This is a genomic window from Aliidiomarina iranensis (assembly GCF_003987135.1).
Taxonomy (GTDB): Bacteria; Pseudomonadota; Gammaproteobacteria; order Enterobacterales; family Alteromonadaceae; genus Aliidiomarina; species Aliidiomarina iranensis.
This window is the reverse complement of sequence record NZ_PIPJ01000003.1, coordinates 115,344-173,014: the sequence shown is the minus strand read 5'-3', so window position 1 is coordinate 173,014 and position 57,671 is coordinate 115,344. Positions and strand designations below refer to the sequence as shown.

At 46.2% G+C, this 57,671-nt stretch carries 52 protein-coding genes and 7 tRNA genes (2 of these 59 cut by a window edge); 36 read left to right on the top strand and 23 right to left on the bottom strand.

The features are described from left to right. From kdsA to hemA, 5 genes are all read right to left on the bottom strand, one after another. Positions 1 to 194 carry the 5' end (the start) of a 3-deoxy-8-phosphooctulonate synthase gene (gene kdsA / locus CWE08_RS06495; protein ID WP_126766894.1) on the bottom strand. Its footprint begins 673 nt before the window's first position, so only the first 194 of its 867 coding nucleotides appear in the window; it begins with the start codon at positions 192 to 194; its stop codon lies off the left edge, out of view. 83 nt (positions 195 to 277) lie between these two features. Then, positions 278 to 1,777, bottom strand: coding sequence for a response regulator (locus tag CWE08_RS06490; RefSeq protein WP_126766892.1), 1,500 nt, complete (start codon positions 1,775 to 1,777; stop codon positions 278 to 280). A 129-nt stretch (positions 1,778 to 1,906) separates the two neighbouring features. After that, positions 1,907 to 2,746, bottom strand: a complete 840-nt coding sequence (gene prmC, locus CWE08_RS06485; protein ID WP_126766890.1) for a peptide chain release factor N(5)-glutamine methyltransferase — start codon at positions 2,744 to 2,746, stop codon at positions 1,907 to 1,909. A 112-nt stretch (positions 2,747 to 2,858) separates the two neighbouring features. Then, positions 2,859 to 3,953 carry a peptide chain release factor 1 gene (prfA, locus tag CWE08_RS06480; RefSeq protein WP_126766888.1) on the bottom strand — a complete coding sequence of 365 codons (1,095 nt, stop codon included), beginning with the start codon at positions 3,951 to 3,953 and terminating at the stop codon, positions 2,859 to 2,861. Between the two features lie 3 nt (positions 3,954 to 3,956). Next, entirely contained in the window at positions 3,957 to 5,216 is a 1,260-nt protein-coding gene (gene hemA, locus CWE08_RS06475; RefSeq protein WP_126766886.1) for a glutamyl-tRNA reductase, read from the bottom strand. 438 nt (positions 5,217 to 5,654) lie between these two features. On the opposite strand from hemA, the gene CWE08_RS06470 reads away from it, so the two are divergent. From CWE08_RS06470 to ychF, 7 genes are all read left to right on the top strand, one after another. Next, positions 5,655 to 6,584, top strand: coding sequence for an outer membrane lipoprotein LolB (locus CWE08_RS06470; protein WP_126766884.1), 930 nt, complete (start codon positions 5,655 to 5,657; stop codon positions 6,582 to 6,584). A 46-nt stretch (positions 6,585 to 6,630) separates the two neighbouring features. Beyond that, complete coding sequence (gene ispE / locus CWE08_RS06465; RefSeq protein ID WP_126766995.1) at positions 6,631 to 7,479, top strand: 4-(cytidine 5'-diphospho)-2-C-methyl-D-erythritol kinase; 849 nt, start codon at positions 6,631 to 6,633, stop codon at positions 7,477 to 7,479. A 68-nt stretch (positions 7,480 to 7,547) separates the two neighbouring features. Beyond that, positions 7,548 to 8,495 carry a ribose-phosphate pyrophosphokinase gene (locus CWE08_RS06460; RefSeq protein WP_126766882.1) on the top strand — a complete coding sequence of 316 codons (948 nt, stop codon included), beginning with the start codon at positions 7,548 to 7,550 and terminating at the stop codon, positions 8,493 to 8,495. 335 nt (positions 8,496 to 8,830) lie between these two features. Beyond that, positions 8,831 to 9,871: an alkene reductase gene (locus CWE08_RS06455; RefSeq protein ID WP_126766880.1), complete on the top strand. Its 1,041-nt coding sequence runs from the start codon at positions 8,831 to 8,833 to the stop codon at positions 9,869 to 9,871. 225 nt (positions 9,872 to 10,096) lie between these two features. Further along, a complete protein-coding gene (locus tag CWE08_RS06450; protein WP_126766878.1) occupies positions 10,097 to 10,744 on the top strand; it encodes a 50S ribosomal protein L25/general stress protein Ctc in 648 nt (215 codons plus the stop codon). Positions 10,745 to 10,762: 18 nt separating this feature from the next. Continuing rightward, positions 10,763 to 11,353: an aminoacyl-tRNA hydrolase gene (pth, locus tag CWE08_RS06445; protein ID WP_198677102.1), complete on the top strand. Its 591-nt coding sequence runs from the start codon at positions 10,763 to 10,765 to the stop codon at positions 11,351 to 11,353. Between the two features lie 15 nt (positions 11,354 to 11,368). Then, positions 11,369 to 12,460 (top strand): redox-regulated ATPase YchF, encoded by a 1,092-nt coding sequence (gene ychF, locus CWE08_RS06440; RefSeq protein WP_126766874.1) that lies wholly within the window; start codon positions 11,369 to 11,371, stop codon positions 12,458 to 12,460. A 185-nt stretch (positions 12,461 to 12,645) separates the two neighbouring features. Here ychF and CWE08_RS06435 read toward each other — a convergent pair whose 3' ends face one another. From CWE08_RS06435 to CWE08_RS06420, 4 genes are read right to left on the bottom strand one after another with little or no spacing between them, the layout of a single operon-like run. Beyond that, positions 12,646 to 13,074 (bottom strand): group I truncated hemoglobin, encoded by a 429-nt coding sequence (locus tag CWE08_RS06435; protein WP_126766872.1) that lies wholly within the window; start codon positions 13,072 to 13,074, stop codon positions 12,646 to 12,648. 29 nt (positions 13,075 to 13,103) lie between these two features. Further along, positions 13,104 to 13,943, bottom strand: coding sequence for a DUF3034 family protein (locus CWE08_RS06430; RefSeq protein WP_126766870.1), 840 nt, complete (start codon positions 13,941 to 13,943; stop codon positions 13,104 to 13,106). Positions 13,944 to 13,960: 17 nt separating this feature from the next. Then, positions 13,961 to 16,273, bottom strand: coding sequence for a putative bifunctional diguanylate cyclase/phosphodiesterase (locus tag CWE08_RS06425; protein ID WP_126766868.1), 2,313 nt, complete (start codon positions 16,271 to 16,273; stop codon positions 13,961 to 13,963). Next, positions 16,263 to 17,000 carry a methylamine utilization protein gene (locus CWE08_RS06420; RefSeq protein ID WP_126766866.1) on the bottom strand — a complete coding sequence of 246 codons (738 nt, stop codon included), beginning with the start codon at positions 16,998 to 17,000 and terminating at the stop codon, positions 16,263 to 16,265. Before CWE08_RS06420 ends, CWE08_RS06425 begins: the two co-directional genes overlap by 11 nt. A gap of 359 nt (positions 17,001 to 17,359) precedes the next feature. Here CWE08_RS06420 and CWE08_RS06415 point away from each other — a divergent pair, with 359 nt between their 5' ends. The 7 genes from CWE08_RS06415 to CWE08_RS06385 all read left to right on the top strand — a co-directional run bounded on the left by CWE08_RS06415 (position 17,360) and on the right by CWE08_RS06385 (position 20,216). Further along, positions 17,360 to 18,742: a class II fumarate hydratase gene (locus CWE08_RS06415; RefSeq protein WP_126766864.1), complete on the top strand. Its 1,383-nt coding sequence runs from the start codon at positions 17,360 to 17,362 to the stop codon at positions 18,740 to 18,742. After that, the gene (locus CWE08_RS06410; RefSeq protein ID WP_126766862.1) at positions 18,742 to 19,410 is read left to right on the top strand and encodes an SDR family oxidoreductase; all 669 of its coding nucleotides are present in this window, start codon (positions 18,742 to 18,744) and stop codon (positions 19,408 to 19,410) included. The genes CWE08_RS06415 and CWE08_RS06410 overlap by 1 nt, the downstream gene beginning before the upstream one ends. Positions 19,411 to 19,711: 301 nt before the next feature. Beyond that, positions 19,712 to 19,788, top strand: a tRNA-Met gene (locus CWE08_RS06405). 12 nt (positions 19,789 to 19,800) lie between these two features. Next, positions 19,801 to 19,885: transfer RNA gene (locus CWE08_RS06400), tRNA-Leu, on the top strand. A gap of 26 nt (positions 19,886 to 19,911) precedes the next feature. Then, positions 19,912 to 19,986: transfer RNA gene (locus CWE08_RS06395), tRNA-Gln, on the top strand. A gap of 47 nt (positions 19,987 to 20,033) precedes the next feature. After that, a tRNA-Gln gene (locus tag CWE08_RS06390) sits at positions 20,034 to 20,108 on the top strand. A gap of 21 nt (positions 20,109 to 20,129) precedes the next feature. After that, positions 20,130 to 20,216: transfer RNA gene (locus CWE08_RS06385), tRNA-Leu, on the top strand. A gap of 61 nt (positions 20,217 to 20,277) precedes the next feature. On the opposite strand, the gene CWE08_RS06380 is transcribed toward CWE08_RS06385, so the two are convergent. Continuing rightward, entirely contained in the window at positions 20,278 to 21,507 is a 1,230-nt protein-coding gene (locus CWE08_RS06380; RefSeq protein ID WP_126766860.1) for an FAD-dependent monooxygenase, read from the bottom strand. Positions 21,508 to 21,694: 187 nt separating this feature from the next. Here CWE08_RS06380 and CWE08_RS06375 point away from each other — a divergent pair, with 187 nt between their 5' ends. The 22 genes from CWE08_RS06375 (at position 21,695) to CWE08_RS06270 (ending at position 45,198) form a co-directional block, all read left to right on the top strand. Further along, positions 21,695 to 22,576, top strand: coding sequence for a DMT family transporter (locus tag CWE08_RS06375; protein WP_275540781.1), 882 nt, complete (start codon positions 21,695 to 21,697; stop codon positions 22,574 to 22,576). Positions 22,577 to 22,672: 96 nt separating this feature from the next. Further along, entirely contained in the window at positions 22,673 to 24,115 is a 1,443-nt protein-coding gene (gene miaB, locus CWE08_RS06370; RefSeq protein ID WP_126766856.1) for a tRNA (N6-isopentenyl adenosine(37)-C2)-methylthiotransferase MiaB, read from the top strand. 25 nt (positions 24,116 to 24,140) lie between these two features. Beyond that, positions 24,141 to 25,226: a PhoH family protein gene (locus tag CWE08_RS06365; RefSeq protein ID WP_126766854.1), complete on the top strand. Its 1,086-nt coding sequence runs from the start codon at positions 24,141 to 24,143 to the stop codon at positions 25,224 to 25,226. 2 nt (positions 25,227 to 25,228) lie between these two features. Next, positions 25,229 to 25,738 (top strand): rRNA maturation RNase YbeY, encoded by a 510-nt coding sequence (ybeY, locus tag CWE08_RS06360; RefSeq protein WP_126766852.1) that lies wholly within the window; start codon positions 25,229 to 25,231, stop codon positions 25,736 to 25,738. Positions 25,739 to 25,744: 6 nt separating this feature from the next. Continuing rightward, positions 25,745 to 26,602, top strand: a complete 858-nt coding sequence (gene corC, locus CWE08_RS06355) for a CNNM family magnesium/cobalt transport protein CorC (RefSeq protein ID WP_126766850.1) — start codon at positions 25,745 to 25,747, stop codon at positions 26,600 to 26,602. A 29-nt stretch (positions 26,603 to 26,631) separates the two neighbouring features. Further along, entirely contained in the window at positions 26,632 to 28,206 is a 1,575-nt protein-coding gene (gene lnt, locus CWE08_RS06350) for an apolipoprotein N-acyltransferase (protein WP_126766848.1), read from the top strand. 84 nt (positions 28,207 to 28,290) lie between these two features. Continuing rightward, complete coding sequence (locus CWE08_RS06345; protein ID WP_126766846.1) at positions 28,291 to 28,500, top strand: hypothetical protein; 210 nt, start codon at positions 28,291 to 28,293, stop codon at positions 28,498 to 28,500. A 43-nt stretch (positions 28,501 to 28,543) separates the two neighbouring features. Further along, the gene (leuS, locus tag CWE08_RS06340) at positions 28,544 to 31,123 is read left to right on the top strand and encodes a leucine--tRNA ligase (protein ID WP_126766993.1); all 2,580 of its coding nucleotides are present in this window, start codon (positions 28,544 to 28,546) and stop codon (positions 31,121 to 31,123) included. A 2-nt stretch (positions 31,124 to 31,125) separates the two neighbouring features. Continuing rightward, on the top strand, positions 31,126 to 31,635 hold the full coding sequence (locus CWE08_RS06335) for an LPS-assembly lipoprotein LptE (RefSeq protein ID WP_126766845.1): 510 nt from the start codon (positions 31,126 to 31,128) through the stop codon (positions 31,633 to 31,635). A gap of 14 nt (positions 31,636 to 31,649) precedes the next feature. Further along, complete coding sequence (gene holA, locus CWE08_RS06330; protein WP_126766843.1) at positions 31,650 to 32,711, top strand: DNA polymerase III subunit delta; 1,062 nt, start codon at positions 31,650 to 31,652, stop codon at positions 32,709 to 32,711. A 2-nt stretch (positions 32,712 to 32,713) separates the two neighbouring features. Beyond that, positions 32,714 to 33,355, top strand: a complete 642-nt coding sequence (nadD, locus tag CWE08_RS06325; protein WP_126766841.1) for a nicotinate-nucleotide adenylyltransferase — start codon at positions 32,714 to 32,716, stop codon at positions 33,353 to 33,355. A 71-nt stretch (positions 33,356 to 33,426) separates the two neighbouring features. After that, entirely contained in the window at positions 33,427 to 33,744 is a 318-nt protein-coding gene (rsfS, locus tag CWE08_RS06320; RefSeq protein ID WP_126766839.1) for a ribosome silencing factor, read from the top strand. A 9-nt stretch (positions 33,745 to 33,753) separates the two neighbouring features. After that, on the top strand, positions 33,754 to 34,224 hold the full coding sequence (rlmH, locus tag CWE08_RS06315) for a 23S rRNA (pseudouridine(1915)-N(3))-methyltransferase RlmH (protein WP_126766837.1): 471 nt from the start codon (positions 33,754 to 33,756) through the stop codon (positions 34,222 to 34,224). A gap of 7 nt (positions 34,225 to 34,231) precedes the next feature. After that, a complete protein-coding gene (mrdA, locus tag CWE08_RS06310) occupies positions 34,232 to 36,145 on the top strand; it encodes a penicillin-binding protein 2 (protein WP_126766835.1) in 1,914 nt (637 codons plus the stop codon). After that, positions 36,132 to 37,253 (top strand): rod shape-determining protein RodA, encoded by a 1,122-nt coding sequence (rodA, locus tag CWE08_RS06305; protein WP_241973851.1) that lies wholly within the window; start codon positions 36,132 to 36,134, stop codon positions 37,251 to 37,253. Before mrdA ends, rodA begins: the two co-directional genes overlap by 14 nt. 18 nt (positions 37,254 to 37,271) lie before the next feature. Continuing rightward, a complete protein-coding gene (gene mltB / locus CWE08_RS06300) occupies positions 37,272 to 38,294 on the top strand; it encodes a lytic murein transglycosylase B (protein WP_241973850.1) in 1,023 nt (340 codons plus the stop codon). A gap of 15 nt (positions 38,295 to 38,309) precedes the next feature. Then, complete coding sequence (locus CWE08_RS12420) at positions 38,310 to 39,128, top strand: septal ring lytic transglycosylase RlpA family protein (protein ID WP_126766832.1); 819 nt, start codon at positions 38,310 to 38,312, stop codon at positions 39,126 to 39,128. A gap of 57 nt (positions 39,129 to 39,185) precedes the next feature. Further along, on the top strand, positions 39,186 to 40,349 hold the full coding sequence (locus tag CWE08_RS06290; RefSeq protein WP_126766830.1) for a serine hydrolase: 1,164 nt from the start codon (positions 39,186 to 39,188) through the stop codon (positions 40,347 to 40,349). Positions 40,350 to 40,630: 281 nt separating this feature from the next. Next, positions 40,631 to 40,894, top strand: coding sequence for a DUF493 family protein YbeD (gene ybeD, locus CWE08_RS06285; protein ID WP_126766828.1), 264 nt, complete (start codon positions 40,631 to 40,633; stop codon positions 40,892 to 40,894). 136 nt (positions 40,895 to 41,030) lie between these two features. Next, positions 41,031 to 41,684, top strand: a complete 654-nt coding sequence (lipB, locus tag CWE08_RS06280; protein ID WP_126766826.1) for a lipoyl(octanoyl) transferase LipB — start codon at positions 41,031 to 41,033, stop codon at positions 41,682 to 41,684. Continuing rightward, a complete protein-coding gene (gene lipA, locus CWE08_RS06275; protein ID WP_126766824.1) occupies positions 41,677 to 42,660 on the top strand; it encodes a lipoyl synthase in 984 nt (327 codons plus the stop codon). The genes lipB and lipA overlap by 8 nt, the downstream gene beginning before the upstream one ends. 108 nt (positions 42,661 to 42,768) lie before the next feature. Beyond that, positions 42,769 to 45,198: a S9 family peptidase gene (locus CWE08_RS06270; protein WP_126766822.1), complete on the top strand. Its 2,430-nt coding sequence runs from the start codon at positions 42,769 to 42,771 to the stop codon at positions 45,196 to 45,198. Positions 45,199 to 45,242: 44 nt separating this feature from the next. Here CWE08_RS06270 and CWE08_RS06265 read toward each other — a convergent pair whose 3' ends face one another. From CWE08_RS06265 to tpiA, 13 genes are all read right to left on the bottom strand, one after another. Next, positions 45,243 to 46,283: a zinc metalloprotease gene (locus tag CWE08_RS06265; protein WP_126766820.1), complete on the bottom strand. Its 1,041-nt coding sequence runs from the start codon at positions 46,281 to 46,283 to the stop codon at positions 45,243 to 45,245. Positions 46,284 to 46,289: 6 nt separating this feature from the next. After that, positions 46,290 to 47,237: a lipoprotein NlpI gene (nlpI, locus tag CWE08_RS06260; protein ID WP_126766818.1), complete on the bottom strand. Its 948-nt coding sequence runs from the start codon at positions 47,235 to 47,237 to the stop codon at positions 46,290 to 46,292. 117 nt (positions 47,238 to 47,354) lie between these two features. Then, positions 47,355 to 49,469, bottom strand: a complete 2,115-nt coding sequence (gene pnp, locus CWE08_RS06255; protein ID WP_126766816.1) for a polyribonucleotide nucleotidyltransferase — start codon at positions 49,467 to 49,469, stop codon at positions 47,355 to 47,357. A gap of 204 nt (positions 49,470 to 49,673) precedes the next feature. After that, positions 49,674 to 49,943: a 30S ribosomal protein S15 gene (gene rpsO, locus CWE08_RS06250; RefSeq protein ID WP_126766814.1), complete on the bottom strand. Its 270-nt coding sequence runs from the start codon at positions 49,941 to 49,943 to the stop codon at positions 49,674 to 49,676. Positions 49,944 to 50,058: 115 nt separating this feature from the next. Then, positions 50,059 to 51,030: a tRNA pseudouridine(55) synthase TruB gene (truB, locus tag CWE08_RS06245; protein WP_126766812.1), complete on the bottom strand. Its 972-nt coding sequence runs from the start codon at positions 51,028 to 51,030 to the stop codon at positions 50,059 to 50,061. A gap of 18 nt (positions 51,031 to 51,048) precedes the next feature. Then, positions 51,049 to 51,429 carry a 30S ribosome-binding factor RbfA gene (gene rbfA / locus CWE08_RS06240; protein ID WP_126766810.1) on the bottom strand — a complete coding sequence of 127 codons (381 nt, stop codon included), beginning with the start codon at positions 51,427 to 51,429 and terminating at the stop codon, positions 51,049 to 51,051. A gap of 50 nt (positions 51,430 to 51,479) precedes the next feature. Continuing rightward, on the bottom strand, positions 51,480 to 54,176 hold the full coding sequence (infB, locus tag CWE08_RS06235; RefSeq protein ID WP_126766808.1) for a translation initiation factor IF-2: 2,697 nt from the start codon (positions 54,174 to 54,176) through the stop codon (positions 51,480 to 51,482). A 25-nt stretch (positions 54,177 to 54,201) separates the two neighbouring features. After that, positions 54,202 to 55,701, bottom strand: a complete 1,500-nt coding sequence (gene nusA / locus CWE08_RS06230; RefSeq protein WP_126766807.1) for a transcription termination factor NusA — start codon at positions 55,699 to 55,701, stop codon at positions 54,202 to 54,204. Positions 55,702 to 55,726: 25 nt separating this feature from the next. After that, the gene (rimP, locus tag CWE08_RS06225) at positions 55,727 to 56,182 is read right to left on the bottom strand and encodes a ribosome maturation factor RimP (protein WP_126766805.1); all 456 of its coding nucleotides are present in this window, start codon (positions 56,180 to 56,182) and stop codon (positions 55,727 to 55,729) included. A gap of 222 nt (positions 56,183 to 56,404) precedes the next feature. Continuing rightward, positions 56,405 to 56,481, bottom strand: a tRNA-Met gene (locus CWE08_RS06220). A 112-nt stretch (positions 56,482 to 56,593) separates the two neighbouring features. Further along, positions 56,594 to 56,680 (bottom strand) — tRNA-Leu (locus CWE08_RS06215). A 31-nt stretch (positions 56,681 to 56,711) separates the two neighbouring features. Further along, the gene (secG, locus tag CWE08_RS06210; protein ID WP_126766803.1) at positions 56,712 to 57,029 is read right to left on the bottom strand and encodes a preprotein translocase subunit SecG; all 318 of its coding nucleotides are present in this window, start codon (positions 57,027 to 57,029) and stop codon (positions 56,712 to 56,714) included. A gap of 4 nt (positions 57,030 to 57,033) precedes the next feature. Beyond that, positions 57,034 to 57,671: the 3' portion of a triose-phosphate isomerase gene (gene tpiA / locus CWE08_RS06205; protein ID WP_126766801.1), read on the bottom strand. It continues 109 nt past the right edge of the window; 638 of the gene's 747 nt are visible here — the last part of the coding sequence; the start codon falls outside the window, past its right edge — the gene reads right to left on this strand; the stop codon is at positions 57,034 to 57,036.

The following is a 57,671-nucleotide window of genomic DNA, read 5'->3' as shown; positions in this document are numbered from 1 at the left end:
GCTTTATCAAAAGAAGCTTTAAAAACATACGGAATTTGTAGGCGCGTTGTTACTTCAACGTAATGCTCGGCGATACGCATCGCCAAATCGCGGCTCTCTAAAACGTTCATACCACCAAACAAAACAAATGGAAGATGATTGCCAACATTAATTCCAGCAACCTTCACCGAGTTTACATTTAAGGGTTCAGACATCAACTCACTCTCTTATTTGGTTCTTACTTAGTAGTTATTACTTAATAGTGATTGCGCAATAGTGATTGCTTAGCTTACTTACTTCATGCCTGTACATTAAAGCAATCAGCAATCGTGGAAAAATTGCTTCTTAGCGCGCTCACCAAACCCGGGGCAAAGCGCCCCTCTGTTTCAGCTAATAATGCTTTGAGCGTTGCTTCTACACCACGCCCAGCGCTAATTTCACCATATATAATGCTAATTAGGCTTATTACTTGGCTATTTAATGAGAATTCTTCTGCCTGCACCAATCCGGGAAAGCCTTCGCCGTCGAAACGCTCGAAACGCTCATCAATGCCAATCAGCAAAACCTTCACAACAGGGTTAGAATCAACTTCTATCCCTTTAGCAATTCGATGCATGCGTTCGTAGCAAACTCGCACTTCTAGTGCTTCTTGCGCAAGCGTTACTTCACAAATTCCAGAGATGAGTGCCATTAAGGTGCTTGCTAAGGCTGTGTGCTCTTGCTCTGCGTTGGTTAAACCAAGCGCATCACTAAGAACCAAGCTTGTTTTTGCAGCCGGATGTTGATTCACATCATCGCGATATAGTGCATTTTGCTCAAGAACCAGCAAGCGTTCGCTTAATTGCGCTACAAAATGATTCGCATCGCGCTCCCGCAAAACATTGTTTAACGCTAATTGAATCTGATCGGCAAATAGTGTGAGTAAATCACGTTCTTGCCGGTTTAATTGCCGTGCTAAACCGGATAAACAAAGCAAGCCACCCAAGGGCCGGGCCCCGCTCAAGGAATAAACGATAGCGATATCATCGCTAAAGAATGGACGGCGAGTTCTTACAACCTGCTCAAGCTCACTCAGGGCTTCTACCGGTAAACCAGCTTTGATCGGCCGGCCAACCATAATATCGGCCTCTTCACCAAAGGCGGCCCGCACCGTAAATTGTCCGGGATTATGATCCGGGTCCACTTCTGCATACAAAACTTGTCGGGCACCACCAATAAGCCAGCTTAACTGCTGCACCAATCCATCAACAAAGTTATCAATTGATTGTTCCGAAAACAGGTCGGCAGACGACTGCAAAATCTTTTCAAGCCCACGGCGGCTATGTTCAATGGACATGATATCGCGGTAGGAACGTAAGCTCGACATCACCGCGGTAAATAACTTTTGCGCCGTTAGTTCAGTTTTTGATTTGTAATCATTGATATCGTAATTAATGATCACTGTTCGCTCTGGGGCTTGCCCCGGCTGGCCAGTACGTAAAATAATGCGAATAAAGTGATTATCCAGTTCCTCACGAATGTATCGTGCAACCTTTAAACCGGCATCATCGGTTTCCATAACAACATCAAGCAAAATAATGGCAGCATCTGGGTGTTCGCGCATCAACGCACAACCGGCTTCTCCGGATTCTGCGCTGTAAAACTCTAGGCCACGGCCTAAAAATTGAAAATCGCTTAGCGCTAATCGCGTTACCGCGTGCACTTCAGGCTCATCATCAACGATTAATATTTTCCAACGTTCGTTTAGTGCTTCTGGCGTTTCCGTAGGTTCGTCAGCAAACAAATAACGATCAGTCATATATATGTCCTGTCTTTTGTACCCAAATAGTTGCTTTTCACTCAGCTATATTTTGCCGTTAACTCATGCACTAACGTACAAGTTGAACACTAAGCCTGATACACGACCGCCAAAACATTGAAAACCTGTTCAGCCGCGGCGCCCACATGTTACCCGATCTAAGTTAGCATAATCTTGCCGGGTATGTATTTGATTATAGCCATGTTCCACAAATATGCGCTGTAACTCTTCAGCTTGCTCCGCACCATGCTCGAGTACTAACCAACCGTCCTTCGCAAGGTAATCTTTTGCTGCCACAACGATATACCGCAAATCCGCAAACCCATTTTCCGCGGCAACAAGCGCACTATGCGGTTCGAACCGCACATCGCCCTGCTGTAGATGATGATCGGCGCCATCGATATAGGGCGGATTACTAACAATTAAATCAAAATGCTGAGAAGGAATTGCCGCAAACCAATGGCTTTGCATAACCAAAACATTCGAAAGTTCATGCTTAGCAGCATTGCGTTTTGCTAATTCAACCGCTTCGGTAACCACATCTACTGCGGTAACCTGCCATTCAGGATGTTCTTTCGCAAGTGCCAACGCAATTGCACCAGTTCCGGTACCTAAATCAAGCACACGGGCGAAATTTTGAGACACTAAATCAAGGGCAGCTTCTACCAATATTTCGGTATCTGGCCGTGGGATAAGTGTGGTTGCGTTTACCTGTAAATCTAACGACCAGAATTCGCGGCTACCAAGAATGTGAGCCACGGGTCTGCCACTCTCCCGTTGCTGCATGAGAGCTTCAAAATCGCTGCTCTGCGCCAAACTCAATTGCTTCTCTGGCCAGGTATAAAAATAACTTCGCTCGCACTGCAGCACTGATTTGAGCAAAACTTGTGCATCTAAATTTGGTGTTTCACTACCGCTATTGCGCAATCGGTGCGTTGCTTCTTGCAATGTTTCTGCAATGGTTTTCATGTTGGTTTTGGCCTTAACTTTTGCACTTTCACCGATTTAAGGCTTGCAGGCTACCGATAAAGTGGCGTTTAAGTGCCGCTTACAGCCGAGCGGCTATTCTTAACGCGAAAAGTTACTCTCCCTGTTCGGAAAGTGCTGCGAGTAGATCCGCATTATGCTCTTGAATAATCGCATCAAGCAAGAGATCAAGGCTGCCTTCGATCACCTCGTTTAAGCGATGCAAGGTTAAGTTGATACGATGATCTGTTACTCGCCCCTGAGGGTAATTGTAAGTTCGAATACGCTCTGAACGATCGCCGCTACCTACAAGGCTGCGGCGTGTGCTCTGCTCTGCTGCCGCTCGGCGCGCATCTTCAGCTGCTTGTAATCGTGATTGCAGTACCGACATCGCTTTTGCTTTGTTTTTGTGCTGAGAGCGCTCTTCCTGACACTCCACCACAACACCTGTTGGTAAATGCGTTAACCGCACCGCTGAATCAGTTCGGTTAACATGCTGGCCACCAGCACCGGATGCTCGGTAGGTATCAATGCGCAAATCAGCGGGGTTAATATCAATCGCTTCTGCTTCCGGAATTTCCGGTAGTACAGCTACCGTACAAGCTGAGGTATGAATTCGGCCTTGGGATTCTGTTTCGGGAACCCGCTGCACGCGGTGTCCTCCTGATTCAAACTTCATGCGGCCATAGGCACCATCGCCCATCATGTGCACAATGATCTCTTTAAAACCACCATGCTCGCCTTCATTAGCGCTAATAATATTCATGCGCCAACCGTTACGCTCTGCATAACGGCTATACATTCGGAACAAATCACCCGCAAAAATTGCAGCTTCATCACCACCAGCCCCAGCTCTAATTTCTAAATAGCACGGGCGATCGTCGTTCGGGTCTTTGGGTAGTAAAAGAATTTGTAACTCACTGGCTAGATTCGCTAGCGATTCCTCTGCTAGCTCCACTTCTTCGTATGCCATTTCGCGCATCTCAGCATCGGATTCATCTACCATTTCTTTTGCGGTAGCTAAATCTGCCAGCGATTGCTGATACTGACGAAAACACTTCACGGCGTCTTCTAGTTGAGAGTATTCACGGGAAAGAGCACGAAATTTATCTTGATTGGTAATGATATCGGCATCACCTAACAAAACTTCGAGTTCTTCATGGCGCTCTATCAAGCTCTCGAGCTTGTTCACCAAGGATGCTTTAAGCATGTATTAATCCTGAGATGTATCGTTAAATAGTTTCTGATAAGCCGCAAGCGCCGAAATATCTTTGCGTTTGCCTGCGTCTTGAATAGCTTTTGTTGGCGCGTGAGCCAGAGTGTTGGTTAAGCGCTGAGTTAACTCTTGAATCACTTGTTCCGCCGGCTTACCACTCACCAGCGCCGCCAGAGCCCTCTCTTTTTGCTGTTCCGCAATAAGTTCGGCCTTGGCACGATAGCGCCGCAACAAATCAACGCTATTAAGGCTTTCCATCCAACCGGAAAATTCCTCGGCGTATTTATAGATAATATCACGCGCTTCATTAGCAGCTTGATGGCGTTGCTCAAGGTTCTTATTCACGATCGATTGCAAATCATCAACCGTGTATAAGAAGGCATCGTCAAGCTCACTTACTTGCCTTTCGATATCTCGTGGTACGGCAAGATCAATGAACAGCATCGGCCGATGTTTGCGTTTTCGCAGCGCACTTTCCACTAACCCTTTCCCTATTACGGGCACTGGGCTGGCTGTGGAACTGATAATAATATCGGATTTTGGCAGCAGTTCCTCTAATGCGTTCAACGCATAGGGCTCGCCGCCTACTACTTTCGTGAGCTCTTCGGCTCGTGCCACTGTGCGATTGGCAACGCGTAAATTCCGCACACCTTGCTCTTGCAAGTGGCGGGCCGCTAGTTCAGCCGTTTCACCAGCGCCGACCAAGAGCACATCCGCATTCTTCAAATCGGCAAAAATATGGCGCGCTAAATTCACCGCCGCGAAGGCAACGGAAACAGCATTCTGGCCCACTTCAGTTTCCGTGCGAATAACTTTCGCCGCGGCAAAGGTTGATTGAAATAAGCGTTCAAAAACCGAACCAACAGTGCCGGCATCACGAGCTTGCTGAAACGCTTGTTTAACTTGCCCTAATATCTGCGGTTCACCAAGCACTAGTGAATCGAGCCCAGATGCAACCGCCATCAGGTGTGATACTGCGGCAGTATCTTCATGCTGATAAAGGTACTGGCTCAACTCTTCCGGAGAAATTTGATGGAAGGTTGCAAGCCAATTAATAATCTCTTGCTGTTCACTGCTATCTGCATGGCAATACAATTCTGTGCGATTACAGGTTGAAACAATCACAGTTTCGCTCACCTTGCCCTGTTGAACCAGCGATTGTAATGCTAGCTCAATTTGCTCAGGTTGAAACGCCACTCGCTCGCGGATATCCACGGAGGCGGTTTTGTGATTGATACCAAGTGCCAGTATTGTCATGTATGTTGTGCAAGAAGCCCTGTAAAACGTGAATTTAGATACGTGCGTTTAGGTGAAACATCGCCTGCGAATTCCGGCCCGTATTGTATGCGAGAAGCGTTGCTATTGAAAGCAGTGCCGGCTAGCTTCCTAGTATTCATTGCCCATTAAACGCGCTTTCTGCGCGGATTCCTAACCCACCATTCGCTATTTTTTGCGCCCTACTTTGAAACGCAACTAAGTTGCTACAGGAGGCGTAAATAGAATCAGGCTCTGATATGGTGCATTCAAGATTACCAAAGTGCTACACTTTCTTTAATCGCGCTCAAACGCCATTAATCTAGCGTGCGTGCTGCATCATTCTGATAGCTACTATGGTGTTCCGTTTGCAGCTTGCTGTATCCTTTGTAGCTTATTGTATTTGAGCTGTAGCTTGAAATATCTTTGTTAGGAATTTAAATGCCAAACGCAATGATACCCTTAAACGTTAATTTCCAACGGCTCGTGCCTATGTATTTTCAGAATAGTGCAATCGATAAAATAGAAACAGCTAGCAACAGCCTTGAGCTAAGCAACAACAGCCTTGAGCTAAGCAACAACAGCCTTGAGCTAAGCAACAACAGCCTTGAGCGAAGCAACAGCCCTGAGCGAGAAACGCACTTCTCGCAAGTAGATACAGAACAAGCGCATCGGCATTCATTCAAAGCGAAACTCATGGCGGCCTTCACCCTCGTTTTTGCTTGCCTGTTTCTTAGCGCTTGCGTATCGCCTCCCGCCATTGATGGTGAAACATTCACTGCTCGGCAACTTGATAGCGAGTTGATAGAAATACAGCAGCAATCATTGGCCCAGCTTTCAGAGTTTGGGCTGCTAGGCAGCGTTGCCTTTTTTGATGATGCCGAGGGTATTCGTGACGCAGCCCGTTTTAATTGGAATAGAACCGAGCAAGAAACACATTTTCGCCTATACCATCAGATTGGCGGCACCTTAGCCCGTTTACAACAAACCGATGAACTAAGCGTTCTCATAGACCGCAGTGGCAATCGCTATGAAGGTTCCGATTTAAACCTTTTATTACTTCAACACACCGGCATGGCCATTCCGTTCTCGCTGCTTAATCAAGCCATTACCGGTGCCGAACCAAACGCCCGCTTGCGGCAAAAACGTTGGTACGCGAATGGTGCACTAGCAACCTATGAGGCTGAATTTAGATTGGGAACTTGGGCTACCGAGCGCTGGTTACTGGCGTTAGGCGATTATCGCAGCGTAACTTTTGCTGGGCAGCAATTTTTGTTACCCCATCGAATTGAAGCAAGCCGTGATAATTTTCGCGTGCACCTGCGCATCAGCCGATGGCGGCCGGAAGCCAGTTTGCCCAGAACTCAGTAAAACAATCTTGAATTCAAACCTTAGAGGCGAAACCATCTTGAAAAACATGGCAGCATTTAGCTTACCAGCGCCCGCCAAACTCAATCTCTACCTACATATTATTGGACAACGGGCTGATGGTTATCATGAACTTGAAACACTATTTCAATTTTTAAATTACAGCGATGAAATTCAATTTGAGTTAACCGCAAACGGCGAGATTGAATTAGATCAAGGCGGTTTGAACTTTCCCATAACTGAAAACCTTATTTATCGCGCGGCGAACCTGCTTCTACCGTTTCGCAACGACCCACAGCAAGGTGCTCGTTTAAAATTAATCAAGCAGTTGCCCGCCGGCGGCGGCCTTGGCGGTGGCTCCTCCGATGCTGCCACCACCTTGCTTGGCTTGAATCATCTATGGCAGCTTGGCTTAACACAACAGCAATTAGCCAACATTGGTTTGCGTTTAGGCGCGGATGTTCCGGTATTTATTCACGGCCACGCCACCTTTGCACAGGGTGTTGGTGAAATATTTTCACCGGCAAATCCAGCGGAAAATTGGTATTTGATTGTGCAGCCAGAAGTACATGTGAGTACCGCTGAAGTCTTTTCCCACCCTGCTCTAACGCGAAATACACCTGCGCTCGAGAAGGCCTTAAATGAATGGGAGCAGGGGCACAATGATTGTGAGAAATTAGTCTGTTCACTTTATCCGCAGGTTGCCAGCGCACTGCAGTGGTTGCTAAAATACGCTCTGTCCAGAATGACGGGGACCGGGGCTTGTGTTTTTGGTTGCTTCTCTTCGGCAGTTGAAGCAGAACAAGCCTTGCAAGTACTTCCGACAGAATTTCGGGGGTTTGTTGCAAAAGGAGTTAATCAATCGCCACTGCACCAGGCATTGAAGCAGCTCCCCTGAGGTAACAGTTGGAATACCAGATACCTGTCGAATTCCGCTCACAATACATAAATTGGTCGAGGTAAACTGTGCCTGACATGAAGCTCTTTGCTGGCAATGCAATACCCGAGCTAGCCCGTAAGATTGCTGATCGCCTATACATTAAGCTTGGAGATGCCGAGGTTGGCCGCTTCAGTGACGGTGAGATTAGCGTCATCATTAATGAAAACGTTCGTGGTTCAGATGTTTTCATCATTCAATCAACTTGCGCACCTACTAACGACAGCCTGATGGAACTTGTGGTTATGGTTGATGCATTGCGCCGTGCTTCTGCTGGCCGCATCACTGCTGTAATCCCATATTTTGGCTATGCACGCCAAGATCGCCGAGTTCGCTCAGCAAGGGTTCCCATTACCGCTAAAGTAGTGGCTGATTTTCTCTCCAGTGTTGGGGTTGACCGTGTACTTACGGTTGATTTACACGCGGAGCAGATTCAAGGCTTCTTCGATGTTCCTGTTGATAACGTGTTTGGTAGCCCCGTTTTGCTGGAGCACATGAAGCTCCAGCAGTGGGATTCACCAGTTATGGTATCACCCGACATCGGTGGCGTAGTACGTGCACGGGCCATGGCTAAGCTAATGAACGACGCTGATTTAGCGATTATCGATAAGCGCCGGCCAAAAGCCAATGAATCGCAAGTTATGCATATCATTGGTGATGTTAATGGCCGCGATTGTATTATGGTTGACGACATGATCGATACCGGCGGTACTTTATGCAAAGCGGCTGAAGCATTGAAGAAAAATGGTGCTAAGCGGGTGTTTGCTTATGCTACTCATCCGGTATTCTCAGGCAATGCTGTTGAGAACCTGAAAAATTCAGCCATCGATGAAGTAATTGTTACCGATTCAATTCCTTTATCGGAGGAGATGAAATCGCTGAATTTAGTGACTCAGCTTACGCTGAGCGGTATGCTCTCTGAAGCCTTACGCCGCGTAAGTAACGAAGAATCGATTTCAGCTATGTTTGAGTACTAACGTCTTGCACTGAACGTACTACTACCGTAAACACTTGTGTTGGTGCTAATTGCATTTGCTGCTCAAGCGTTTGAAAAAACGGTATTAGGCTGGCTACCCAGATGGTTAGCATGTTTTGTGAAGCAACTAAATTGCTAAACGAAACAAATTGCTTAACACAAAATATAAAGCGGGAAGTTAAAACCCCGCTTTATACTTTTTCTATCTTATATTTTTTCTATCTAAGATAGTTAAATTTAATCACTGCACTATCCCTCTACATCCTTGAAAGCTGCCATCTACCCCCCATATAGCTATACAAGTATTAATCACCTGTTTAGGTTTATGGAGTATTCATGTCTTCTAAGTTGTTCGAATCGTATTCTCTTAATTCCACATTAACTTTAGCTAACCGCTTCGCTATGGCTCCGTTAACACGCTGTATGGCTGGCCCGGATCTCGTACCTACTGAAGCCATGGCAGATTATTATGCACGCCGCGCTGATGCCGGCTTGATAATTAGCGAGGCCACCATTATTCGTGCTGATGCCCAAGGCTATCCAAATACTCCCGGGATTTTTACCGATGCACAAATTGAAGGGTGGAAAACGGTAACCGAAAAAGTGCACGCGCGAGGTGGCAAAATCTTTATGCAGCTTTGGCATGTAGGCCGCGTTGCTCATTCCTATTTCTCCGGCTTGCAGCCGGTGGCTCCAAGTGCGGTAAAGCATGAAGGTACCTTGCCGAGAATGCGTGATTTGAGCTACGAAATGCCAAAAGCGCTGAGCACAGAAGAAATCCGTGAAGTTGTCGCCGATTATGTAACCGCAGCAAAGAATGCTATGGCGGCAGGCTTCGATGGCGTTGAGATACATGGTGCAAACGGCTATTTAATTGACCAGTTCTTACATTTTGATACTAACAAACGAAACGATGAATATGGCAAAACTTCAGAGAATATGAGCCGTTTCTGCCTTGAGGTAGTTGATGCCGTGATTGCAGCTGTGGGAGCCGATCGCACAGCGTTGCGTATAACCCCAGGTGCCTACGCACACATTGAACCCGATGCTCGTGATAGAGATGTATTCGATTATCTTATTGAAGAACTCAATCAACGGGATTTAGCCTATTTACACCTAGGAATCTTCGACGATAGCCTCACTTTTGAGCATCTCGGTGGCCGTTCAAGTACGTACATTCGGGAGCGCTACAAAGGCACATTTATGAGTGTTGGCGGCCTTACACCAGAAACCGCAGAACAAGGGATTTCCGAAGATGCGTTTGATTTGGCCGCTATCGGTCGGCCATTCATAGCTAATCCAGATTTTATTACTCGAGTTCGTAATCAAGAGCCTCTCGTTGAGTATGATGCAGCCATGCTGGCTGAATTAGTTTAGCCACACAAATTAACCAAACGAAAAACAGTGAACCGGATAATTAGGGCCAGCGCTGAAAATAACCGTCCATGCAATTATTCGTAGTGTTCGTGGGCGGGTGAAAAAGCACTTTCGGCGTTGCAACAAGGTTAGATTCGGTGTTAGAATGCGCGGCCCCTGAAATCAGGGGTATTCGCTGTTTTCAGGTCGCGGAAAACAGCTCATTTATCTTCGGAGATATACGAAATGAGTACACCAAATTACGAATTCAAAGCTGAAATCCGTACGGACAAAGGTAAAGGTGCGAGCCGCCGCCTTCGTCACGAAGGAAATGTTCCAGCTATTCTTTATGGCGGAAACGCTGATGCTGTGTCGTTAACATTAGACCACGACAAAATCATCAACGCTGCTGACCATGAAGGCTTTTACAGCCACATTTTAACATTGCATATTGATGGCAAAAAGCATCAAGCAATTTTGAAAGACGTTCAGCGCCACCCGTTCAAGCCTAAGATCACACACTTAGATTTCCAACGTGTAAGCGCAAAAGAAGAACTACACACTAACTTACCTATTCACTTCATCGGCGAAGACGCTGTGAAGAAAGCAGGTGGTGTTGTTGTTCACCAGATGAACGAAATCGAAATCAGCTGCTTACCAAAAGATTTACCAGAGTATGTTGAAGTAAACGTTGAAGGTTTGGAAATCGGTGACAACATTCACCTAAGCCAAATCACTGCACCGAAAGGCGTTACTTTCATCGAACTTACTCGTGGTGAAGACCACGACCCAGTATTGGTAACTGTAAGCAAGCCGAAAGCTGAAACAGTATCTGATGATGCCCCAGAAGCACCTGCAGAGCCTGAAGAAGCTGGCGAAGACGACAAAGAGTAATTTTGCGGATACGCAATGATGTCAGCAGACATTAAACTTATCGTGGGCCTAGGGAATCCTGGCCCCGAATATACAGCAACCCGGCATAATGCCGGGTTCTGGTTTGTTGAAGCCCTAGCGCGGCAATTCAACGTAAACCTCACACCAGAATCCAAGTTCTTTGGGCACATCGCTCGGCTTGGGCCTCCTTATATGGATACTCGCCTACTCAACCCTACTACCTTTATGAATCGAAGTGGGCAAGCAGTTGGCGCAATGGCAACTTTTTTCAAAATCCTACCGGAAGAAATTCTTGTAGTGCATGATGAACTCGATTTGCCACCTGGTATTGCCAAATTTAAACAAGGTGGTGGCCATGGCGGCCATAATGGTTTGAAAGATATTGCCCGAGCATTGGCGAATCAAACTAACTTTCATCGCTTGCGCATTGGTATAGGGCATCCTGGCCATAGCTCAAAAGTAACCGGATATGTGTTGGGCAAAGCACCAAGCAATGAACAAAATTTAATGGATGATGCAATAGATGCTTCATTACGTGCAGTAGAAATAGCTATGAACGATGGCTGGGTTGCTGCAAAACAATATTTACATTCGATTAAACCTGAATAAACTCGGATATCACTCATGGGCTTTAAATGCGGAATCGTTGGTTTACCCAACGTTGGAAAATCAACACTTTTTAATGCGTTAACCAAAGCAGGCATCGATGCAGCGAACTTCCCGTTCTGCACCATTGAGCCAAACACAGGTGTGGTTTCAGTACCCGACACGCGGTTAAGCCAGCTATCGGCGATTGTTAAACCACAAAAGGTTATTCCGACAACGATGGAATTCGTTGATATTGCAGGTTTAGTTAAGGGGGCTTCGAAAGGTGAAGGCCTTGGCAATCAATTTTTAGCCAACATTCGTGAAACTGATGCGATTGGCCATGTTGTGCGTTGTTTTGAAGATGAAAACATTGTGCATGTTGCCGGCAAAGTAGATCCCCTAGAAGATATCGATACCATTAATACCGAGTTGGCGCTTGCTGATTTAGATTCCGTAGAAAAAGCCGTGTACCGTTTGAGCAAGAAAGCCAAAGGGGGCGATAAGCAGGCAAAAGATGAGGTAGCCGTACTCGAGAAGCTACTTCCAGCGCTAGCTGAAGGCCACATGGCACGTTCAGTAGATCTTAGCGACGACGATAAGAAAGTAATTCGTTCGTTCAACTTGCTCACTCTAAAGCCAACTATGTATATCTGCAACGTGGCTGAAGATGGTTTTGAAAACAACCCGCATTTAGAAACTGTTCGCAAATTAGCTGAAAACGAAAACGCAATTGTAGTGCCTGTGTGTGCGGCGATTGAATCAGAAATAGCTGAGCTTGAAGATGATGAAAAAGCTGAGTTCTTAGATTCTATGGGCCTTGAAGAGCCGGGCCTAAACCGCGTTATTCGTGCCGGCTATGAACTACTAGACCTACACACTTACTTTACCGCGGGCGTTAAAGAAGTGCGGGCATGGACAATAAAGAAACGCTCTACTGCACCGCAAGCCGCGGGCCGCATCCATACTGATTTCGAAAAAGGTTTTATTCGTGCAGAAATCGTTGGTTTTGATGATTTTATCAATAACAACGGTGAACAAGGTGCGAAAGATGCCGGTAAATGGCGTTTAGAAGGGAAAGAATATATCGTTAAAGATGGCGATGTTATTCACTTCCGCTTTAACGTGTAATCTATTCGGTTTAACTGAAAATACTGTGCCTATTGAAAAAGCCCTGCGCAGTAGTTAAACAGAAAAATCAATCAATCTTTAAGCCTCATACAAAAGGGCCTTAACATCGCGTTAAGGCCCTTTTCTGTTAAGGTTCAGAGCTTATAACTCTACTGAAAAAGTTGCTTACAAGCTCGCTAATTAGCCTAAAGCCCCACAATCTCATGATGCATTGGCGCCAACAAAGCCAGAAGCCGGTTTTGAGCTGTTACCGAAACGTTATTATCGTCCATAGCCAATTGCATAGCCTCTACAAGCGCATTGAAATCCGCACGGGTAACACCCATTCCGGTATGCGATTTCACCATGTCATCACCAGTATAAACACAAGGCCCACCCGCAAGCTCACAAATTTGTTCACTGAGCTTTTCATGCAAACGAACCATATCAACTTCAGTAAAATGATGGCGAATTCGGCGATCATCAATAGAGTTAAATAGCGTGTCCTCAACAATTTGTTCAATGCCAGCCGTACCGCCAAGTTGCTGATACAAACTATCATCGCGGGCATCAGCTTGCCCAGGAAGCAATGAAATGGTGGCGAACAATACGCTACTGATTAAAAATTTATACATAAAAAATTACCTCTTCAGCAATAATGCTTTTAAAACGATGCTTGCAGGCTCAAATAATAACCGGTTTGATTATTAGCACCGGCAATACTGCCCAAATCAACATAAGCCCCTACCAATGAAACATTTTTCGAGGGGAACCAAGCAACGAATGCCGACATTGCATCCTCTTCTTCCGCAAAACCCAAATTGTCAGGCTTTTGCCGATACTCTAAGCCCACTGCCAGCCCCCGATTTAGGAACATACCGGCTGCAGCTTCTACCTGTAGCTCTCGGCTATCATTTAAATCACCACCATAACCCAGTAAACCAAATTGATTTGCACGCGTGGCACGCACCGTAACATTGGCAAGCCAAGTTCGATTAAATGGGCCAGCAAGCCATACACGGCTCGCGGCCAGATAAGCATCCCAATCACTATCCCGTTGGGAGCCTACTGCTTCAGGTAAATCATAACGAGTATTTCGTTTATACTGCACACCGGCACTAATTTGTGGCAAATCGCCATAAATTAAATCACCGGCCACACGGTACTTTAAACCAAAGGTTTGTTGGCGTAATTCCGTACCTAGGTTTTCTAAGTTCAGAATTTGTGATGCCACTGAAACCTCTAATCGGTTACGAAACGAAAAACTAGCGGCCGTTACATCTAATCGATAATCATCCACTTGCGCTCGCGTAACCGCTACTGTTCCGCCAATCTCATCATCTTCCGTGTAACCACTAATTACCGCCCATGGCACCAAGCCACCACCGGCTGAACCTTCAACGCTTGTTGCCCCACCAGTGGCAAGCAAGCGCCCTTCTGCAGCCATGGCACTGGATGACACCGCTAGAGCTAATACTAGGCCCTGAATCATTTTCTTCTTCATCTCTTCGTTCCTAATTATTATTCTTTGTTAATCCATTGCTCGAAATCATCTACCGTTAGTGGTTTACTGAACCAATAACCTTGCAACACATCACACTGATAACTTGCCAGCAGTTTAGCCGTATCTTCATCTTCCACGCCCTCAGCAACCACCTTTAAGCCCAATTTGTGCGCCATATTGATCGTTGATTGCACTATGGTTTTATCCGTTTCTTGGCTTGCCAAATGCATGATAAAACTACGGTCAATTTTCAATTCAGTAGCTGGCATACCACGTAATTGCGCCAACGACGAGTAGCCTGTGCCGTAATCATCGATCGCTACCTGAATCCCTGCAGCACGTAATTTCGTCAGCTGCTCAATTGCTTGTTCCGGATCATTGACTACTGCACTCTCAGTTACCTCTACGGTTAGTGAAGTAGCCAACACCTGCGCATCAGCCAAAGCACTAAATATAACATCCAACAGCCCAGGCTCCGCCAAATCGGCACCTGATAGATTCACTGAAAGCCCTAACTCAGGTAATACTTTTTGCCATTTCCCGATTTGCTGCAAGCTTTCTCGCAGTACCCACTGAGTAATTGCAAATATGTGCCCCGATTGCTCTGCTAATGGGATAAATTCTGCGGGGCTTACAAAGCCTAGTTCAGGATCTTGCCAGCGAATAAGGGCTTCACAACTGAGTATCTGATGGTCGGTTTTTCGCACTTGCGGCTGATACACCAAGGTAAACTTTTCATTTTTTATGGCATCAGGTATTGCTGCCGACACTTGCAAGGTGCGCAAATAGGGCTCATCTTCACCCGTTTGATAAATATTCAGTGTCTTCTTTTGTTGTTTTGATTTATTCCGAGCAAATTGCGCTAAACGAACTAACTCGTCTCTTCCGCTGGCATGCACTGGCGCCTCTGCTAATCCAGCTGTGAGTGCCACTGAATACCGAACACCCTCCATTTCAATAGGTTGCGAGGCGGCTTTTAAAACCTTTTCTAACTCTACCGCAGCTAAATCAGTAGCCCCCTGATAAATCAGGACGAACTCGTTACCGTGGCGTCGGGCCACACTAAACTTAGGCTCGGTAAGTTCAACTAATCTGTGCGCGAAGGCTTTTAAGATGTCATCACACACACTTTGCCCAAACATATCGTTCAGATTCCGAAAGTTATCCAAATTCAATATAACCAGTGTCCAGGGTTTATTATCTTGTAAAAGAAGATCTGCATCGCGATTAAACGCACGTTGATTAGGCAAGCCAGTAAGAATATCGTGATTTGATTGAAACGAAATTTCTGCTTCGCGATCCGCGATAGCGCTTTGCATGCGATCTAACGCTTTGGCTAAAGTGCTAATTTCGTCTTTACCGCGCACAACTATTTTCTGCTTGTAGTTACCTTTAGCGATATCCCCAGCCGCTGCGGCAAGTTTGCGCAAAGGTTCTACAAAGCGCCGGCTGGCCAACAAAGTAACGAGCGCGGTGATCAAGAGCGTGAGTATCACAATCACGATCAACTGCTGCTGCAACGGCGCAAATGGTTCTTCCGCTATTTCTCTGCTCGACGTAAGAAAAACATAAACACCAGCGCGATCCGCAGTTTGCTGGCTTTCCGTATCATCCATCCCCAAAGGTAACCAAACGCCCTGCTCGTTATATGAAGCCAGCCACTCCGAAATTGCGTTGCTTTGTAGAGCTACGCCAAGCTCAGCTTGCTTTGCTTCAGTAGCGGATGAAATCACACTCGGAGCATCGGTGTAGCGCCCAGCAACAAAGTGCACAGAGGAATTGGTAAGTTCTTGAAGCTGTTGCGCTAAATCACGGTCTACCGAGAAGCCTAAAACCAGCCAAGCAAGCAAATGTGGCGCCCGAATTGGAACTAGCACAACCTGAAACAATTCTTGTTCTGCAACCAACATAGCGGCACCGGAGTTGGTATCCGCTTCCATGAAATTGCGTATTGCGTTCATTTCAGAAACAGAAATCTCGTGGCTCGCTACAATTACTTCGGTGTTCGGCTCCAATAACATAACCAAATCAGAATCTATTCGTTGGGCTTGGTTCGTAAGAGCAGAGATGATGGTGTCCTCATCTGCCGTTGCTAACGCTTGTCGGAAACCAAAATCATCAGCTAACACCAGGGCGGCTTGCCGAAGCTGGCTATCGCGATAATTAATTAACTGTGAAACCACCCTTTGGCTCACTTCCAACTCTCGTTCGGTGTGCACGTTCACGCTTTGCTGGGTAGAGATAATAATAGCAACTACAACCACCAACAAAGCAGCGCTAATACCGCCACCAACCATCATCAATAATCGAGTACGGAAGTTAATTCCCACGATTTAATCTTCTCCGAAAGCGAGATTCCAGATCCGATTCTTCTCGCACGGCTGGAGCCCGAACCGAAAATTGCGTGGGTATATTTCTCGCTATATCCTCCAAGGGAACCGGCGCAAAACCGGCCGCTGACATCCAAGGATGCCAAGCTACCCACTCTTCTGCGTTTTCAATATCAGTGGTTAGCACTATGCGCCCTTCGGCATCGCTTTGTAATGTAACTGCTCCCTCACTAACAATAATGTAACCAATCATTTCATCATGAATGTTACATCCCACCACAACTAAGCCTGAACGAGGAAAATCGAGTGTAGGTATTTCGGAATTGCCATAAAGCTCGATATCGAACGACCGAGCACTCGAAAATGAATAAACATGATGCCGAATAGAATCGCTATTTGGGAAACTCACCGAATCGCCTTTGGAAACAATCAAAACCTTCGGTAAGAACTGGCGGCTCACCTGATCCATAATGTGTTCCGTAGGCTCTTTTATTGGCCCAGATGGGTTACTTGCTGGGTTACTTGCTGGGTTAACTGTTGCATCCCCATTAGCATTTGCAATCTGAAATAGAATCACGCCCGCGAGCGGTTTTTCGTCGGCGTCGATGAAGAAAAGAGTTTCAGAAGCCAAGTTCGCATCCGCCTCATCGGCCAGAGCCTTTAAAGGTAATACGAGTGAACTAGACACTAGAACAACAAGTGCAAAGAAATAAATACGTTTATTCAAATTAATGGAATCCAAGTTTAAACACATAGTTTTTATATTTTTAATCATATTGATAGATTTAGCATGGAATAACAAGCGCTGCTCATGCAAGCAATATTGATCTAAGCGATATTAACTAATTTCATTTAAATCTCCGCTTCGATCTGCTGAATTCCCCCTAAACTCTCATCTCGCGTAAACCTTGCTTTAAGTAAGCGTTTACCTCAATACCCTACAACGCTACTGAAAACTTATCGGCACTAAAACCCATTTACTTTATATCTTTCCACCAAAGTATAGCGGAGCCAAATGGGGGCAATATTCAAGATGTGTTAAACTTCAGCTATTCACTAGCATAAAGGAACTGGGAGATTATTTTTATGGCACAAAAATTCCGAACCGAGCGGGATAGTATGGGTGAAATAGACGTTCCCGACGATGCACTTTACGGCGCACAAACCCAAAGGGCACTGAACAACTTTAAAATGAGCGGGCTTACTCTGCCTTTCGCATTTATCCGTGCGGTAGCTTTAATCAAATATTGTGCCGCTGAAGCGAATGCTCAGCTTGGCCAACTAGCCAACAACAAAGCCGACGCCATAATGCAAGCAGCTCTCGAGGTATTTGAAGGCCGCTGGCAGAATCAATTCCCAATCGATGTGTTTCAAACAGGATCCGGTACGAGCACCAATATGAATGTTAATGAGGTGCTCGCTACCCTAGCCTCACGTTCGAGTGGCTTAGAAATTCACCCCAACGATGACGTGAATCTTGGGCAAAGTAGCAATGATGTGATTCCTACAGCTATCCAACTGAGCGCAGCTCGCCGAATTCAACGCAAGCTCGTTCCTGCTATGCAAAATTTGCGGAATGTAATCGATAAAAAAGCTGATGAACTTGCTCATGTTGTAAAAACAGGGCGTACACATTTGATGGATGCTATGCCCCTTACACTAGGGCAAGAGTTGAAAACATGGAGTGCACAACTAGAGCTAGCAGAGCAGCGTTTAGAAGCGCTATTGCCACAACTTCGTGCCTTGCCGCAAGGCGGCACCGCAATTGGCACTGGTATCAACGCCCATCCAGATTTTGCTCAGGCTTTTTGCGATAGTATGAGCAACTTTACCGAACAACCTTACACGCCTGCAGAAAATAAATTTGCGGGCATTGCTGGCCAAGATATTGCCGTTGCAACTTCGGGGAGTATGGTTTCGGTGGCCACAGTAATGATGAAGATCGCCAATGATCTGCGTTGGATGAATAGTGGCCCACTCGCCGGTTTAGGCGAAATTACGCTTACCGCGCTACAACCGGGTTCCAGCATTATGCCGGGTAAGGTTAACCCGGTGATTCCAGAAGCCGTTGCTATGGCCTCAGCTCAGGTAATGGGCAATCAAACAAGTATCAGCGTTGCTGGCCAAAGTGGTAATTTTCAATTAAACGTGATGTTACCTCTTATTGCTTACAACCTACTGCAAAGTATTGAACTCATGTGGGCAAGTTCTGATGCTTTAGCCAATCAGGCAATTGCTGATTTTCAAGTAAACACCGAAAAACTAAACGAGGCGCTGAACCGTAACCCTATTCTGGTAACTGCATTGAACCCGGTGATCGGCTACAACAAAGCCGCTGAAATTGCGAAAGCCGCGTATCAACAAAATCGCCCGGTTATCGAGGTTGCGAAAGAAATGACCGACCTTAGCGAAAATGAATTAAGCGATTTATTATCGCCTCTCGAACTCACTAAAGGAGGATTGCAGTAATGGCAAATTTAAACGTTCTTATAACAGGTGCAAACCGTGGTATTGGCTTACAACTGGCGAAGCAATATTGTGCTGAAGGCGCTAAAGTATTTGCTGCGTGCCGCAAACCGAGTGATGAACTAATCACCAGTGATGCAGTTGTGATTTCCGGTATCGACGTAACCGATAGCAAAGCCGCCGATACACTGAAAAATGAGCTTGGTGGCACAAAGATTGATATCTTGATTAACAACGCGGGCATACTTACTCGCGAGAATCTAGAAAGCGCACCAGCGGCTGATATTCAACAGCAGTTCATTGTTAATGCCTTAGCACCACTGCAACTCACACTAGGTTTGCGTTCACAATTAAACACAAACGCTAAGGTAATCATGATTACCAGCCGTATGGGTTCCATGAGCGATAACGGCAGCGGCGGTTACTATGGTTACCGCATGTCGAAAGCAGCACTGAATGCGGCAGGCGTTTCTTTGGCTTGCGATTTAAAAGCGGATGGCATTGCGGTAGGCTTACTCCACCCGGGCTATGTACAAACCGATATGGTGAACAATACCGGTGATATCACGGCAGCAGAAGCAGCCGAAAGATTGCGCCAGCGTATTGCCAACTTGAATTTAGAAAATACCGGAACTTTCTGGCACAGTAATGGTGAAGTGCTTCCTTGGTAATCTAGCCGCAACTGTAGAGTTCTGGATGATCAGAACTGCTAGATTATAGCTATTGGCAAATTATGAGAACGGCCAAAGAATAAAAGCCGATAGTGCGATGCAAAATTTACTTTTGTAAGTTTTATGAAGGGCGAAATGCGCCCTTTTGTAAATATTTTGCTGCACTTTTCACCAGTTCAGTGCTTTTTTGAGCAATCAGCACAGAAATATCAGTTTTTTTCCGAAAAGGTGTTGACTGAACACGGGTGGATTCGCATAATACGCGCCGCACTGACACGTACAGTGCAAAACAGAAAGGCAAGGCTACGTAGCTCAGTTGGTTAGAGCACATCACTCATAATGATGGGGTCGCAGGTTCGAATCCCGCCGTAGCCACCAAAAAACTGATCCGCGGGAGTGGTGGAATTGGTAGACACGCTGGATTTAGGTTCCAGTGCCGCAAGGCGTGAGAGTTCGAGTCTCTCCTTCCGCACCAATCAGTTTTATGCTGTTAGATTCAGTTGGGGTATAGCCAAGTGGTAAGGCAGCGGGTTTTGATCCCGCCATTCCCAGGTTCGAATCCTGGTACCCCAGCCATCTTTCCTACGGCACTTCTCTAGTAAAATCATATTAAGCATCCCTGGTGGGGTATAGCCAAGTGGTAAGGCAGCGGGTTTTGATCCCGCCATTCCCAGGTTCGAATCCTGGTACCCCAGCCAATTTCTGATAAGTACTGAATTGCGGTGGTGGCGGAATTGGTAGACGCGCTAGCTTCAGGTGCTAGTGTCCGAAAGGATGTGAGGGTTCGAGTCCCTCTCTCCGCACCAATTCAGCGCTTATGGAAAATACCTTAGAACTTGCTACAAAGCCCTCATGCTATCTCGTTGATTATTTCGCGAATGCCGCACCCGCAAACCGCCCTACGAATTTTCGTAAAGGTTTGCTCTGCGCCATCACTGAAAACAATGATCGGCGAGCAAATTTTAGAACTGGATGCTGAGCACGGAATACCCGAGCAATAGTATCCAACCCCTGCCCCATTGCTAAATTTTCGAACTGCCGATGCTTTAAAGCGCGCTCAAGCTTAACTCTGAAATTAATATTCTCGTCAGCTAGCTGAGTGAGTAGATCGCGAACCGCTGCAACATCTCGCAAACCCAAATTTACACCTTGCCCGGCTAAAGGGTGCACACCATGAGCGGCATCACCGATAATCAAAGTACGCAGCGCGCTATTGAAATAAGCCAAAGCATGTTGATGCTTTAAGGGGAAACTCGCCGCATTTTGTAACTGAAAATCACCAATCTCCTTACTAAAACGCTCGCTTAGTTCGGCCTCAATAGCATCCTTAGGCCAACCCTTAATTACGGCTGTATCTGCGTAGAGAATTAAACAGGCCTGCTGGTTTGCTAACGGCAACAATGCATGAACTTCGTTACCTGCAAATATTTGCCATGTTTCTGGTGGTATTTCTTCGGCAAGCTTAACTGTGGCGAGTAAACAACGTTCTTGGTAACTTGATCCTGCTGTGCCAATGCCGGCTGCACTTCGCACATTCGAGTTAACGCCATCGGCGCCAATTAAATATTGATACGCAATTTCAGCGCCAGAAGATGTTACAACATACCCTGCTGATTTTTCAGGCTGTTCACTTTCACCAACACCGTTTTTAATTTGTACTTGCGGTTTTGCCGCCACAATAGATGTGAAGCCCTCTGTTCGATAATCAACCAAAGCGTGGGTTCGCAAACGTTCAGTAAGTACCGATTGCAATGCTTTATTTTCAACCATATAGCCCAAAGGCTGTGAAGTTTCGCTAGCAAAGCTAAGCCATTCACTCCCTTGCTCACGTACGGCTAGTTGCATAAAAGGCTGCGCTCGTAATGCTTGTACTTGTGGCCAAACACCTAAACTCTCCAGCAAGGCAATGTTATCGGCGGTGATAGCTGAAATCCTAAGATCGTAAGCACTATTGATAGCAAACTCGGTTTCTGGGTAAGGCTCTAGCACAACTACTCTCCGGCCTGATTCGGCGATGGCTAATGCCATTGCACCACCCACCATGCCACCACCCACAACAACCCAAGGTAAACTTACATTTTCAGATTTAGTTGCCATTTCATTCACAGCTATCACTCTCTTTTTTACGTTCGCTCATAGCATTCTAATGCCAAACACACCCACTAAGGCTACCATAAATTAGGCCACAACGACCGCGGCGCCAACAAATTAGACACTAATTTTAACGGGAAACATTTAGTCTCATGTTATGATACGTTCCAAAGCTCAATGATCTATCACCGAGGTGTTTCTGAATCCGGTAATTCTCGCTTCCGCGCTCTTATTATTCGCCGAATTATGTTTCGCAGGCACAAGCGCTATGGTTAAACACCTCACCCCCGATGTACCCTTCTTTCATTTGGTATTTTTCCGTAATTTTTTTGCTTTCTTAATCTTAATCCCTTGGCTCATTCGAAAACGCCACAGCGCCTTTAAAACCTCGCAGTTACGATTACATGTGTTTCGTGGCATCGCTGGCGTGAGTGCAATGTATTTATTCTTTCTCGTGATTTCACAAGTACCTTTAGCAAAAGCCACTTTAGTGCTACTGATGGCTCCGTTCTTTATTCCTATTATTAGTTTCATTTGGCTTCGTGAACGCATTTCCAATCGCCTTTGGTTCGCGATTGGCCTTGGGTTCTTTGGTGTTTTAATCTTTTTAAATCCATTTACCAGCCCTTTCCCTGCCATTATGTTTCTGGCTGTGTTGGCAGCTGCGCTTGCAGCGGCAACAAAAACCATCATTCGGCAAATGGCTAGCACCGAATCGCCGAGTAAAATCGTATTTTATTTTTCCTTTTTCGCCACGGTAATGACGGCCATTCCTGTTCTCCTCAATTGGCAAACACTAAGCCTAGAACTCTGGCTTGGGGTTGCCCTTATGGGCTTCTTCGCGGTACTTGGACAACTTACTATGACCCGAGCATTTAGTATTGCACCCCCCTCCCAGGTAGGCGTTTTTACCTACAGTTCGGTACTATTCGCCGGCTTAATCGGATATTTAGTGTGGGGCGAGGCATTTACCTTGAACATGTTTTTAGGCTCATTGGTGATCATTGCAGCGGGTTATGCCGCAATCCGGCATGGTGGCAGATCGAGCGCAGTTGCCAGTAGAGAATCCCGCTAAAATTCAATGGCTATCTAGCAACCGAGGTAGCGTACGAATTGCGAACAAGGTAGAATACGCTCCCTTTTGTACAAGCGGTGGAATGAAAACAAGGTTATGAGTAAAAAGGTCTATATCAAAACCTGGGGTTGCCAAATGAACGAGTATGATTCCGGCAAAATGGCGGATCTACTGCATGCACACCTCGGTTACGAGCCAACAGCTGAAGCTGAAGATGCTGATTTAATTCTTCTAAACACCTGCTCAATTCGCGAAAAAGCGCAAGAAAAGGTATTTCATCAGCTCGGCCGCTGGAAATTACTCAAACAAGATAAACCCGATTTAGTGATCGGCGTTGGTGGTTGCGTTGCTTCCCAAGAGGGTGCCGCGATTCGTGCCCGTGCGCCCTTCGTTGATTTGGTTTTTGGCCCACAAACGCTTCACCGCTTGCCGGCCATGTTGAAAGAACTGAGCGAAGGTAGCGGCTCGGTAATTGATATTTCATTTCCCGAAATCGAGAAATTCGATCGCCTACCTGATCCTATTGCCGAAGGCCCAACCGCTTTCGTATCGATCATGGAAGGCTGTAGTAAGTATTGTACGTTCTGCGTAGTACCCTACACACGCGGCGAAGAAGTGAGCCGCCCGGTAGATGACGTGTTATACGAAATTGCGCAACTCGCTGAACAAGGTGTTCGAGAAGTTAATTTACTCGGGCAAAACGTGAATGCATTTCGCGGCCCCCATCACGATGGTGATATTTGTACGTTCGCTGAATTATTGCATTTAATTGCTGCTATTGATGGCATTGACAGAATTCGCTACACCACATCTCATCCGGTAGAATTTACCGACGATATCATTGCTGCCTATGAAACTATCCCAGAGCTGGTTAATCATTTGCATTTGCCTGTACAAAGCGGTTCTGATCGAGTGCTGGCGTTAATGAAACGTGGCCACACGGCGATTGAATATAAATCACAGATTCGTAAATTGAAGAAAGTACGCCCTAATATGGCGATGTCTTCTGATTTTATTATTGGCTTTCCCGGTGAAACCGATGCGGATTTCGAAGCAACTATGGATTTAATTCAAGCGATCGATTTCGATTTAAGTTTCAGTTTTATTTATAGCGCTCGGCCCGGAACGCCGGCGGCGGATTTGCCAGACGACGTAACTGAACAAACTAAGAAAGATCGTTTGCAATTATTACAGCAACGCATTAATCAACAAGCACAACGGCATGCGCGGCAAATGCTCAACACTGAGCAACGCATTCTGGTAATCGGCCCATCGAAGAAGAATCCAATGGAACTGAGTGGCCGTACTGAGAATAACAGGGTTGTAAATTTTGAGGGCCGCCCTGATATGATTGGTAAGTTTGTGGATGTTTTAATTACTGAAGCATTACCAAACTCACTACGCGGCGATTTAATTCGAGAAGAGCACGAAATGGGCTTGCGCATTGATACTGCGCCACAAGCAATTTTGGCGCGGAACCCGGAAGCTGCCGATGAATTAGGTGTTGCTCATTTTAATCCAGTTTCACCTACAAGCTAATTATTAAAGACATTGAGAGGATTGGTTGAGTAATTCTGTTGAGAGTGTAGATTTATATCTTGAACCTGCTGATAGCCAGCGTTTAGCTGGTTTATGTGGTCCGTTTAACGATAACATTCAGCACATTGAGCGGCGATTGGGCGTTGAAGTTGTGCAAAACAATAACCACTTTCGGATTATTGGTGAGCCTGCGGCTTTGCGCGCCACGCAAGAGATTCTCAAAAACCTATATATTGAAACGGCACCAGTGCGTGGCCAACAAAAAGCGGTTGACCCTAATCAAGTGCACCTGGCGATTCAAGAGAGTAACGCGTTAGAGCAAGACGAGGGGCCGGAAGACGACCCCATGACGCTGATTAAAACTAAACGCGGGCTGGTTAAACCACGCAATAAAAATCAGCAGGGCTACGTGCGCGCGATCGTTACTAACGACATCAATTTTGGTGTTGGCCCTGCCGGCACCGGGAAAACGTATTTAGCGGTGGCTGCCGCAGTTGATGCGCTAGAACGCCAAGAAGTGCGCCGCATTCTGCTTACTCGACCAGCGGTTGAGGCCGGTGAAAAACTTGGCTTTTTACCGGGTGATTTAGCGCAAAAAGTAGATCCTTACCTACGTCCTCTCTACGATGCTCTGTTTGAAATGTTGGGATTTGAAAAGGTTGAGAAACTCTTGGAGCGCAACATTATTGAGATCGCCCCGCTTGCCTACATGCGTGGCCGTACCCTGAATGACGCCTTCATTATTCTTGATGAAAGCCAAAACACCACACCCGAGCAAATGAAGATGTTTTTAACGCGCATCGGTTTTAACTCGCGGGCGGTAATTACCGGCGATATTACTCAGATTGATTTACCTCGTGGTCAAAAATCAGGCCTGAGGCAGGCCATTGAAGTACTCAATGATATTGATGGCATTAGTTTTACCTTCTTTAACGCCAAAGACGTTGTGCGCCATCCGGTAGTGCAGCGCGTTGTAGTAGCTTATGAAAAGTTTGAGCTCGCCAGTAAAGCTGAAGAAGAACGAAAAGCGAATGAATATCGTAAAGCGGCTGCCGAAAAGCGGGATAGCGCAAAAGTTGTGGCCAGCAGCACCGGCGCAGGCGAGCAATAGACATGAGTTTTCATATTGATATCCAACGAGCAGTAGAGACACCAAACCAGCCCCCAGATGCCGAAATCATTCAGTGGGCGAGTGCTGTGTTGCATCATCACGAGTTAGAAACTGCTGAGATGACAATTCGAATTAGTGACGCGGATGAAGTACAAACATTGAACCGTGAATACCGGGGCAAAGATAAACCCACCAATGTTTTATCTTTTCCATTTGGTGAAGCCTTACCCGATGGCATACAGCTAGACGTGCCGTTATTAGGTGATATTATTATCTGCGAACCGGTGTTACAGGCGGAAGCAACGGCACAAAACATTGCATTTCAACACCACTTTGCGCATCTTGTTGTTCATGGCACCTTGCATCTGCTAGGTTATGACCATATAGAAGCAGCAGAAGCGGATGAGATGGAAAGTTTAGAAGCGCGCATCTTAGCGCAATTTTCCATTCCTGATCCGTATCTTAATGAACAATCGGCGCCAGCGCCTGTTAATCACTCGAGGAGCGAGTAAACATCGATGAACGATGACAAACCCCACCCAGGGAACGGTTCACCGCGTAAAACCTGGGCTCAAAAACTACTTCAGGCTTTTAACGGTGAGCCTACCAGCAGAGAAGAGCTGGTGGATATGATTCAGGACGCGGAGAATCGCGATCTGATCGATTTAGATACAAAAGAAATGATAGAGGGTGTGCTTGATGTAGCTGAACTTAAAGTTCGCGATATCATGATTCCTCGCTCACAAATGGTAACCATTGATAAAAACCAAAGTGTGGAAGAGTTTCTACCTACGGTTATTCAAACTCAGCACTCTCGTTACCCGGTAGTGAGTGAAAATAAAGACCATATTGAAGGTGTGTTACTGGCTAAAGATTTGCTCAGTTACGGCTTCAACATGGTTGATGAACCTTTCTCGTTGGCGCAAGTAATGCGCCCTGCCGTAATTGTTCCAGAGAGCAAACGCGTTGATGCCCTACTCAAAGAGTTCCGCTCAAAACGCTACCATATGGCCATTGTTGTAGATGAATATGGTGGTGTATCGGGCCTAGTAACCATTGAAGATATCCTAGAAGAAATTGTTGGCGAAATCGAAGATGAAACCGACGATGAGGATTCAAGTAGCGATATTCGTCGGATCAATAACTCTCGCTTCGCCGTTAAAGCCTTAACCACTATCGAAGATTTTAACGAATTCTTTCATACAGAGTTTGCCGATGATGAATACGATACCATTGGTGGTTTAGTGGCGCACAATTTTGGCCATTTACCGGAAATTGGCGAAGCAACAGTGATTGGCGAATTAACCTTTAAAGTAACGGCTGCCGATCGCCGCCGCATCCAACAACTACAGGTTTCTTTACCGGCAGAAGCTTAAGGTAATTGCGCGATGGAGATTGGCCTAAGATGTTACAGGGTGTAAGTGCTTGGTTTCTTCAAGTATTGCAAAATAAGCCGTTTCTTACTCACAGTAAGTGGCGCAACAGCCTTATGCTTTTGGCAGGCGGCGCCATGGTATTCGCCTACGCGCCCTTTCAACAAGGTTGGCTTGTTCCACTCTTACTCGCATTTTGGTTGTTGGGTTTGGTGCGCAGCCAAACCGCGAAAGAAGCTACATTAACTAGCTATTGCTTTGGTGTCGGTTGGTTTGTTACCGGAGTGAGCTGGGTTTTCGTAAGCATTGATCAGTTTGGCGGTTTACCGCTTATCTTTTCGATTTTATTGATGCTTTTGCTGTGTTTGTATCTCGCCCTATTCCCTGCCCTAGCGGGTTGGCTTTGGTTTCGCAGCCGCAAGTTCGCATCCGGTTACAGCCTGCTTTTACTGCCTATCATCTGGCTTATTACCGAATTTCTGCGCGGCTGGTTCCTCACTGGCTTTCCTTGGTTAAGTTTAGGTTACTCGCAAACCACCTTAACGCTGGGCAATTTAGCACCTTATATCGGTGAGATTGGGATTAGCTTACTGCTCATGGTTATCGCCATTAGCTTAGCATTAACAATTTTACGAAAACGCTTAGAGTGGCTTTTTGTACCTGTAATTATTTTTTCACTTGCTTGGTTTGCGCCTAGGTTTAGTACCATTCAGCCTAGCGGTGAAACCATCACTGTGGCACTCGTTCAGGGCAATGTAGAGCAAGAGCTTAAATGGAACCCTGAGCAGCAATGGCCAAACCTACAAACTTATTTAGCGTTAACCGAAGGCTATTACGATCACGATTTAATCGTTTGGCCAGAATCTGCCATTACGTACATTGAGCCCCACGCACAACAGCAATTAGCTGCACTTGACCAACGGTTACTCGCGGAAGAAACCACTCTTATTAGCGGAATTATTGATCTAGATCGGCGCACCAATGACTTCTATAACTCTATGATTGTAATGGGTGAACAATCCGGTGGTTCTTGGTTCTATCGCCACGATAATCGATACCGGAAGCATCACCTTTTACCCATTGGTGAGTTTGTGCCCTTTGAATCGATATTGCGCCCAATTGCGCCGCTGTTTAATTTGCCCATGTCGTCGTTTAGCCGTGGCGAATCTATTCAGCCAAACCTTGATGCAAACGGCTTTACTATTGCGGCAAACATCTGTTTTGAAGTGGCCTTTAGTCGGCAAATAAGAGCAAACTTTCAAACCGATACTCAGTTGTTGTTAACCATAAGTAATGATTCATGGTTCGGTGATTCTCACGGCCCGCATCAACACTTAGAAATTGCCCGTATGCGCGCACGTGAATTGGGCCGGCCAATGTTACGGGCAACCAACAACGGGATTACGGGCGTGTTTGATGAACAAGGTAATACAGTAGTGCGCTTGCCGCAATTTACAGCCGATGTAGCCAGCACTCGGGTTGTTTTGGTAGAGGGCACTACCCTGTTTGCACGTTTTGGTGAACTTCCGGCTTGGCTTTTAGCGATATTAGTTGCCTTGCCTGGTCTACGGTGGCAAAAAGGTGTAAAAGCTCGTCAGAAAACGTGATATCGAACATAGTCAACCTAATCGAAAAACTATACACTTAAGGGCTATATTAGCCCTTTGGTCTATCATCAAAAGGAAAACGTTATGGGCAATTTAATTGATGCCATTTTATTTACTGTTTTAGTTGCTTCTGCCGGCCTTGGTGTCGCAAGCCTGATTGTGGGTTGTTTACCAGCAGCCGCTGAACTCGATAATGAAGCGAAAGCGCGTGGCCGGATCGAAGCCTTCTTTTTTGGCGTTAGCGGTATCGTGATTGCGTTAGTGATGTGGTTAGCGATGATTTTTAATTCCTAAAGTTTAAATTCAGGTAATAGGTAGTAACTTAATGACGCGGAAAATTGAGGAACAATATCAACCAACGCAACTGGAACCAGAAGTACAGCAGCGTTGGGAACAAGACCAAGTATTTACGGTAACGGAAGATGAGAGCAAAGAGAAATTCTATTGTTTATCAATGTTTCCGTATCCAAGTGGTAAGTTACACATGGGCCATGTGCGTAACTACACGCTTAGTGATGTTGTTGCTCGCTATCAACGTTTACTTGGAAAAAATGTTCTTCACCCTATTGGTTGGGATGCCTTTGGTTTGCCCGCAGAAAATGCAGCGATTCAGAATAAATCAGCTCCGGCTAAATGGACCTACCAAAATATTGGCGATATGCGCAACCAATTGAAAGCCCTTGGTTTTGGTTACGATTGGGATCGTGAGTTTGCTACCTGTGATCCAGAATACTATCGCTGGGAGCAATGGTTCTTCACTAAGCTTTATGAAAAAGGCCTAGTGTATAAAAAGAACTCTACCGTGAACTGGGATCCGGTAGACCAAACCGTGTTAGCCAACGAGCAAGTTATTGATGGCCGCGGTTGGCGCTCAGGCGCGTTAGTTGAACAAAAAGAAATTCCACAGTGGTTCGTAAAAATCACCGCCTACGCCGATGAGCTTTTGCAAGATTTAGAGCAACTTGATGAATGGCCTGAGCAAGTAAAGGCGATGCAGCGAAACTGGATTGGCCGCTCCGAGGGTGCCCAGATCACCTTTCAAGTAGAGCAGATAGATATGGCGTTAAGTGTTTACACTACGCGCCCAGATACCCTTTTTGGCGTAACCTATATGGCTGTGGCTGCGCAGCATCCATTAGCGCAAAAAGCGGCTGCTGAAACCCCTGAAGTATCCGAGTTTGTTGAGAGTTGTAAACAACAAAAAGTAGCCGAAGCAGAGCTGGCAACTATGGAAAAGCGCGGCATTGCCACCGGCTACACAGCTAAACATCCGCTTACTGGCGAATCAGTGCCAGTTTGGGTAGCTAACTTTGTTCTTATGGATTACGGCACTGGTGCAGTAATGGCGGTACCAGCGCATGATCAACGGGACTTCGAGTTTGCTACCACTTACAAACTCAACATTAAACCGGTAATCGATGCGGGCACCGACCACGATTACACCGTTGCCGCTCTGGTTGAAAAGGGTACGTTAATTAATTCCGGCGAGTATAACGGCTTAACTTCAGCTGATGGCTTTTCTGCTATTGCTAATAAATTGCAAGACATGGGTGTTGGCGAACGCCAAGTAAACTTCCGCCTTCGTGATTGGGGCGTATCGCGCCAACGTTATTGGGGAACCCCAATTCCAATGCTGAATCTAGAAAATGGCGATTCAGTTGCGGTGCCAGAAAATGAGTTACCTGTTCGCTTGCCCGAAGATGTGGTGATGGATGGCGTAACCTCGCCCATTAAAGATAACCCAGAGTGGCGGAAAACTACTTACAACGGCATGCCTGCTGAGCATGAAACCGATACCTTTGATACCTTCATGGAATCAAGCTGGTATTACGCTCGCTATTGCTCGCCGCAACACAAAGAAGGCATGTTAGACCCAGAAAAAGCAAACTATTGGTTGCCTGTTGATCAGTACATCGGTGGTATTGAACATGCCATTTTGCATCTATTGTATGCACGTTTTTTCCACAAATTAATGCGCGATACCGGCTTAGTTGCCTCAGATGAACCGTTTAAACGCTTACTTTGCCAAGGTATGGTGCTCGCCGATAGTTACTTCCGCGAAGATGCGAATGGTGGTAAATCTTGGTTCTCGCCTGTTGATGTGGATATTACTCGCAACGAGAAAGGCGAAGTAACTCAAGCCATTTATCGTAAAGATGGTGAGCCAGTTACTCATGCCGGCATCAGCAAAATGTCGAAATCCAAGAATAACGGCATTGACCCTCAAATCATGGTAGATAAATACGGCGCCGATACTGTGCGCTTATTTATGATGTTTGCGGCACCACCAGAACTTACCTTGGAGTGGTCGGATTCAGGTGTTGAAGGAGCTCACCGCTTCCTCAAGCGAGTTTGGAAAATGGTTTATGATTTCCAAGATTACGCTGGTAACTTTGAGCTCGATATCAATGCGTTGAATAGCTTACAAAAAGCGCTGCGCCGCGAAGTGCATAAAACCATCAGCAAAGTAAGCGATGATATGGGCCGGAGGCAGAATTTTAATACTGCGATTGCGGCTATTATGGAACTGAGCAATCATTTACAAAAAGCGCCTCTTGAATCAGCGAATGATAAAGCATTAATGCAAGAAGCACTGGATGCGATCACTATCATGCTCGCACCAATTACCCCGCATATCTGTGAGCGGATGTGGCAAGCGCTCGGGCATGCTGATGATATCAACTTCAGTGGGTGGCCAGAGGTAGATTCACAAGCGCTGGTAGAGGATGAAAAACTTGTTGTTTTGCAAGTGAACGGCAAGGTGAGAGCTAAACTCACAGTGCCTGCGGATATCAGTAAAGAAGTAATGGAAAAGCTGGCACTTGAACAACCGCAAATACAAAAATACACCGAAGGCTTAACCGTTCGGAAGGTGATTTATGTGCCCGGTAAGCTTGTTAACATCGTGGTAAGTTAATCATGAATGTTTATAATCGCCTCTGTGCACAGAGCAAACATGTTCTCACAATAGCATGCGCGGTGCTGTTATTGAGCGCCTGTAGTTTTCAGTTGCGGGGCGATTATCAAGTAACCTCACAATTACAAAATTTATCTCTGGAAGCACCCGCTCGTAGTGAAATTCGAACGCAAGTGTTGGAAACGTTCAGCCAACGCGGCATCAATGTTGTTGCACAGGCATCTGGCACTACTCACGTAGTTGTGCATCAAGATCGCCTCGATCGCCGAATTCTATCGATGTTGGCATCGGGGCAAGTGGCAGAGTACGAAATGATTTATGTGCTACCGGTAACTATCACCACACAAAATGGTGTAACTACCAGCCACAACATCCAAATCTTACGCGATTACCAAGACGACCCAAACTACGCGTTGGCAAAAACACGAGAGCTCGAACTTTTGGTTAGTGAAATGCGAACGGAAGCCGCCAACCGGCTTTTATTGCTGTTAAACCAATTAACCATTGATTAGGTAGAGGCGATTATTTGCAAGTTTATGCAGAGCGTTTAGCAAACCAGCTCAAGCAACCCTTAGCACCGATTTATTTGGTGTTCGGGGACGAACCTTTTTTAGTTTCAGAGTGTTGTGATCGCATTCGCAAGAGTGCCCGCAAGCAGGGTTACGATGAGCGCCAGCGCTTCACTCAAGATAAAGAGTTCAATTGGGATAGCTTATTCCATGCAAGCCACACACTCTCCTTGTTCACCAGCAAGCAAATTATCGAATTAGAATTACCCGAGGCAAAACCGGGCCGTGAAGGTAGCGCAGCGTTAGCTGAATATGCCACCACACAAGCACCGGATCAGCTGCTTATTTTATTCGGTGGTAGGCTGCGCAAAGACCAACAAAAAAGTAAATGGTTTAAAGCGCTTGAAAACAACGGTGTATTCGTTCCCGTATACGCACCAGATCGCAACAAACTTCCGGCCTTCGTGCAACAACGTGCAGAAAAGCTTGGCTTAGCAATCGATATGCCTGCCATCCAGCAGCTATGCAATTGGTATGAGGGTAATTTGCTGGCTCTCAGCCAGGCTCTAGAGAAACTTAAACTGCTCTACCCGGAAACAACAATCGATTTAGACGCGGTTACAGCTGCTAACGAAGATAGTAGCCGTTTTGATGTATTTGCTTTGCGCGATGCGTTAATTCAACAAAAGCCAAAAGCCTTTTTACATTGCTTACAACGTTTGCTCGAAACAGGCACAGAGCCGGTTCTCATTCATTGGGTGTTGCAAAGCTTACATTTCACACTTATTAAAATACGTAAGGCAATGCGCCAGAAACAAAACTTACAACCTATCTGGGCTGCTGAGAACATTTGGCAGGCACAACAGGAATATTATTTGCAGTTAGCTCGCAAAGATACGCCCTATCGTAGCCAAGCCCGCATTCACTTGCTTGAACGTCTTGAACTTGCGTTAAAACGCGATTCTGGCGAATCAAGCAAAGTATTAGCTAGCCACATTGGCCTACTTTTTATGCCACAACTCAACCAGCTTGATTCGTTGGCAGCCTTTACCCACTCAGCTAACTATGAGGATTGGTAATTATGGCGAATAGAAAACGGCAAATTGCTATCGTTGGCGGCACATTCGATCCCGTACATTGGGGCCATCTAAAACCTATTCTTGCCGTAGCCAAAGATTTTGATTTCGAATGCATTCATTTACTACCTACGTGCGCGCCACCCCACCGGCAGCAGCCTGAGGTTTTGAATACCCACCGGCTTGGTATGCTTGACGCCGCTTGCACCTTAGATCATCGATTCGTTGTGAACGATTGGGAGTTACGCCAAGGTTTGCCTTCGCGAACGTTGCCGACGCTCAAACATTTTCACACCGTTTCTGCAGATGCTACGTTGTATTTTATCATTGGCATGGACAGCTTGCTCAATTTACCAGATTGGCAACATTGGCAACGGTTATTCGATTTTGCTCATTTTATTGTTATTCCTCGGCCTGGCTATAATCTTGCCGATGCAAGTGCCGATGTGAAGGCCTTGCTTGCCGAGCGCCAGAGTAACAGCAAGGAAATGCAAACAGGCGCGGGTAAAATTTTTATTGCCAATACTGAGCCTCTAGATATATCCGCAACCGAGCTTCGCCAGCAACTGAAGAATTCGGCGCAGCGCCCTGAGCTGTTACCAGAGCCTGTTTGGCAATATATTCGTGAACACGATCTTTACCGTTAGCGATAGCTGCATCAAGGGCTGTACTCGTGGTACACTCTGCGGTTAACAACATTTATAGGAGTAACCGAGCGTTGCAAACCGAACAATTACGAGATTTTATTCTCAGCAAAATTGAAGACCTTAAAGGCCGTGATATTCAAGTTCTTGATATCCGAGACAAAACAGATGTAACCGATTTCTTAGTGATTTGTTCTGGCAACTCTAAAACCCACGTTCGCAGTATTGCCAAACATGTGGCGCTTGAAGCTAAACATGCTGGCGAAGTTGCCTTGGGTATGGAAGGCGAAGACGACGGCGAGTGGGTTTTAGTTGATTTTGGTCCTGTTGTTGCGCACGTAATGCAAGATAGTACTCGAGATTTCTATCAGCTCGAAAAGCTCTGGGGTTAAACAACCAGTATGCGTTTACAGTTAATCGCCGTGGGCAATAAAATGCCGAGTTGGGTGGCCACTGGCTATCAAGAATATGCCAAACGAATGCCACCTGAATTGCCCCTCGATTTAGTTGAAATACCCGCAGGTAAACGCAGTAAAAAAGCCGATGTTGGAAAACTTACCCAACAAGAAGGTGAAAAAATGCTAGCGGCATTGAGAGGCCCAACCCATGTGGTAACCCTCGAAGTAAATGGCAAGCCATGGGATACGCACAAATTAGCCCAACGTATGCAGCAATGGCAGCTCGATGGCCGCGATGTAGCCTTTTTAGTAGGTGGGCCTGAGGGCCTGTCGGCTGAATGCCAGGCCCGAGCTGATGAACGGTGGTCTTTGTCGCCTTTAACCTTGCCACACCCGCTTGTTCGTGTTGTTATTGCTGAAGCACTATTTCGTGCTTGGAGCCTACTGAGTAATCACCCTTATCATCGCGAATAATTAAAACATGAAAAAACGCGTTCCGATTCGAAATCATCAAGCTGAATCAGCCTTATTTGGGCGCAGAGCTATTGTTAGTTTGAGTATTGTTGCCATTGTATTTCTCGGTTTACTCGCGAACCTCTATCAACTTCAAGTTACCAGTTTCCAAGAATTTCAAACCCGTTCAAACAGTAACCGCATCGTTGTTCTTCCAGTCGCGCCCAATCGCGGCCTGATTTATGATCGAAACGGCAGTTTACTTGCGGATAACACACCTGTTTATAGCCTCGAGGTATCTCCTGCAGAGGTTAACAATATTGCCGATACTATCGAGCGATTAGTGGCGTTGCTCAGCCTACCAGAAGATACCGCGGATACCTTTTATGTTCGTTTGAATCAGCCGCGGCGATTTCCGCAAGTAACCTTATTTGATAATTTGAACGAACAACAAGTTGCTCTTTTTGTCAGTGCACAGCATCAATTTCCGGGCATAAACATCGAAGGTCGTTTGCAACGGTTTTATCCCCATAGAGATCTACTTACGCATACCTTGGGTTATGTGGGCCGCATCAATCAGCAAGATGTTACAAGGCTTCGTGAACAAGAATTATATGCTCAATACGCTGCTACTCGAACCATCGGCAAGCTTGGTATCGAGCGCTATTATGAAAATATTTTACATGGTGAAGTGGGCTATCAAACCGTAGAAGTGAATAATCGTGGCCGAGTTGTTCGTACTTTGGATTTCAATCCACCAACACCCGGCAAAGATATTCATTTAGAGATTGATATTGGTTATCAGAAAGTAGCGAGGCATCAACTGCGAGGACGCCGCGGCGCAATTATTGTTTTAGATGCAAATACCGGCGGCGTTTTAGCGATGTATTCTAACCCTGGGTACGATCCCAACTTATTTGTTGGTGGTATTTCCAGCAATGAATACCGTGAACTGTTAAATAACTCCGCAAATCCCTTAATTAACCGCGCTACCCAAGGCCGCTATCCCCCTGCCTCTACGATAAAGCCGCACTTAGGCCTTCTCGGTTTGCACTTAGGGGTTATTACCGCCGATTCAACGGTATGGGATCCTGGCTGGTACCAGCTCGAGGGTGTTGAACGCCGCTTTCGAGATTGGCGGCAGCAAGGGCACGGCTGGGTTGATATTACCAAAGCCATCGCTGAATCCTGTAACACCTACTACTATGATTTATCGTTTAAGCTTGGTATCGATAATATTTCCAGCTTCATGAGCGAAATGGGCTTTGGCGAGCGAACGGGTATTGATATCACAGAAGAAAGCACTGCGTTGATGCCAGATCGTGGTTGGAAACGTGCTCGTTATAATGAGCCTTGGTATCAAGGTGAAACCTTATCCGTTGGTATCGGCCAGAGCTTTTGGACGGTGACACCCCTGCAACTGGCTACTTCCACAAGCATTATCGCTACCGAGGGCCGCCGCCTACAACCACGTTTATTGCATGGTATTGGCGAGCAAAATGCCATTGAATATAGCGAAATTATTGAAAAGCCGCCCTTGGTAATAAGCGATTCTGCCCATTGGCAAACCATCAAGAATGCAATGCGCGCCACGATCACAGATGTCCGTGGCACAGCACGCATGGCGTTTATTAACGCGCCATACACCGCCGCAGGTAAAACAGGTACCGCACAAGTAGTGGCTTTAAGTGATGAAACCGACGAGCGGCCGGAAACTGAAGATGTTATCGAGCGGTTTCGAGATAACGCAACTTATGTAGGATATGCGCCGGCGGAATACCCTGAAATTGTAGTTGCAATCGCTATCGAAAACGTGGGTGGTGGTGGCCGCAATGCAGCCCCAGTATCACGTGCATTAATGGATTATTATTTTGCTGACGATGCCGGTAGAACTGCAATTCTGCAAGCTATTGCCGATGAGGAAGTCGATGCAAACAACTGAAGAACGCCAACGCCATCCTTGGCTTGCTAAATTACACATCGATGGCCCTCTGCTGCTGGGGTTAATCGCACTTAGCTGCGTTAGTTTATTCGTAATTTATAGCGCAGGTGGCCAGGATTTAGGCTTGGTGCAACGGCAAGTGATCCGCATGGGGATATCTTTTGGTGTACTCTTCATTGTGGCACAAATCGCCCCGGATACCTTCCGCACTTATGCTTTTCCAGTTTATATCGCCGGGCTATTGATGCTCGTAGCGGTGATGTTTTTTGGTGTTACCGGGAAAGGCGCCCAACGCTGGCTCGATATTGGTGTAACACGCATTCAGCCCTCTGAAATTATGAAGCTCGCGGTGCCTATCATGCTCGCTTGGTATTGCGCTCGCAACCCGCTGCCAATTCGTTTCCTACAAGTATTGGGCGGTCTTCTTTTGGTGATTGCACCTACCCTGCTGATTGCTCAACAGCCCGATTTGGGTACCTCGGTGCTGGTTGCAAGTAGTGGTATTTTTGCGCTATTTCTAGCAGGCATGAGTTGGCGCTTAGTATTCGCTGGTATCGTTGCTCTTGGCGCATCTCTGCCAGTTTTTTGGTTTTTTCTACTTCGAGAATATCAACGCCAACGCGTACTCACATTTTTAAATCCGGAGAGCGATCCACTTGGCTCCGGATATCACATTATTCAATCTAAAATAGCCATTGGCTCTGGTGGATTTGAGGGCAAAGGTTGGTTACAAGGCACACAATCACAACTCGAGTTCTTGCCGGAGCGGCACACCGATTTTATTTTTTCTGTATTTAGTGAAGAGTTTGGGTTTATCGGCGTGGTTGCCCTACTAGCCTTGTATGGTTTTGTTATTTTTCGCGGTATGCTGCTATCAATTCGTGCCCAAAGTAACTTCCAACGTATCCTTGGTGGTAGCATTACGCTAACCTTCTTTATTTATGTACTGGTTAATATCGGTATGGTTTCCGGAGTGTTACCCGTTGTCGGCGTGCCCCTTCCGTTGATAAGCTATGGTGGCACCTCAATGGTAACTATGATGGCGGGTTTCGGGATAATAATGGGTATTGCCACCCACAGGCGGCTTGCTATTAGCCAATCAACATAGCGGTAAAAGGAATCTCTAATGTTACGTTTATTCCCTTCTATGATTTCCAGTTTGATGTGCAAACCTCGAACGTTTGCCGCTCTAACCATGGCGGTTTTTGCATTTAATCCAGTTGCGAGTGCTGATGATTGGAGCGCAGAAGAGCAAGCCTTCATTCAAGAACTCGAACAAGATTATCAAATACCAAGAGCACGAACCGAGGCATTATTGCGAGATGCCAGTAAGAGCCAAGAAATTATTGATGCCATTACTCGCCCTTGGGAGGCTCGCCCATGGCATGAATACTACACCATTTTTCTTACCGAGCGCCGCTTAGAGGCGGGCATTGAGTTTTGGAACACACACGAAGAAACTCTAAACCGAGCAGCTGCAACCTATGGCGTAGCGCCTGAAATCATTGTCGCTATCATGGGCGTAGAAACCTTTTATGGTACCATCATGGGCCGTCATCGAGTGTTGGACGCTTTATACACCCTCGGCTTTCATTATCCGCCACGGCAAACATTTTTCCGTGGTGAATTACGCCAGTTTATTCAGTTGAGTGAAGAAGAAAATATTCCAGCGAACGAAATTTTAGGCTCCTATGCTGGCGCAATGGGCTTTGGCCAATTCATTTCCTCCAGTTACCGCCACTATGCGGTTGATTTTGATGGCGATGGCGTGCGCGATTTGATGGGGAACGTGGATGATGCTATCGGTAGCGTTGCCAATTACTTCGCCGAGCATCGCTGGCAAGCAGGCCAACCCGCGGCAGTGCCTGCCTGGATAAGTGAAAATACACCTGTGGCTGAGCTCACCTCCGGCCGTGGCCAAACACTTACTCATACAGTAGGCGAACTGCATGAACAAGGCGTTCACTTTATCACTGCCCTTCCGGATAGCACGAAAGCGCGTTTATTTGCTTTTGAGGAAGCAAATGGGAACTTCTCATACTGGGTTGGGCTACCTAACTTTTATGCCATTACGCGGTATAATCACAGCCCACTATATGCGATGGCTGTTTTACAATTATCAAAGCAACTTCGCGAACATAGAAAGTAAACGTTGGCCGCAAGAATGAAAATAGATAGAAAACCAGTGCTGGCAATAAAATTAACCTTCATTGCCTTTAGTTTGCTCACTCTAAATGCTTGCTCAAGTAGCGCCGAGCAACGCTACAGAATGTATCAAGATCAGGCTCCAGCGCGCACTCCAACCGCTGCTGAATTGAATCAGATTGAGCCACGATATGAACCCATAAGCCGCGTAGGTAACTTGCCATACGAAGTAAATGGTATTCAATATTTCGTGCTTGAGAGCAATCAAGATTACAGTGAAGAAGGCATTGCCTCTTGGTATGGGCAAAAATTCCATGGCCACCGAACCTCAATGGGTGAGTTCTTTGATATGTATGGCTTAACTGCTGCACACAAAACTCTGCCTCTACCCAGCTGGGTGCGGGTTACTAATTTAGATAACGATAAACAAATTGTGGTGCGCGTAAATGATCGTGGGCCGTTCCATCCTGACCGCATCATCGATTTATCTTACGCCGCAGCTTACGCTCTGGGAATCGATAAAACCGGAACCGGCCGAGTACATTTAGAAACCATCACGCCAAATAGAAACAGCAATGTGCTCTTAGATCAAAGTGCAAATTACGAATATACCCACTTCATTCAAATTGCAGCCGCCCGTGATATTGCGAATTTGCAGAGTATCCAATTACGTTTACAAGAAATTTATGCCCTTGATGCAACTACCGAGCAAAGAAATGGTCTGAATCGGTTATTATTAGGCCCGTTTACTGAACAGCAAACCATGCAATGGATTAATCGGCTGCAAGCGGATGGCTTTAACGGAATATTCCGCGTACCTATCAATCAAACCCAGTAAACATATCGGTAAAAGCATATTTATTCGCCCGTTTAACTAAAGAGAAAATTAGTCATTATGAAAAGCATTCGAACTTTATTTGTTGTAGCGAGCGTTGCTCTAATTCTTTGGCAAGGTGTTGCTAATGCGCAATCGATTGTGCCACCGGTGCCAAACGTGAATGCGAAAGCATACGTGATGATGGATTACACAACCGGGCAAATTATCGCCAGTGAGAATGCCGATGAGCTGCACGGCCCGGCAAGCCTAACCAAAATCATGACCAGCTACATCATTGGTAATGAATTACGCACTGGCAATATTGCCGAAACCGATATGGTAACGGTGAGCCGCAATGCTTGGGCGCGTAATTTTCCGGGTTCATCATTAATGTTCATCGAAGTAGGTAAAGAGGTATCTGTTGCCGATCTCAATTACGGTATTATGATCGCTTCGGGTAACGATGCTTGTGTTGCTATGGCAGAGCACATAGCTGGAACCGAAGATGCGTTTGTGAACCTGATGAACACCTACACCACACAACTCGGGATGACCAACACCACTTTCGCAAACTCCCACGGTTTGCCCGCTGATAACCAAAGGACTACAGCTCGAGATATGGCTATTCTTGCACGCGCCATGATTCGTGATGTGCCCAATCAGTATGAAATTTATCAAAATCGTGAATTCACCTACAATGGTATTCGTCAGTACAATCGGAATTCACTATTATGGGATCGAAGCCTTAATGTTGATGGCATGAAAACAGGCTTTACCAGTGAATCGGGCTATAGTTTAGTGACCTCTGCTACCGATGGTGATACCCGCCTGATAACAGTAGTAATGGGCGCGAATAGCGAAGCCGCGCGTGCTGCTGAATCAAAAAAATTATTGAACTATGGCTTCCGCTACTTTGAAACAGTTACCGCTTATAGCACTGGCGATGAAATGGCGAGCCAACGTATTTGGGGCGGTGATATCGACGAGATTCAACTTGGTGCCGGCGAAGATGTGGTTATCACCCTTCCTCGGGGTCAACGCCAAAACCTTACTGCGAGTTTTGTTCTCGATAACGTGTTAGAAGCACCACTAGCTGAGGGACAAACGGTTGGAACGGTTAATTTAACGCTAGATGGTGAAGATATTGCTAGTTTCCCATTAGTGACGTTACAAGCTGTTGAGCAAGGTGGCTTCTTTAAGCGTATAATGGACAATATTAAGCAAAGATTTAATGATGAGTAGTTTAAAACCCTAACGGCTGCCCCCATATAAAATTCATAGTGTTGAATAACCATGAACCTCAAGCGACCATGATGAGATGGTTTAACAATGAGATGGTCCGTTAGAAAAGGATTAAAACAAAAATCTCCGCTTCAAAACGGAGATTTTTGCTTATTTATCATAACAGTTGATTTATTCAAGCCGGCAACACTGGATAGTAAACGCGAACGGTTTCCGACTTGAGGACTAGCTTTGAGACTAGCTTTGGGACTTGCTTTGGGACTTGCTTTGGGAGTAGTACAATGAATACAAAATTTGATGAGCTTTTAGATTTTCCCTGCGATTTTACTTTTCGAGTGATGGGTGTGGCTTCCGAAAATCTTCCCGATGAAATTATATCGGTTGTTCAGAAGTATGCACCCGGCGATTACAGCCCAGAAATAAAACCTTCTAGCAAAGGCAACTACTGGTCTATTTCGGTAAGCGTTGTGGTAACTAGTAAACACCACGTTGAAACGCTTTATCGTAGCCTTTCCGATATTGAAGAAGTACGTTACGTACTCTAACGCCGGTGTAACCAAAGGTTTAGCCGTGATGCTGATCGTAATCGCACATAACAACGTTAACTCACCTGCAAACAAAGGCTAATAACCACATGCTTTATCGGGTGGTGTTCCCAATCCAGCGGAGTATAATAACCCCATGCGAAAGTTAATCATCCGCCAGCTCCAGAACATGGCCTATGAGCCGGTTTGGAAAGCGATGCAGAACTTTACCGATAATCGTGATGAAAGCACAGATGATGAACTCTGGGTAGTTGAGCATCCGCCGGTATTCACCCAAGGGCAAGCGGGTAAAGCAGAGCATCTATTGGCACCCGGAGATATACCCGTGGTGCCTGTTGATCGTGGCGGGCAAGTTACTTACCACGGGCCTGGCCAATTAGTAGTGTATTTCCTACTAGATATCCGCCGCCGCAAGCTCGGTGTCCGGCAATTAGTAACTGCCATAGAAGATACAATAGTGGCGCTGTTAGCTGAACGTGGCATCAAAGCCGCGCCACGCCCCGATGCGCCAGGTGTTTACATTGGTGAAGAGAAAGTGTGTTCTTTAGGCCTAAGAATACGCAAGGGCTGTTCGTTTCACGGCTTAGCACTTAATGTGAACATGGATTTATCGCCTTTTTTAAGAATTAATCCATGCGGCTATGCCGGCATGGTAATGACACAAACTTCGGCCCATGGTGGGCCAGATACTGTTAAACAAGCAGCTGAGCGTGTTGTGCAAATATTCGCAGAGCAACTTAGTTACATTCAGATTGAAGAACAAACGGGGCTGCCTGAACCTTATGTCTAAACAAGCAACGTCAATCAAAACGGCGAAACTAGAAGCCGGTGAAAAATTACGCGATGCCGATAAAATGTCGCTTATTCCTGTGAAGGTGTTACCCACTGAGCGCGAGCAAATGTTGCGTAAACCCGAGTGGTTGAAAGTGAAGTTGCCGCGCACAACCGATAAAATCGATAAAATCAAACAAGCCATGCGCAAGCATGGCCTACATTCTGTTTGCGAAGAGGCCTCCTGCCCGAATCTGCCAGAATGCTTTAATCATGGCACAGCCACCTTCATGATTCTTGGTGATATTTGCACGCGCCGTTGCCCATTTTGTGATGTAGCTCACGGCCGGCCTCTGCCTCCGGACCCAAAAGAAGCTGAAAAACTTGGCGTTACCATTCGTGATATGGGTGTGAATTACGTAGTTGTTACCTCAGTTGACCGTGATGATCTGCGCGATGGTGGCGCTCAACATTTTGCTGATTGTATTCGTGAAATACGGGCCTACACTCCGGATATCAAAGTTGAAGTGTTAGTACCTGATTTTCGCGGTCGCATGAATATAGCTCTCGATATTCTCAGTGCCGAAGCTCCCGATGTATTTAACCACAACCTAGAAACCGTGCCACGTATGTATAAAGCCGCACGCCCTGGAGCAAACTATCAGTGGTCTTTAGATTTGCTTAAGCTATATAAAGAGCGTCGTCCAGATGTGCGAACCAAATCTGGATTAATGGTTGGTTTAGGTGAAACCAATGAAGAAATTCTCGAAGTTATGGAAGATCTTCGCCGCCATAACGTGGATATGTTAACCATTGGCCAATACTTGCAGCCAAGCCGGCATCATATCCCGGTAGCACGCTATGTAACACCGGATGAGTTTGCAATGTTCAAACGTGAAGCTGATCGTATGGGCTTTACACAAGCAGCCTCTGGCCCACTAGTGCGCTCGTCGTATCACGCTGATCTACAAGCCGCTGGTATTGAAGTAAAGTAAGCGTGCAATCGTTGATTGTTCGCACTTAATCGCATTTCTCTAGATTTATAATGTAAAACAGGGTGTGATGGGTAACTATCGCAGCTAATTATAAATCTGGAGAAATCTATGCGTAGCTTGGTCCTCTTATTATCTCTGTGTTTGCTCTTTGCAAATACAGCCATGGCAAATCCGGTACAAACCGGTTATCTCGAACCTGCTGAAGAAATTGTTGATATCGTTGATGCCGCTCCTGCCCCCGGCGCTAGTTTAAGCGGTGACGGCGAGCTCTTACTCGTTTTAGAGTATCCAGCGCTGCCGGTACTCGCTGATTTAGCCGTTTCTGAACATCGTCTAGCTGGTGTTCGCATTAACCCAGACAACCAAACGCGAGCACAAACTCGCTACATCTCCGGCTTTCGTTTAGTTAGCACCGCAAACCGCGAGGAAATTGAAATCCGTGGTTTACCTGACAACCTACGTGCGATTGGTGTGGCTTGGTCGCCAGATAATCGCTATATTGCCTTTGCGCAAATGGAAGAAACAGCTACTCATTTGTGGCGTATTGATACCCAACGCGGCCGAGCTACGCGTTGGTCAAAAGCCGATTTAAACGCTGTATGGGGCCCGCAACTTGAGTGGAGTAAAGATAGTAAATCTATTTATACCCTTGTTGTGGACACGAAGCGCGGCAACGCGCCGCAACGAAGCCGCGTTCCTGCCGGCCCGGTGGTTACAGAATCTCGCGGGCGCACCGCCCCCTCGCGCACTTATCAAGATTTATTGGCCGACAGCCACGATGAAGCACTTTTTGATTATTATTTCAGCAGCCAAGTTGCTCGCATAAATGAGCGTGGCCGCGTTCAGAACTTAGGTGTTCCGGCTGTTATAAACAGTGTTAGTTTAGCGCCGAATAGCCAATTCCTATTAGTTACTCAGTTAAACAAGCCTTACTCTTATGCGGTTCCGCAGTTTCGTTTCGCTCGCACTACCTCGGTTTGGAATCATGCTGGCGAATCCGTTTACACGGTAGTGGAACAAGAACTTGCCGATAATTTGCCCATTGGTTTTGATGCCGTTGTTCCCTCGCGCCGCAGTATTAGCTGGCGAAACGATGCGGATGCTACTCTAATTTGGGCTCAAGCCGCTGATGGCGGCGATCCACGCGCCGAAGCAGAAGTGCGCGATCAGCTCTTCCAGCTCTCTGCGCCATTCAACCAAGAGCCGAAAAAACTCGCCGATTTGAGCTTTCGCTTTAGCCGCCTTTTAGCCGCCGATGGCGAAACAGCGCTTGTTTGGGAGCGTTGGTGGGCTGAACGTAATGAACGTTTATGGCGAATAAGCCCTGATGGTAATGCCGAACCTGAATTGGTTTGGGATCGCTCATTCGAAGATCGCTACAACGACCCGGGTAGCCCTTTTACGCAACAACTCGCGGATGGGCGCAGAGTATTAATTCTGGAGAATGATCATATTTTACTTACCGGCACTGGCGCTTCGGATGAAGGCGATCGGCCATTTATTGATCGCCGTAACCTAAGCACCGGCGATACTGAGCGCTTATGGCGTTCGGAAGCGCCTTTCTTTGAACGCCCGCGGAATATCATTGATGTAAATGCACTCACCTTCTTAACCCAACGTGAAAGCATTGATACGCCGCCTGATTTTTATGTTCGTGATATTAAAAATGAGAAGTTAACGGCACTCACGAATACGCCTCACCCTATGCCACAAACTCTGGAGATATCCCGCGAATTGGTTAATTATGAGCGTGAGGATGGCTTACCTATGTCAGCTACACTTTATCTCCCAGCAGGGTACGATAAAGAAACTGATGGGCCATTACCCACTATTGTTTGGGCTTATCCGCGAGAATATCGCAGCTCAAGTGCTGCTGCCCAAGTGAGCGGATCACCGTATGAATTCAATCGCATTAGCTACTGGCGGCCGCAATTTTTGGCTACACAAGGCTATGCTGTATTTGATAATGCAACGATGCCGATTGTAGGCGAAGGTGAGCAACTGCCTAACGATACTTTTATTGAACAGCTTATTATGAATTCCAAAGCCGTTATTGAATTTGGCACTGAGCTGGGTGTTAGCGACCCAGAGCGCTTTGCGCTTGGCGGGCATTCTTACGGCGCTTTCATGACGGCTAATGTACTTGCTCATTCCGATTTGTTTAAAGCCGGTATTGCTCGTAGCGGTGCTTATAACCGCTCGCTTACACCCTTTGGTTTCCAACGGGAAGAACGAACCATATGGGATGATCCGCAGTTGTATCAAACCATGTCGCCTTTCTTCTCAGCGCATCAAATTAAAACACCGCTGCTATTAATTCATGGCACCGATGATAACAACTCGGGCACCTTCCCAATGCAAAGCGAACGCTTGTATCAAGCCGTTAAGGGTAACGGAGGTGTTGTTCGCTTAGTGATGTTGCCATTGGAATCACATGGTTATCGGGCGCGTGAATCTGTATTGCACATGCTCTGGGAAACCACTGAATGGCTCGATGAATTTGTGAAAAATGCCGATGTAACCGAAGCTGAAGAATAATTACCCTCGTATTTCGCTCTGAAAGCGCCTCTCGAGGCGCTTTTTTATTGCCCGTTTAACTGATTTTGTATGAGTTGGATATAAAGTGCTGGAATGTTGCCAATTTGATGTTGTTCCATCCATGTTGTATCAGCTACTGGCTTCCAAGCATATCGCCCTGTGCCCTCACAAGTACTTGCTTTAAACAGGCCTACTTTGCCGCTATCGGGCGAGCCTAAGCGCCAAATGCCGTTAGGTTCCTGTACTCCGAGAGGTTGTTGCAAAAAATCATACCAGGGTAAGCTTTGTTGAAATACCCGCATTTCTTGTGGTGTTAACCAAGCTTTATCTGTAATCACCAAATTATTCGCGGTGAAGTTAAATTCACCATTGCAAAACTGGCGCGCTAACTCTGAATGCATTGGATATTCATCGGCTAAGCCAAGCGCATGGCCAAATTCATGCTTTAATACATGCACACTGGCTGTTCGCTGCAAAAACACTACACCGTTCCGCGTGTTTGCTAAACCGGTATCAGCAAGCACGATATCAAATTGCGGTTTTACTGAAATGTCTGTGGCTTTAGTGGTTTGCAAAGGAGCAGATTCTGCAGCCGATGCAGGCGCACGAGATTCTGATATTAAACGTGCTAACGAGTCTTTATTAGCAGAGCTATTGCTCTGTGGTAACGGGCGACACCAAGCGCGGCCCGCTTGCTCAGGGCAATTATCGGAATACACATCGAAGTGCAATGATGCACAAAAACGCAGAGGCGAAGGTTCTGCTAGAGAATCAAGGCTAGCGAGGTTTTCCGCAGCGAAAAGCTCGGTTAATCGTTGTTGCCAGTATTCTACACGTACAAAATCATCTGGTTGGCCATGAAAATTCAAATGCAGATCACAATCTTTTGGTGCAGCAACAACTCGCGGCAACACTCGGGCTGTCGCTTGTGCTACCGCTGAAGATTCACCGGGCGCTTCATCTGTGTTGTTATGCCGATTATCAGCCGGTAGCTCTGAGCGAAAAAACGATGTTTCCAAACTTAGCCAAGCCAACGCACAAACCGCCGAGGCCGTCAGCACAAACAGCGTTATTTTGCTTCGCAAGTTTACTTATTCCTGTTCAGTGCGAATACTTTCACGTAAACGCGCTATTTCCGAACGAGCATAGCGATGCTCCAAGTAGGCATAAACGTTGGTGGATAAAGATAACTTAAAGAAGTTCAAGGCGTTGTAATTCTGCCCTTGGGCAGCAGCCACCTTGCCCATATAAAAATAGGCTTCACATAAGCGATGATTCAATTCCGTTTGATCTTCACTGCCAGAAAAAGCTTCTCGGATAAGTTCGTCCTCGCTAACCTCATTCACTAAATAAGCAAGAATTTTCTGGCCCCAGGCATCACCATCGGCTTGCGGCCATTGCTCGCGAATTTGTTCTTCAGCGCGGCCTGAATCAATTTGTTTGGCTGCAAAATAGTACCAAATCACTCGAAATGGGTCTTGCGGATCTTGAAAATAGTGATCGGCAAAATCCGCCATCGCTAAATCAAACTGACCGTTATAGTAAGAAGCTAAGCCCCGATTCAGATACACAAAATCATGATTCGGTTCCAATTCAATTACGCTATCAAAGGCTTCGAATGCACCGGCATACTCGCCCCGCTCAGAAAAATAGATACCTAACGAGTGATACGCATCTACTAGGTCGGGTTTTAACTCGATGGCTTGATTAATATCCACAAGCGATAATGTTTTCAAACCCAAATAATCGAAGGTTACGGCGCGGCGTAACAACACATTGGCTTTTTGTTCATCATCAAGTTCGGCGTTGTAGAGAATTTCCGTAAGCTGGAGTAACTCTATTTCCATATTTTGATCTGCAGGCAAGGGTTCTACTAGATACAGTTGTGCATCGCGATGCCCGGCAACTTCTATTCTTTCTTCTGATTCTTCAATAACATCGGGATCATTTGGAGATACCGCACAGGCGGAAACAAAAAATAAACTCAGAACAAAGCTAAGCGCTAATTTGCTCTCTTTACGAAAGAATCTTTGATTCACAATGGATACTCCAAATTAAAAGCTGTAGCTTCATTACACCACAGTTAACAGCTACAAAAAAGCCGCAAAAGTTACCTTCTGCGGCTTTTAACAAGCTCAAATTATCAGCTATCGAACTTACTCTGCATCAGAATCTGCTGCTGGTGCAGGTGCTTCTTGCGCTTCTTTCATGCTCAAGCGCACACGGCCCTGGCGATCGATTTCCAATACTTTCACTGGAACCGTTTGGCCAACCGTTAGGTATTCATTCACATCTTCAACGCGTTTATCGCTGATTTGTGAAATATGCACTAAGCCATCTTTACCTGGCAAAATGGTTACAAACGCACCGAAATCTACGATACGCGCAACTTTACCTTCGTAAATGCGCCCTACTTCAACTTCAGCTGTTAACGCTTCAATACGCTTAACTGCGTTTTGAGCAGAGGCATCATCAGTAGCTGCAATCTTGATCGTGCCATCGTCATCGATTTCGATTGTTGTACCCGTTGATTCAGTAAGTTCCCGAATCACCGCACCACCTTTACCAATTACATCCCGGATTTTCTCTGGGTTAATTTTCATGATGTGGAAGCGCGGCGCAAAATCAGATACGTCGTCGCGAGCTGTGCTGATTGCTTGGTCCATTACGCCCAAAATATGCAAACGAGCCGCTTTCGCTTGCGCTAAGGCTTGTTGCATGATTTCTTTAGTGATCCCTTCAATCTTGATATCCATCTGCAAAGCAGTAATACCAGTGCTGCTACCCGCTACTTTGAAATCCATATCGCCAAGGTGATCTTCATCACCGAGGATATCGGAAAGCACTACGAATTTATCACCTTCTTTTACCAAGCCCATTGCGATACCGGCAACTGAAGCTTTGATTGGTACGCCAGCGTCCATCAATGCTAATGACGTGCCACACACAGAGGCCATTGAGCTTGAGCCATTTGATTCGGTAATTTCCGATACGATACGAACCGTGTACGGGAATTCATCAGCACTTGGCATAACGGCTAACACACCGCGCTTCGCTAAACGGCCATGGCCAATTTCGCGACGCTTAGGTGAGCCTACCATACCAGTTTCGCCAACACAGTACGGAGGGAAGTTGTAATGTAACATGAAGCGATCGGTGCGCGGACCCATGATTTCATCAATATTCTGTGCATCACGCTCTGTACCTAAAGTAGCAGCAACAATGGCTTGTGTTTCACCACGAGTGAACACAGATGAACCATGTACGCGAGGAAGCACGCCAGTGCCTACGTTAATAGCACGAATCATGTCAGGTTCACGACCATCAATACGCGGTTCACCGGCAGTGATGCGAGTACGCACAACTTTTGATTCTAAATCGTGGAAGATATCGCCAACTTCTTTCTCGTTGAGTTCTTCATCTTTTGCTTTTAGCTCCGCAATAACTTCTTTTAAAGCAACGCCTAAAGCCGTTTTACGTTCGCCTTTATCGGTAATACGGTAAGCTTCACCGATTTTACTTTCGGCCAATTCTTTTACTGCAGCGATTAAAGGTTCGTTCTTCGCTGGTGCTTGCCAATCCCATTTCGGAGTATTTACTTCAGCGGCAAATTCATTCACTGCAGAAATCACCGATTGCAATTGCTCGTGGCCATACATAACAGCGCCAAGCATTACATCTTCGCTTAGTAAGTTAGCTTCTGATTCAACCATTAATACGGCCGCTTCGGTGCCCGCTACTACGAGATCAAGATCAGAGCTTTCTAGTTCGCTCGGTGTTGGGTTAAGCACATACTCGTTGTTGACAACACCTACACGCGCAGCACCAATTGGGCCGTTGAATGGGATACCAGAGATTGCTAGAGCAGCGGAAGTACCGATTAACGCCACGATATCAGGGCTCACCTCAGGGTTTAAAGAAACCACAGTAGCAATTACCTGAACTTCGTTGTAGAAGCCATCTGGGAACAACGGACGAATTGGACGATCGATTAATCGGCAGGTTAATGTTTCATTTTCTGATGGGCGGCCTTCACGTTTGAAGAAACCACCTGGAATTTTACCCGCAGCGTAAGTACGCTCTTGGTAGTTCACGGTCAATGGGAAGAAATCAACATCGGGACGGGCTTCTTTTTTGCCCACTACGGTCACTAGTACTGTTGTGTCATCCATACTTGCCATAACCGCCCCGGTTGCTTGCCGAGCGATTGCGCCGGTTTCCAAGGTTACGGTGTGTTGGCCATACTGAAATTGTTTAATAATTGGATTCACGTTTTCTTTTTCCTTTAACTTACTTTCTTAAATTCGCCCTTTCTTTTCTGGGCCCTGTGCTTTCTTACTTTTCAATTTTCTACAACATTATAACGGATACTAAGCCAACAACGAAACACAATGGCAGAGCATCTTTAAATTCTTCATTAAATCGAAGATTTAAAAACAACAAAGGGGCCCGAAGGCCCCTTTGTATGCGCAGTATTAACGACGCAATTCTAAACGTTTGATAACGTCTAAGTAACTTGCTTCGTTTTTACGCTTTAAGTAATCCAATAATTTACGACGTTGGCTTACCATACGCAACAAACCACGACGTGAATGGTGATCGTGGATGTGCTTCTTGAAGTGACCTTGCAAATGGTTAATTTGCGCAGTTAACAGGGCTACCTGAACTTCAGGTGAGCCTGTATCGCCTTCTGCACGTGCGAAATCTTTTACGATCTGAGCTTTAGTTTCTGCATTTAGTGACATGATAATACTCCAGTTTGATGATGCCCGAGCCAATCACTAATTCAGCCCAAGCGAAGAGCGCGAATTATACGCACCCAACGAACTAAAAACAAGGGTTAGCGATGGTAAAAACCACTTATTGGGCCCCTGGCAGCGTTAATACCCGCTTCGGCCAATACTCCCCATTCGTCCGGCGTTCCGCCACACCAATAAATTGTTCAGTTGCTTTAATGCGAACACGAACAAGTTCAGGATTTTCTGCCAGCTCACCATCTTCAAAATAAGCGCTAGGCACTTCACTTAAAGGCTGCCCATGCATTATTGCGCGCCCATCCGCTTCACTTACCAACATCTGTGGCAGTTGTGTAACGGGGGCATCGATAGGTAATAGAAGCCCATCGAGCTGGCTATAATCAAAGTTTGTGGGGTCTTCTCGCTCTGCCACCATAGATTGTAAATCAGCTAACGGTACCATTTCTGCGCTTGGGTAATCACCAACCGCGGTTCGGTGCAGCGATTTTACATAAGCACCACAGCCCAATACCTGGCCGAGATCGTCAACCAAAGAACGAATATAAGTACCTTTACTGCAACGTACATCGAGGGTAACGAAAGGCAAATCAATACTTACAACCTCTAACGCATAAATAGTAATAGGCCTCGCTGCACGTTCAATATGAATACCCCGGCGGGCATAATCATAAAGCGGCTTACCTTCGTGCTTGAGCGCTGAAAACATGGAGGGTACTTGTTTGATATCACCACGAAACTGCGGCAAGGCTTGTTCAATATCCGTTGCGGTTACATCAACTCTATTACGTTCTACAACTTCGCCATCGGCATCACTGGTATTGGTACGGATACCAAGTTCAGCAACCACGCGATAGGCCTTATCGGCGTCCAAGAGAAATTGGGCAAACTTTGTTGATTCACCTAAACATACCGGAAGCATGCCAGTAGCAAGAGGATCCAGAGCGCCGGTGTGGCCGGCTTTCTGGGCATAAAAAACTCGTTTTACTTGTTGCAGAATACGGTTTGATGATTCGCCAATAGGTTTATCAACGAGAATAACGCCATCAATAGCTCTGCCGCGTGTTTTCCGCGCCACGTGATCACCTAATTGATATTAATCGTCTTGATTGTTCTTTTTTTCATCTTGCTCACGTGCTTCTCGAACTAACTTCGCCATGCGAATACCTTCCGATAAGCTGAAATCGTGAACAAAGCGCAAATTCGGTGTAATTCGTGATTTGATACGTTTACCCAAGAGCGAGCGGATATACCCCGAAGCATCATTTAATACTTGCAGCGCGGTTTTTACTTGCTCTTCGTCGTCTTGTAAAAAGGTAACGAATACTTTTGCGTAGGCCAGGTCTTTCGATACTTCAACATCGTTCACGGTTGGCATAACCACCCGTGGATCTTTAATTTCTCGTTGCAAAATCATAGCGATTTCACGCTGCATTTGCTGTGAAAAACGATCCGTACGATTATATTCTTTCTTCATTAAAACTCCTGAAAACTCCCCGGTTATTACCGGGGAGATTCAATATTTACTTACAGAGTACGCTCAACTTGAATCGTTTCGAATACTTCGATTTGGTCACCTGCTCGGACATCGTTGTAGTTTTTCACACCGATACCACATTCCATACCATTTCGAACTTCTTGTACGTCGTCTTTAAAACGGCGTAGTGATTCAAGCTCACCTTCGTATATTACAACGTTATCGCGTAACACGCGGATAGGTGCTGAACGCTTTACCATACCTTCAGTAACCATACAGCCTGCAATGGCGCCAATTTTCGGTGATTTAAAGACATCACGAACTTCGGCTAAGCCAATGATTTGCTGCTTGAACTCCGGTGCTAGCATACCTGTCATTGCCTGGCGTACTTCATCAATCACGTCATAGATAACGCTGTAGTAACGCAGTTCAATATTCTCGTTTTCAGCAATCTTACGTGCGGTGGCATCAGCACGAACGTTAAAGCCAATTACAATGGCGTTCGATGCCCCTGCTAAGCTCACATCCGTTTCAGTAATACCGCCTACACCACTACCAATGATGTTCACTTTTACTTCATCAGTGGAAAGCTTGTTCAAGGATTCACTGATTGCTTCCAATGAACCCTGAACATCGGCTTTGATCACCAAGTTCATATCGGAAACGTCACCTTCTTCCATGCTATTAAACATGTTTTCTAGTTTCGCTTTTTGCTGGCGAGCAAGTTTCACATCACGATATTTGCCTTGGCGATAGTTTGATACTTCGCGGGCCTTACGCTCATCTTTTACCACGGCCACTTCATCACCAGCTTGCGGTACACCCGATAAACCGAGGATTTCTACTGGTATCGAAGGCCCGGCTGTATCTACCTCTTGGCCAAGTTCGTTGCGCATCGCGCGAATACGGCCGTATTCCAAACCACAAAGCACGATATCACCACGGTTCAAGGTACCGTTTTGCACTAGAATAGTGGCAACTGGACCACGCCCTTTATCTAAGCGTGATTCAATAACTGTACCGGAAGCCATACCATCAACATGAGCTTTAAGATCTAACAATTCCGCTTGTAGTAGAATCGCTTCTAAGAGCGCATCGATATTCTCGCCACTTTTCGCCGATACATGCACAAACTGTGTTTCACCACCCCATTCTTCGGAAAGAACGTCGTGTTGAGAAAGCTCAGATTTAACCCGATCCGGGTCGGCTTCCGGCTTGTCTATCTTGTTCACCGCAACAATCAATGGCACTTTCGCTGCTTTCGCGTGCTGAACTGCCTCAATCGTTTGTGGCATCACACCATCGTCGGCGGCAACAACAAGGATAACCACATCGGTTGCACCCGCACCACGCGCACGCATTGACGTAAATGCAGCGTGACCCGGCGTATCTAAGAAGGTGATCATACCGTGGCCCGTATCAACGTGATACGCACCGATATGCTGAGTAATACCACCGGCTTCGCCGTCGGCTACCTTAGCTTTGCGGATATAATCAAGTAACGATGTTTTACCATGGTCAACGTGACCCATTACTGTAACTACTGGTGCGCGTGGTTGCAGCTCACCATCATCACTACGATCACCTAGCACTGATTGCTCGAGTTCGTTATCTGAAACCGTGGTGAATTTATGGCCCATCTCTTCTACAACCAAAGATGCTGTTTCTTGATCCAGCACTTGGTTGATCGTAACCATTTCACCCATTTTCATCATGGTTTTGATAACTTCAGAGGCTTTTACCGCCATCCGGCTTGATAATTCAGCCACAGTGATCGTTTCTGGAATTCGCACAACGCGCTCAACGGGTGCTGCCGGTTTGTTAAAACCATGCTGCATGCTCGCTGGCCCTTTTTTACTGCCTTTACGGCGACGTTCACGGCGTGATGAATCATCTTTATCTTCATCTTTACCACGACGCTTTGTTTTCTTCGCGGTTCTGCGGCCACGGCGCTCTTCTTCCGTGTCTTGCTGCTCTTCGGCAAATTTAGCTGTTGTTGAAGTTGTGAAATGCACATCTTCAGCTTCTGCTTTTTTCCGGCGGGCTTCTTCTTCTTCCCAACGGGCCTGATTCTCTTCCGCTAACCGGCGAGCTTCTTCTGCTTGTTGTTTTGCAGCTTCTTCAACTTTTTTCGCAGTTTCCGCTTCTTGTGCTTTGCGTAAACGCTCCGCTTCCGCTTTTGCTGCTTCAGCCTTAGCCTTCTCCTCGGGTGATTTTTCTACCTGAGGTTGCGCCTTGGTTTTTGCGATATCCGCTTTCCGCTTTTCATCCGCTTCTTTCTTTTTCGCATCTGCTTCGGCTTTGGCTTGAGCACGCGCTTTCGCCTCGGCTTCAGCCTTCGCTTTTGCCTCTGCTTCCGCTTTTGCAGCCGCTTCAGCTTCTAAACGCGCCTGCTCGGCTTCCTGCGCTACACGCTCATCTTCCAAGCGCTGCTCTTCTTCTGCTGAGCGTTTTACATAGGTGCGCTTCTTACGCACTTCTACCTGCACAGCTTTCGCTTTCCCAGGCCCAGCATTAATACTCAATGTACTACGGGTTTTCCGCTTCAGTGTCATTCGGCTAGGTGCTGAGTTTCCATCACCACCGTGAGCCTTGTTTAAATGAGCAAGTAAACGCGCTTTCTCATCTTCAGAAACTGTATCGCTAGCATCTTTTTTTGCAATGCCAGCTTCGCTTAGTTGTTTAAGCAAGCGATCAACGGAGGTTCCGATATCACTGGCAAGTTTTTCGATTTTGACTTCTGCCATCTAATTCATACCTCACTTAAACTGGTTATACTTCGTCGCTGAACCAACAAATGTTACGAGCTTTCATGATAAGTTCACCAGCCATTTCTGGCGTTAGTGATTGAATGCTCTCGAGATCATCGGTGCCTTGTTCAGCTAAATCTTCAAGGGTTTTCACACCCATAGCCGCTAGTTCGTACGCTAAGTGGCTATCCATGCCTTCTAAATCCAATAGCGTTGAATCAGGTTCAGCGCCTTCTAAGGATTCTTCGGTTTTCAATGCTTTCGTTGTTAAGAAATCACGTGCACGATTCCGCAGTTCTTCAACAATATCTTCATCCATGCCATCTACTGAAAGCAATTCTGAAACTGGAACATAAGCGATTTCTTCAAGGGTTGAGAAACCTTCGTCGATCAACACGCCAGCAAATTCTTCGTCAATTTCTAAACCTTCAACAAATAGTGTTGTTAAGCGTTCAGATTCGGCTTCATTGCGAGCATTGAAGTCGGCTACTGTCATTACATTCAGTTCCCAGCCGGTTAATTGGCTTGCCAAACGAACGTTCTGACCATTACGGCCAATGGCTTGCGCCAAGTTACCCTCTTCTACGGCAATTTCCATCGTGTGTGTTTCTTCGTCCATCACGATAGATACAACGTCGGCAGGAGCCATGGCATTAATCACGAATTGCGCCGGATTATCATCCCACAACACGATATCAACGCGCTCACCGCCAAGCTCGCTAGATACGGCTTGAACACGTGCACCGCGCATACCAACACATGCACCTACTGGATCGATTCGGCGATCATTACTTTTTACCGCAATTTTAGCACGTGAGCCTGGGTCGCGTGCGGCGCCTTTCACTTCTATCATTTCTTCGCCAATTTCTGGCACTTCAATACGGAACAACTCAATTAGGAAATCAGGGTGGCTCCGGCTCACAAATAATTGCGCACCGCGGGCTTCAGGGCGAACAGCAAAAAGTAACCCACGAACGCGATCACCTGGACGCACGCTCTCTCTTGGCAGCATATCTTCGCGAACAATAACCGCTTCAGCGTTGTTACCTAGATCCAACAGCACGTTATCGCGGGTCGCTTTCTTCACGATACCGTTGATCAAAGTTCCTACTTGATCTTCGTATTGCTCTACCACTTGCGCTCGCTCGGCTTCACGTACTTTCTGAACAATAACCTGCTTTGCGGTTTGTGTGGTGATGCGATCAAATTCTATCGAATCGATTTGATCTTCGATGTAATCACCAATTTGAATTTCAGGATCATCTACCTGAGCTGCAGATAGCGAAATCTCAGCATATGGGTTCTCTAAAGCACCATCAGGATCGGCTACTACTTGCCACCGGCGGAAAGTATCAAATTCCCCTGTGTTTCTATCTATGGCTACACGCACATCGATATCGCCACTAGATTTCTTCCGCGTTGCCGTGGCAATTGCGATCTCTAGGGCTTCAAAAATCTTTTCACGTGGAACTGCTTTCTCGTTGGAAACAGCCTCTGCAACCAGCAAAATTTCTTTATTCATGCTCTTGCCTCGTCAACCCGCTAAATTAATCAAACTTTGGTACCAAGTGGGCTTTTTTTATTGTGCTCACGGGTACTTTGAATGAATCTCCACCGATGGTAAAAGTTACCACCTCATTATCTACCGCGGAAATAACCGCAGTAAATTTCCGGCGATTTTCAAGCGCAACCGCTAATTGAACGGACGCCTCTTCACCGATAAAACTTTCATAATGAGCAGCTTTAAATAACGGCCGCTCCATACCTGGCGAGGAAACCTCAAGGAAATATTCAGTAGTAATTGGATCTTCAACGTCCAACACTGCACTCACCTGGTGACTCACATCCGCGCAATCATCCACGCTGATGCCATCTTCATGATCAATATAAACTCGTAACGTAGATTGCTTTGCGCGCAAAAACTCTACACCAACAAGTTCAAAGCCAGCGGCAGCAACCGCTGGTTCAAGCATATTTGTCAGTCGTTCAACCAAAGTTGCCAACTCAACCTCCAGAAACAAAAAAAGGGCATAAAGCCCAGTTCTCAGGTGTCAAAAAACTAATGTCAGTTAGGCTAGATAGCAAAAAGCCCCGGACATTGTCGGGGCTATTACATAGCGAGCCTTTCGACCTGAGCTTACCAGGTTATGTAATATCTTATCCGAAGAATACTACACACATGTTACTGAACCATGACTACCGAAGTAGTACCGTTAAACTCGAACTGGTTGCGGGGGCAGGATTTGAACCTACGACCTTCGGGTTATGAGCCCGACGAGCTACCAGACTGCTCCACCCCGCGTCCGATGCAGTGCATTATACGCTGTTGTTGTAATTATTCAACTGCTAATCCTACCTACCGTTAGATTAACTTCAGAGAAAAATCACGTATTAACAACAGGATAACAATTTTTTGGTGCCGAAGACGAGATTTGAACTCGTACGCTCATTAGAGCACCACCCCCTCAAGATGGCGTGTCTACCAATTCCACCACTTCGGCGTCAAAAAATTTAAAACTATAATTAGAGTTATTAATTACCAGGGGGTAAATCATTACCTGGTAAAGGCTGCTCAGTAGCTGGCTCTGATAAGTCAATCCAGTCGTCCGCAGGTGTGCGATCACCCGCAACGATACCGCCTAACAATAAGCTCAACAAGAAAAAGGCTACAGCAACGATCGCCGTCATGCGGGTTAAGAAGTTCCCTGAACCACCTGAACCAAATACGGTATTTGATGCACCAGCGCCGAAAGATGCGCCCATATCAGCGCCCTTGCCCTGCTGCACCATAATCAATGCAATCAAAGCAATTGCTGTTAATAGAAATAATACTAATAGAACTTCATACATAAATTTAAATATCCTTTGCTGCCTGGCAAATGGCATCAAACTGTTCGGTATCAAGGCTAGCACCGCCAATCAGGCCGCCATCAATATCCGCTTGATGAAACAACGTACTGGCGTTATCGGCTTTTACGCTGCCACCGTACAAAATCTGTAATTTTTGAGCGCTTTCAGGTGCTTTGCTAGCAACCCAATCACGAATCATCTTGTGTACTTCTTGCGCTTGTTCTGGTGTTGCTGTTTTCCCGGTGCCTATGGCCCAAACTGGTTCGTAGGCAATAACCAGGTTATTAAAATCAGCTTCTCCGAGCGCTTTTTCCAGCTGTCCACGAATCACTGATTCTACCGCATTCGCTTCACGTTCGGCTAGCGTTTCACCAACGCACAATACCGGCCGCAAATTACATTGCTGGGCTTGCTTTATTTTACCGGCAACCATTTCATCTGTTTCGGCAAATAAAGCGCGGCGTTCAGAATGCCCGATTAAAACGTATTCACAACCAATATCTCGCAGCATTTCGGCACTAATTTCGCCGGTGTACGCGCCACTTCCATATTCGCTGCAGTTTTGGCCGCCAAGTTCGATGCCCGAGGGCTCAAACAATACAGCTGCGGTTTTTAAATAAACTGCAGGTGGGCAGATAACTA

What these genes read in the sequence shown, in the direction of transcription:
- CWE08_RS06345 (WP_126766846.1), top strand. Translation starts at nt 28,291, where the DNA reads ATGGGCAATTTAATTGATGCCATTTTATTTACTGTTTTAGTTGCTTCT.
- corC (WP_126766850.1), top strand. Translation starts at nt 25,745, where the DNA reads ATGAACGATGACAAACCCCACCCAGGGAACGGTTCACCGCGTAAAACC.
- lipB (WP_126766826.1), top strand. Translation starts at nt 41,031, where the DNA reads ATGCGAAAGTTAATCATCCGCCAGCTCCAGAACATGGCCTATGAGCCG.
- CWE08_RS06450 (WP_126766878.1), top strand. Translation starts at nt 10,097, where the DNA reads ATGAGTACACCAAATTACGAATTCAAAGCTGAAATCCGTACGGACAAA.
- mrdA (WP_126766835.1), top strand. Translation starts at nt 34,232, where the DNA reads ATGAAAAAACGCGTTCCGATTCGAAATCATCAAGCTGAATCAGCCTTA.
- secG (WP_126766803.1), bottom strand. Translation starts at nt 57,029, where the DNA reads ATGTATGAAGTTCTATTAGTATTATTTCTATTAACAGCAATTGCTTTG.
- rpsO (WP_126766814.1), bottom strand. Translation starts at nt 49,943, where the DNA reads ATGTCACTAAATGCAGAAACTAAAGCTCAGATCGTAAAAGATTTCGCA.
- CWE08_RS06410 (WP_126766862.1), top strand. Translation starts at nt 18,742, where the DNA reads ATGGCAAATTTAAACGTTCTTATAACAGGTGCAAACCGTGGTATTGGC.
- CWE08_RS06270 (WP_126766822.1), top strand. Translation starts at nt 42,769, where the DNA reads ATGCGTAGCTTGGTCCTCTTATTATCTCTGTGTTTGCTCTTTGCAAAT.
- prfA (WP_126766888.1), bottom strand. Translation starts at nt 3,953, where the DNA reads ATGCTTAAAGCATCCTTGGTGAACAAGCTCGAGAGCTTGATAGAGCGC.
- mltB (WP_241973850.1), top strand. Translation starts at nt 37,272, where the DNA reads ATGTTACGTTTATTCCCTTCTATGATTTCCAGTTTGATGTGCAAACCT.
- lipA (WP_126766824.1), top strand. Translation starts at nt 41,677, where the DNA reads ATGTCTAAACAAGCAACGTCAATCAAAACGGCGAAACTAGAAGCCGGT.
- CWE08_RS12420 (WP_126766832.1), top strand. Translation starts at nt 38,310, where the DNA reads ATGAAAATAGATAGAAAACCAGTGCTGGCAATAAAATTAACCTTCATT.
- hemA (WP_126766886.1), bottom strand. Translation starts at nt 5,216, where the DNA reads ATGACAATACTGGCACTTGGTATCAATCACAAAACCGCCTCCGTGGAT.
- CWE08_RS06335 (WP_126766845.1), top strand. Translation starts at nt 31,126, where the DNA reads ATGAATGTTTATAATCGCCTCTGTGCACAGAGCAAACATGTTCTCACA.
- CWE08_RS06380 (WP_126766860.1), bottom strand. Translation starts at nt 21,507, where the DNA reads ATGGCAACTAAATCTGAAAATGTAAGTTTACCTTGGGTTGTTGTGGGT.
- CWE08_RS06415 (WP_126766864.1), top strand. Translation starts at nt 17,360, where the DNA reads ATGGCACAAAAATTCCGAACCGAGCGGGATAGTATGGGTGAAATAGAC.
- miaB (WP_126766856.1), top strand. Translation starts at nt 22,673, where the DNA reads ATGAGTAAAAAGGTCTATATCAAAACCTGGGGTTGCCAAATGAACGAG.
- lnt (WP_126766848.1), top strand. Translation starts at nt 26,632, where the DNA reads ATGTTACAGGGTGTAAGTGCTTGGTTTCTTCAAGTATTGCAAAATAAG.
- ispE (WP_126766995.1), top strand. Translation starts at nt 6,631, where the DNA reads ATGGCAGCATTTAGCTTACCAGCGCCCGCCAAACTCAATCTCTACCTA.
- CWE08_RS06430 (WP_126766870.1), bottom strand. Translation starts at nt 13,943, where the DNA reads ATGAAGAAGAAAATGATTCAGGGCCTAGTATTAGCTCTAGCGGTGTCA.
- CWE08_RS06290 (WP_126766830.1), top strand. Translation starts at nt 39,186, where the DNA reads ATGAAAAGCATTCGAACTTTATTTGTTGTAGCGAGCGTTGCTCTAATT.
- rbfA (WP_126766810.1), bottom strand. Translation starts at nt 51,429, where the DNA reads ATGAAGAAAGAATATAATCGTACGGATCGTTTTTCACAGCAAATGCAG.
- nusA (WP_126766807.1), bottom strand. Translation starts at nt 55,701, where the DNA reads ATGAATAAAGAAATTTTGCTGGTTGCAGAGGCTGTTTCCAACGAGAAA.
- CWE08_RS06435 (WP_126766872.1), bottom strand. Translation starts at nt 13,074, where the DNA reads ATGTATAAATTTTTAATCAGTAGCGTATTGTTCGCCACCATTTCATTG.
- rodA (WP_241973851.1), top strand. Translation starts at nt 36,132, where the DNA reads ATGCAAACAACTGAAGAACGCCAACGCCATCCTTGGCTTGCTAAATTA.
- prmC (WP_126766890.1), bottom strand. Translation starts at nt 2,746, where the DNA reads ATGAAAACCATTGCAGAAACATTGCAAGAAGCAACGCACCGATTGCGC.
- nadD (WP_126766841.1), top strand. Translation starts at nt 32,714, where the DNA reads ATGGCGAATAGAAAACGGCAAATTGCTATCGTTGGCGGCACATTCGAT.
- CWE08_RS06490 (WP_126766892.1), bottom strand. Translation starts at nt 1,777, where the DNA reads ATGACTGATCGTTATTTGTTTGCTGACGAACCTACGGAAACGCCAGAA.
- infB (WP_126766808.1), bottom strand. Translation starts at nt 54,176, where the DNA reads ATGGCAGAAGTCAAAATCGAAAAACTTGCCAGTGATATCGGAACCTCC.
- CWE08_RS06470 (WP_126766884.1), top strand. Translation starts at nt 5,655, where the DNA reads ATGCCAAACGCAATGATACCCTTAAACGTTAATTTCCAACGGCTCGTG.
- ychF (WP_126766874.1), top strand. Translation starts at nt 11,369, where the DNA reads ATGGGCTTTAAATGCGGAATCGTTGGTTTACCCAACGTTGGAAAATCA.
- ybeD (WP_126766828.1), top strand. Translation starts at nt 40,631, where the DNA reads ATGAATACAAAATTTGATGAGCTTTTAGATTTTCCCTGCGATTTTACT.
- ybeY (WP_126766852.1), top strand. Translation starts at nt 25,229, where the DNA reads ATGAGTTTTCATATTGATATCCAACGAGCAGTAGAGACACCAAACCAG.
- rlmH (WP_126766837.1), top strand. Translation starts at nt 33,754, where the DNA reads ATGCGTTTACAGTTAATCGCCGTGGGCAATAAAATGCCGAGTTGGGTG.
- CWE08_RS06455 (WP_126766880.1), top strand. Translation starts at nt 8,831, where the DNA reads ATGTCTTCTAAGTTGTTCGAATCGTATTCTCTTAATTCCACATTAACT.
- pth (WP_198677102.1), top strand. Translation starts at nt 10,763, where the DNA reads ATGTCAGCAGACATTAAACTTATCGTGGGCCTAGGGAATCCTGGCCCC.